This window comes from Roseateles sp. GW823-FHT07B05 (assembly GCF_058794515.1).
The window spans coordinates 167,562-222,962 of the sequence record NZ_JBXAGX010000001.1; the positions used below are offsets into that span (position 1 = coordinate 167,562).

Genomic DNA, 55,401 nt, shown 5'->3' on the forward strand with positions numbered 1-55,401 from the left:
CGGCGCCCGATGATGTTCAGCAGATTGTTCAGCGCTTCCTCGCGGCCCGGCGCGGCCGTGGCCTCGCCGGTGAAGCGGCTCTTGCCGCCCGGGCTGAGCACGCCCACGCCGGTCAGTTGCAGGGCGCCTTCCAGCGTGGACAGGCGCAGCGTGCTGCTGCCGGGCGCGCCGGGGTCGGCCATCAGCTCCAGCCGGTAGCTGCCCAGCGGCGCGACGGTGGAGATGCGCGACGACAGGTTCAGCAGCTCCAGCTGCGCGCTGCCGAACTGGCGCCAGCGGCCCTGCACGGACTCCAGCCGCAGCTCGCGCGCCGACAGCCGCAGCGAGCCGCCCAGCTGCAGCGTGTTCCATGGCGTGCCCAGGCCCGCCAGCACGCCGGCCGGCAGCCGCGCGAGCCAGTCGGCGCGGTTGTCCACGCTGATCTCCATGCGGCCCAGGCCGGGCTTGATGCCCAGCAGCAGCTCGCCGTTGATGCAGCAGTCCTGCCGCGCGGCCAGCTGCAGGCCGGCGCCCTTGAGGCTCATCTTCCAGTGCAGCCGGCCGGGCAGCGACGCCGCGTCGCGCGCGCCGGCGCCGCCGGTCAGCACCAGCACGCCGGAGCCGTTCCAGATGCTGCCGCGCGTGTCGACGATGAGCAGGTGGCCGCCGGTGGCCGAGGCCACGCTGCCCGCCAGCCAGCTGGCCGGCGCGAAGATCACCAGTGCGCCCAGCAGCCCGATGACGGCGCCGGCAATGCTCCAGGCGCGCGGCGCGCCATGGCGCACGGCACGGCCGGTGCCCAGCGTGCTGGCGCTGAACACCGAGTCCTGCACCGTGACCGGCGCCATCAGCGCGGGCTTTCTCTTGAACCAGGCCATCAGGCGCCCCCTCCGAGGCTGAGCACGAGAGTGCCGGAATAGCCCGTGGGGCCGCGGGTGAGCTGCGCCTCGACGGGCCGCGCGCGGGCGGCCGCGCGCACCTCGCCCAGCCAGGCCTGCAGCGCCGGCGGCGTGATGCCGTTGAGCGTGACGATGGCGCGGTCGCCGGCCACGTTCAGCCGCGCGGCGGGGCCGAGGTGCTCGACGGACGCCTTCAGCGCCGCCTCGGCCTGCGCCGGCGGCACCGGCGGCGCGGCGCGCAGCTGGCTGGCTTCCAGCGCCTGGGCCTGCATCTGCTGCAACTGCGCCTCGGCCAGCTCCAGCTCGGCGGGGGCCGTCTTCAGCGTGCGCAGCGCCGGCGCCAGCAGCACGCTCCAGGCCAGCAGCAGGCCCAGCAGCACCGCCACGACGCTCAGCGCCAGGCGCTCACGGTCGCCCAGCGCCAGCCACTGTGTCAGCGCCTGCGCGCGCAGCTGGCGCCACTGCGCCTGCAGGCCGTTGGCATCGGGGGAATCGAAACGGGCCATCAGCGTCGTCCTTGGGCGCTGGCGCGGCTCAGCGTCAGCTTGCCTTCGCTGGCATCGAGCTGCCAGCCTTCGCTTTGCAGCTGGCTGCGGAAGTTGTCGACCTGGGTGGGGCTCCAGCCCTGGGCCGACGCGGTGAGGCGGCCGGGCTCGAAGGCCAGCGCCTCGGCGGGCGGGCGGTCGGCGGGCCAGGCGGTGGCGGCGGCGCCCAGCAGCGCCTCCAGGTCCTGCTCGCCGACGCTGCCGGCGCTGGCGCGCAGCAGGTCCAGCTGCTTCTGCATCTGCACCGGCGCGTCCAGGATGGCGCGCACCTGCGGGAAGGCGGCCGTCAGCGTCGCGTTGACGGCGTCGCGGCGGGCGGCAATCTCGCGCTTCTGGTGCCAGGCCCACAGGTTCAGGCCCAGCAACTGCACGACGATGAGCGCGCCCAGCCCCCAGCGTACCGGCTGCCAGGGCTTGCGCATCAGGTTGCGGCTGATCAGCCGCAGCGCGCGTGTGCCGCGGGCGCGGGGGGCGAGGTCGAACTGGCGCAGGTTCCACGGGTTGTGGATGACGCTCAGCGCGCGCTGCGCCGGCGTCTGCACCGTGACCGTGGCGCCCAGCCAGCGTTCCGCACTGGTGGCGATGCTGGCGGCCGCCGTCCATTGCGCCGCGCTCACCACGCCCGGTGCGAAGAACTGGCGCGCCAGGCCGCCCTGCAGCGGCAGCGTGGCGACGCCGTCGGCATGGCTCCAGCGCAGCGACACGCCCTGGCCGTCGCCACCGGCGGATTCGAAGAAATGCCCGCGTGGCAGCTCGTCGGGCCAGGACAGTGGCGCGACGCGGTCGATGAAGACATGCGCGGCGTCCAGCTGCGCCAGATGCTCGGCCAGCCAGGGCTTGGCCGTGATGGCCACCCAGGCGGTGTCGCCGCCCACGGCATCGGGCTCGATGGCGAAGTGCAGCGCGTCGGGGTCGTCCAGCAGCGACTCTTCCAGCTTGCCGGCCAGTGCGGCGCGCATCTGGCGGCCGGTGCGCGGCAGTTCCACGCGGCGCCAGCTGACGTCGGACTCGGCCGGGATGGCGATGACGGTGTCCGCCGAGGGCAGCGCGGTGGCGGCACTGCGGCCTTCGCGGTGCACGTGCTGGTCGTCGGTGGTCAGCGCCCAGTCGTACTCGTGCGGCGCGCGCGCCGGTTCGGACGCGGCTTTGCCCAGCGCGCGAAGGCGCGTGCGGGGGGGCAGGAACAGCAGCAGGGTGCTCATAGGGGCTGGCGGGCGCGGCGCATTCTAGGAGGGGGCTGTGGCGGTGGCTGGCAGAAGGGCGGCGGCGGTCACAAGTCTTTTCATCGATCCAGCAACTGGCTGACGCGTTCGCGGGCCAGCACCACCGTGTTGCTGCCCTGGCGCTCGACGAGCGAGCGCTGCTCCAGCTGGCGTTCGTCCAGCCGCAGCCGGCCGGTGACGATGAAGAAGGACGAGTCCACCGACGCGCGGCCGCTGCCGAGCTGCACGTTGGCGGGCAGGAAGGCGGCCGCGTCGGCCGTGTTCTGCAGCGGCTTGGCCTTGCGGCCCTGCACCAGGCGCTCGGCGGCGGCCAGGTTCATGTTGTCGAACAGCGCGGCGATGACCTCGCGCGGCGCGGTGTTCAGGTTGACCGGCGTGGCCTTGGGCAGCAGCACGACATAGGGCTTCAGGCGCTGCAGCGTGTCGGCGTCCAGGCCCAGCCAGGCGAGCTGGTCCAGCCCGGCCGGCTGCAGTGGGCCGCTGGTGGCCGCGGGGGCACTGGCCGGCGCGCCGGCGGGGGCGCTCGCGCCGCTGGCAGGCGCCGGGAAGGCGGCGCGCAGCCCGTCGATGATGATGGTGGCGGTGCCCGGTGGCGCGTTGACCTGGCCGCACAGCCGCTGCAGCGTGCGCTCCTCCAGCGGGTCCACCTGCGCGCTGGCCACCAGCGCGCGCAGGTTGTAGCGGCTCTGCGCGTCCTCGATGAAGCCGGACAGGAAGGCCTCGGGGCCGTCGTCGGCGCTGGCGGTCGACGGGTCGGCCGCGAGGAAGGTGGACAGCCGCGACTCTGCCAGCGGCGTAGCCCAGAACTCGCCCAGGTGGTCAATGCCGCGGGCATCGGACTTCAGGATCAGCCGCGCCCAGTCCAGCGCGCCCTGCAGCACCCAGACGGCCTGCGCGCGGGCGCGGTCGGCGGCCTCGATCTGCACGGCGCGGTACTGCTGCCACACCATGCCGGCCGCGAGGCTGGCCACCAGCGTGACGATGATCATGGCGGTCAACAGCGCTGCCCCGCGCTGGTGCAGGCGGGCGCTCATCGGACGGTGACCTCCAGCTCGCGCGTCAGCGTGCCAGCCAGGCCGCTGCCTTCGGCGAACTGCATCGCGATGCGCAGGCCCGACGGCGCCTGGCTGGCGGGTCGCGGGTTGACGGGGCCGGCGTTGGCCTGCGCCGTGCCGCCGGTGGACTGGCAGTTGCTCCACGCATTGCCCCAGAAGCAGTAGAACTGCCAGCCGGCCACGCCCTCGAAGGCGCGCAGCGCCGGGTTGCGCGAGGCCAGCTGCTGCATGCCGCGCTGGCGCTCGGTTTCCAGGTCCTGCACGGTGCGCACGCCGGGGCTTTCCCAGCGCCACAGGCTGCCCTCGCGCAGGCTCCACACCACCACCTGCAGCCCCAGTGGCGCCTGGCGCGTCAGCACCAGGTTGCCGCCGTCGAAGGCCAGTGGCTGGATGGTGCTGTGGCTGTCCTGCACGGCGCGCAGGTCGACTTCCCACTGCGCCAGCACGGTCTGCAGCCGGGCCGTCTGCGCGAGGCGGGCCTGCGCGATCTCGCGGCTGCGGGCCAGCGCGTCGATGCCGCGCCAGGCCATCGCGGCCATCGTCGCCATGACGACGAGCGCCACCAGCACCTCGACGAGCGTGAAGCCGCGCGTGCGGCGGGGGGGGGCGCTGCGCATCAGATGCGGCCCACGATGGTGGTCAGCGTCAGCATGGGCAGGCCCTCGTCGTTCGCGACGTCGGCGTCGACGCGGCGGAAGTCCGGGTTCAGCGTCGAGCTGACTTTCAGCTTCCCCGCGTAGGTGCGGCCCAGTTGCTCGCAGCTGAACGGCGACTCGCCGATGCTGGGGAACTGCTGGTTCAGCCGGATCTCGGTCAGCATGTTCTCGGCGCACCACTGCGCCGCGCTGACCTGGGCCAGCCGGTCGGCGTTGTTGGCCAGCGCGCCGGCAGCCTTGATGCCAGCGCCCAGCGCGATGGCGACGATGACCAGCGCCACCAGCACCTCGATCAGCGTGAAACCGCGTTGGCGACGGCCGTTCATGGGTTGACGACCTCGAACGCGGCCAGGCCGTCCGTGCCCAGCACGACGCGCTGCTCGCCCAGTTGCAGCCGCAGCCGCTGGGCCGGGATGATGGGCTCGGGCCCGAGCACCAGGCCGGGGTTGACGGCGGTGGCGTTCTCGATCGTGACGGCCACCGGGTCGCCCAGCCAGCGCGACGGCAGCTGGATGGTCTTGGGCAGGCCCGTGAACTGAAAGTCTTCGCCGGTCTTCACGCTCTTGGGAATCCAGCGCACCGCCAGGCCCGACGCACGGCTCTCGGCGCGGGCCGTTTCCAGCAGCGCGGCCAGCCGCTGCGCCTCGCGCTGCAGCTGCAGTTCGGTGGGGTCGCGCAGAGCCAGCGAGATGGTCGCGCTGGTGATGGCAATCAGCGCCACGACCACCAGCAGCTCGATCAGCGTGAAGCCGCCATCCGCGCTTCGTCTGCCAGGGCTCGATTGCGGGCCGAGCGCCGGGCCGCTCCCAAGCCGGCCCGCCTGGCGATGTGCGAGCGGCGCCATGCCGCGAGCGTCGCCGTCCCGATGGGGCACCGACCAGACTCGCTCGCGTTCAGCGACGCGAGGCTGGGCGAGGGGCATCACGTTATTGCCAGGAACCGACGTCCGCGTCACGGCCCTCGCCGCCGGCGCGGCCGTCGGCGCCGAAGCTGTAGACATCGACCTCGCCCTTCACGCCCGGGTTGGCGTACTGGTAGGGGTGGCCCCAGGGGTCGTTGGGCAGCTTTTCCAGGTAGGGCTTCCAGTTCGGCGGCGGCGTGCCGGCGGTGGGCTTGCGCACCAGCGCGTCCAGGCCTTGCTCGCCACTGGGGTAGCGCTGGTTGTCCAGCTTGTAGAGCTTGAGCGCCTGCATCAGGTTGTTGACGTCGGTGCGGGCGGCGGTGACGCGCGCGTCCTCGGCGCGGTCCAGCACGTTGGGCACGACGAGGGCCGCGAGCACGCCGATGATGACGAGCACGACCAGCAGTTCGATGAGCGTGAAGCCGCGGGCGATGGAAGAACGACGCATGACGGGCATGGAGAGCGCTGAGGCAGCGGTGAGCGGGCCATCATAATGGGCCATGGTTGCTCGATTGATGGCGTTCTCGGTGTGGCTGCTGCTGGGCGGCTCGGTGGCCTACTGGGGCCTGCAGTTGTTCGCCCGGCCGCTGGCGATGCCGGCGTCGGTGCTGCCCGCCACGGGCGGGCCGTCCGGCCCGGTGGATCTGAGCCGGCTGCTGGGCGCGGCCGCGCCTGAGGCGGCGCCCGCGCCCGAGGTGGCCGCGTCCACGCGGCTGCGGCTGCTGGGCGTCGTGGCGCCGAAGAATGCGAAGGCCGCCGAGGCCGGCGAGGGCGTCGCGCTGATCGACGTGGACGGCGTGCCGCGCACCGTGCGCGTGGGTGCCGTCGTCGACGGCGAGCTGCGCCTGCTGCGCGTGGAAGCCCGCAGCGCCAGCCTGGGCCTGCTGGGCCAGGCGCCGGTGCAGGTGTTGCAGCTCAGCCCGCCGACCGCGCCGGCCACCGGGTCGCTGATGGCCGCGGCGCCGTCGCCCGTCGTGCTGGGAGGCAACCCGCCGGGCACCGTCGCGCAAATGCCGCCGCCGCCCGGCGCACAGCCGCCGGTCTATGGCGCGCCGTTGCCGGAGATGGCGGCCAGCGGCGTGCCGCTGCGCCAGCGCTGAGGCGCCGTCAGCCGCCCAGCGTGGGCACGTGGGCGCCCGGTTCGGGGCGCATGGACAGGCGGGCCTCGGCCACTTCGTGCAGGTCGGTCAGCAGCGCCGCTGCCGAGCGGATCATGGGCCAGGCCAGCGCGGCGCCGGTGCCATCGGCGCTGTCCATGCCCAGCTCCAGCAGCGCCGACGCGTGGAACAGCGCCAGCGCCTCGTCCAGGCCGCGGTGCACATGGCTGCGGCAGAACACGGCGTAGTCGGTCACCGGCGCGCAGATCAGCGACGCCAGCTTGAGCGCCGCGCAGGCGGCGATGCCGTCCACGATGATGAGGCTGCGCTTGCTGGCGGCCACCAGCATGGCACCCACCATGACGGCCAGCTCATGGCCGCCAAAGGCCGCGAGCAGGTCCATCGGGTCCTTGGCGTCGCGGTGGCGGGCCTGGGCGCCGTGCAGCACTTCCAGCAGATGGGTCAGGTCGTCCTGGCGCATGGTCGGGCCGGAGACGACGAAGTCGCGCACCGGCTGGTCGGCCAGGCGCGACAGCACCAGCGCGGCGCACTCGGGCGAGCCCTGGCCCATGGCCGCGCAGGCCAGCACGTTGCCGGGCAGGTTGTCGGCGATCTCCATGCCCACGCGCACGCCGGCGTGGGCCTGTTCCAGGCTCATCGCGAACGCGGTGCGCGCATTGCGCGTGCCGTGCGCCACCTTGCGTGCCAGCAGCCGGGCATGTGGCGGCAGGTTGTCGGCGACGCCGCAGTCCACCACCGTCAGGTGCAGGCCCTGCAGCCGCGCGAACACGGACACGGGCAGCTGCGCATGCAGCGCCATCTGCACCTGGTCGCGCGTGGCGCGGCCCCACTGGGCACCCACGCCATCCACGACGATGCCGTGGTCGGCCGCGAACAGCGCCAGCACCGGGTCGCGGAAGCGGGGTGTCAGGCTGTTCTGCACCAGGCCCAGGCGCACGGCCAGCGGTTCCAGCTCACCGAGGCCGCCCGCGATGGCCGACCGTCGGTCGACGCGGTCACGCAGGGCTTTTTCCAGCTCGGGATTGGCGGTGGGGGAGATCAGCGACTGTTGGGCGACGGTCATGGCACAGGCGGTCAGAGGCCCCCGATTTCAACTCAACCCAGGAACAAGCGGTAGACCGGGTTTGCCGTCTCGTCCTCGAACGGATAGTTCAGGCCGCTCAGGAACTCGCGCAGCGCCGTGGTGGCGCCCTTGGGCACCTGGATGCCGACGAGGATGCGGCCGTGGTCGGCGCCCTGGTTGCGGTAGTGGAACAGGCTGATGTTCCAGTCCGGGTGCATGCTGGACAGGAACTTCATCAGCGCACCCGGCCGCTCGGGGAACACGAAGCGGTACAGCCGCTCCTCCTTGGCCAGCTCGCTGCGGCCGCCCACCATGTGGCGCACGTGCTGCTTGGCCAGCTCGTCGTTGGTCAGGTCCAGCGTCTCGAAGCCGGCCTTCGTGAAGGTGCGGGCCAGTTTGGCGGCCTCGTCGGGTTTGGAGATGCCGATGCCGACGAAGATGTGGGCGACGTTGGCATCGGCGATGCGGTAGTTGAACTCGGTGACGCTGCGCGGGCCCAGCAGCTCGCAGAAGCGCTTGAAGCTGCCGCGCGCCTCGGGGATGGTGACGGCGAACAGCGCTTCGCGGTGCTCGCCCACCTCGGCCCGCTCGGCGACGAAGCGCAGGCGGTCGAAGTTCATGTTGGCGCCGCACGTGATGGCGATCAGCGTCTGCCCCTTGGCGCCGGTCTTGGCGGCGTACTGTTTCACGGCGGCCACGCTCATCGCGCCCGACGGCTCCAGGATGGAGCGCGTGTCCTCGAAGACGTCCTTGATCGCGGCGCAGACGGCATCGGTGTCGACGACGATGAAGTCGTCCACCAGCTCGCGGGCGATGCGGAAGGTCTCCTCGCCCACCAGCTTGACGGCGGTGCCGTCGGCGAACAGGCCCACGTCGGTCAGCGTGACGCGCTTGCCGGCCTTGACCGAGCGCAGCATGGCGTCGGAGTCGGTGGTCTGCACGCCGATGATCTTGATCTCCGGCCTCAGCGCCTTGACGTAGGCCGCGACGCCCGAGATCAGGCCGCCGCCACCGATGGCGACGAAGATGGCGTCGATGGGGCCCGGGTGCTGGCGCAGCAGCTCCATCGCGATGGTGCCCTGGCCGGCGATGACGTCGGGGTCGTCGAAGGGGTGCACGAAGGTCAGGCCCTGTGCCTGCTCCAGCTCCTTGGCGTGGCCATAGGCGTCCGTGAAGCTCTCGCCGGACAGCACCACCTCGCCGCCCAGCGCCTTGACGGCGTCGACCTTGACCTGGGGCGTCGTCAGCGGCATCACGATGACGGCGCGGCAGCCCAGCTTCTTCGCCGACAGCGCGACGCCCTGCGCGTGGTTGCCGGCCGATGCACAGATGACGCCCGCGGCGCGCTGCTCGGCCGTCAGGTGCGCCATCTTGTTGTACGCGCCGCGCAGCTTGAAGCTGAACACGTCCTGCTCGTCCTCGCGCTTGAGCCAGACCTTGTTGGCCAGGCGCTTGGACAGCTTCGCGGCGTGCGTCAGGTCGGTTTCCCGCGCCACCTCGTAGACCCGGGCATTCAGGATGCGCTGCAGATAGCTGCTGCCGGGCGGCAGCATCGCGGGCACATGGGATGCAGGCGGGCGGCGGCGCGAGGCGCTCATCGGGTCTCCAGGTGGTTTTGTTGCGGCGCCGCATGATAGGGGAGACCCTCATGCGGCGCCTTTCGCAGCCGGCGGGATGATCGCGGGCGAAAAAAAAACCCGAGCTCTTGCAAGCTCGGGTTGAATCCACCATGGAGGCGGTGGAGGAGACAATCGGTGCGAAAGCGTTTTCGCTTGGTTTGAAGTTTAGCGCCGAGTTATGCTGCGCTGCAATATTTTTCTGTGAAAAATTGGAGCTTTGCCCCTAGATGAGCATGGAATGCACGGTGAGTTGGCTGGGCCCCGAAGGCCCCAGCGGCATGAGCTTCGTTGCCGAGACGGGCAGCGGCCATGTGTTGTCCATGGACGGCGCGCCCGATGGCGGTGGCCGCAACCTCGCGCCACGGCCCATGGAGACGGTGCTGGCCGGCACCGGCGGCTGCACCGCCTATGACGTGGTGCTCATCCTCAAGCGCGGCCGCCACGACGTGCGCGGCTGCAAAGTGGTGCTGAAGGCCGAGCGGGCGACGAGCGACCCCAAGGTCTTAACGGCCATCCATTTCCATTTCGTTGTCAGCGGCAAGGGCCTCAAGCCCGAGATCGTCGAGCGCGCCGTGACGCTGTCGCACGAAAAGTACTGCTCGGCCACGGCCATGCTGGCCAAGACCTCGGCCATCAGCACGTCGTTCGAGGTCGTCGAGGTCTGATCAGACGCGGTGGGCCACGGTCGTCATGACCTTGGCTGCCAGCCGCATCAGCCCCGTCACGGGCGCCGGCAACGGCGCGGCGCCGGCCGCGAGCGCGGCCTCGGCGTGTGCGGCCTCCTCGCGCTTCATCTGGTCCACGATGGCCCGCGAAGCGGTATCACCGGCCGGCAGCCGGTCCAGGTGCGAGGCCAGATGTGCCTCCACCTGGCGTTCGGTCTCGACGACGAAGCCCAGGCTCCAGCGGTCGCCCGCGGCGCCGGCCGCGCTGCCCCATGCGAAGGCGCCCAGCCACCACAACGGTGCAAGCCGACTGGTGTGCGTGCCCAGTTCTGCGACACGCTCGGCCGTCCAGGCCAGATGATCCAGTTCCTCCTGGGCAGCTTGCTCGAAGTGCAGCCGCAGCTCGGCCGTGCGCCCGAACAACGCCTGCGATTGATAGAGCGCCTGCGCGCAGATCTCGCCCACGTGGTTGACCCGCATCAGCGCCCCCGATTCGCGGGCCTCGTCAGCGCTCAATTCGTTGCGCGAATGCGCCGCCGCGGGTGACGGGCGCGCCGCCCGCGTGGGGGCGAAGACCGTCCTCAGGCCCGAATCGAGCGCGCTGAGCAGCTGGTCGCCAAGGCCCAATGGGCGATGCTTGGGTGGAGTTGTGTGCGAAAGCATTCAATTCACATGTATTTACATGAAGAAATCATGACAATGAGGCCTGCGTTGCCGACGGGCAACGGCAACACACAATTTCATATCCGGAAATTCCCGAAGGGGCCAAACCTGTAGTGGAATACGCGCACTTCCTCACAGGAGGTGAGCCCGGCCGACTCGGCCAGGGGCTCGTGTGAATATCTAGGAGTATCGAATGAAGAAAGCACTGATTGCCCTGGCCGTCCTCGGTCTGACCGGTGGCGCTGCTGTTGCGCAATCGTCCGTCACGCTGTTCGGCGTTCTGGACGCCAACGTCCGTTACACCAAGTCCAGCGGCCAGACGCTGAAGAAGCTGGACTCCAGCGGCCTGAGCACCAGCCGTTTCGGCGTGCGCGGCTCGGAAGATCTGGGCGGCGGCCTGAAGGCTGGCTTCTGGCTGGAATCCGAAGTCGGCGTCGACACCGGCGTGGCAGCCAACGGCGGCGCCTTCTGGGGCCGTCGTGCCACCGTGAGCCTGACGGGCGAATTCGGTGAAGTGCGCCTGGGTCGCAACAAGACCGCCTCGCGCCTGCACCTGGAAGACTTCGACCCGACGTCCGCCACGGGCCAAGGCAGCGTCCTGTCGGTCTACAGCAACCTGGGCAGCGGCAACAGCACGGCCTTCGGCCGCGCTGACAACCTGGCTTCGTACTCCCTGCCTGACGGCCTGGGTGGCTTCTACGGTGGCGTCGACGTCGCCGCTGGCGAAGGCGCGACCAACAACAAGCTGGAAGCTGCTCGCCTGGGCTACAAGGCTGGCCCGCTGAACGTGTCCGGTGCCTACGCCAACGCCACCGGCGTGGCCGGCAAGTACAAGCTGACCTCGGTCGGCGTGTCCTACGACCTGGGCGTCGCCAAGCCTTCGTTCGCCTACACGGAGAACAAGTACAACGCCGCCAAGCAGACCATCTACACGGCCGCTGTGACCGTGCCGCTGGGCCAGGGCCTGATCATGGCTTCGTACACCGACTCCAAGGCCAACACGGCTGCGGAAGGTGTGGCTGCCTACACGACCGCCGGCGTTGCTGCCGTCACGGGCGATGCCAAGCTGTTCTCGATCGGCTACGTCTACAACCTGTCCAAGCGCACCGCTCTGTACACGACCTACGCCCAGATCGACAACGACGGCAAGGGCACGTACTACACCGCCGGTTCGACGGCTGGTTTCGTCAAGGCTGGCCAAAAGTCCAGCGGCTTCGACGTCGGCATCCGCCACAACTTCTGATCCAGCGCCGCGACATTTGTCGCGGTCGATCAGCAAAGCCGCCCTCGGGCGGCTTTTTCATTTGTCTCGGCGGCGACAGGGGAATCGCTGTGGAAAAGGAACAACAGACCTTGTTTTTCGGGACAGTGGTTCGCTGAGAATAAGTTGGTTCATTATTCCTAGCAGGAGACAACGTTGATGAAAAAAGCTACTTTGGCCGTCGCCGTTCTGGCCGCCAGCACCTCTGCAGCCTGGGCTCAATCCAGCGTGACCCTGTATGGCATCGTGGACGCTGCCGTGCGCTACACGACGAACGCCAACCCGGGCACGTCGACCAAGACCGTCGTTCCCGGTGGCATGTCGCAAAGCCGCCTCGGTGTGAACATCACCGAAGACATGGGTGGCGGTCTGAAGGCGCTGGCCAACCTGGAGCACCGCCTGCAGTCCGACACCGGCGCGGTGTCCGGCAACCCCGACTTCTGGCGCCAGGCCTGGGTGGGCCTGCAGTCCAGCGAATTCGGCCAGATCCGCCTGGGCCGTCAGTACAACATCCTGTTCGACCTCTACACGTCGACCTTCGCCTCGTTCCGCTACTCGCCCTACATCGAGGCCTACAAGCCCGAAATCGGCCTGGCCATGACGGCTCGCCAGGACAACATGGTCAAGTACCTGGTCCAGCTGGGCAACGTCTACGGTGAAATCCAGGTCAGCGCCGGCGAAGGCGCGACTGGCGCTGCGGCCGCCCAGCCCGCCAAGACCATGGGCGCCATGCTGCGCTACAACGACGGCACCTGGGGTGCTGGCGGTGCCTACCTGCAGGCCGAAGAGCAGACGGGCAAGAAGATCAAGGCCACGGTGCTGGGCGTGTCGTACACCGACGGTCCCCTGTACGTTCACGCCTCCTGGGGCGAGAACAAGTTCGACGGCCTGTCCAACCTGATCACCTCGCCCACCTCGGTGAGCGATGCGGCCAGCGCTTTCCGCGTCGGCCTGACGACCCGCGGCGCTTACACCAGCGGCCTGCTGGGTGCCAGCGTGTTCAACACGAACTCCGCCGACATCAAGACCCGCACGATGTACATGTTCGGTGCGACGTACCAGCTGACGCCGCAGTTCAACATCGGCGCCAACGCCTGGCTGACGAAGCAGAAGCACTACGGTCTGGCGCTGGCTCCGCTGGGTCTGTCGACGAACGCGAATGTCTCGTCGAAGGCCGACTTCTTCGCCGTCGTGCTGGACTACGCTTTCTCCAAGCGCACCGATGTGTACCTGGAAGCCGACTACACCCGCACCAGCGGCTCGGTGGCCTTCGCCAACGGCGCCACCAAGCGCGGCGGCTCGATGCTCGGCCTGCGTCACCGCTTCTGATCCTGCGGGCGGCATACTGCCGCTCTGCGATCAACAAAAACGGGCCGCGTCAGCGGCCCGTTTTTCTTGGTGGGCACCACTCTTGCTCGTCTAGGGCTTTCCCTGGCAGTGAGGCCTTTCCGCCTTCGCCATGATCGCGCCTTCGCTCAGCGCCACAAGCGCGACAGGGTTCACCCGACCTCATGCTGGTTTTCATCCTCCGCCGTCTGGCCCAGGCCGCCATCGTCATGCTGTCGGTGGCCTTCATTGCCTTCATGCTGTTCCAGTACGTGGGCGATCCGGTCAACAACCTGCTGGGTCAGGATGCCACCGAGGAGCAGCGCACCGCGCTGCGCAAGGACCTGGGCCTGGACCAGCCCTTCCCGGTGCAGTTCGCGCGCTTCGTGGGCAATGCGGTGCAGGGCGAGTTCGGCATCAGCCTGCGCCAGGGGCGCAAGGTGTCGGCCCTCATCGTGGAGCGTTTTCCCGCCACGTTGGAGCTCGCGCTCGTCGCCGGCCTGATCGCGCTGGGCCTGGGCATCCCGCTGGGTGTCTATGCGGCCTTGCGGCGCGGCAAGGCCAGCGCACAGTTGCTGATGACGGGCACGCTGTTCGGCGTCAGCCTGCCCAACTTCGTCATCGGCATCGTGCTGATTTGGGTGTTCGCCGTCGAGCTGAAGTGGCTGCCCAGCTTCGGCCGCGGTGACGTCGTCGCGCTGGGCAGCTGGACCACCGGGCTGCTGACCCGCGACGGGCTGTTGCATCTGGTGCTGCCGGCCATCACGTTGTCTGCTTTTCAACTGACGCTGATCATGCGGCTGGTGCGCGCCGAGATGCTGGAGGTGCTGCGCACCGACTACATCCGCTTCGCCCGTGCCCGCGGGCTGACCGATCGCAGCGTCTATTTCGGCCATGCGCTGAAGAACACGCTGGTGCCGGTCATCACCATCACCGGCCTGCAGCTGGGCTCGCTGATCGCGTTCGCGATCATCACCGAGCAGGTCTTCCAGTGGCCCGGCATGGGGCTGCTGTTCATCCAGGCCGTGCAGTTCGCCGACATCCCCGTGATGGCGGCCTACCTGTGCCTGATCTCGCTGATCTTCGTCGTCATCAACCTTGGCGTGGATCTGCTCTATTTCGCCGTCGACCCGCGCCTGCGCGTCGAGGGCAAGGCGCACTGACGACCCGACATGGCTGTTGATGCCGATCCCAAGCCGACCGCGTCGGCCTCCGCGCTGCGCGGCTTCTTCGACGGCGACGTGTGGCATTCGTTCCGCACCTCGCCGGTCGCGATGCTGGCGGCGTTCATCGCGTCCGTCTGCCTCGTCTGTGCGCTGTTCGCCGGCGTGGTGGCGCCGCACAACCCGTTTGACCTCGCGACGCTGGACCTGATGGACTCGCTGAAGCCGCCGTCGTGGATCGAGGGTGGCGAGTCCCGGTTCGTGCTGGGCACGGACGGCCAGGGGCGCGACATCCTGTCGGCGCTGATGTACGGCACGCGCATCTCGCTGCTGGTGGGGCTGGCGTCGGTGCTGCTGTCCATCCTGATCGGCGTCACGCTGGGCCTGCTGGCCGGCTTCCTGGGTGGCCGCACGGACGCCTTCATCATGCGCATCTGCGACGTGATGCTGTCCTTCCCATCCATCCTCGTCGCGCTGATGATCAGCGGCGTCGGCCGCAGCCTGTTCCCGCATGCGCCGGACGCGCTGGCCTTCGTCGTGCTGGTGCTGGCCATCGCGCTGACCGGCTGGGTGCAGTACGCGCGCACGGTGCGCGGCTCCACGCTGGTGGAGCGCAACAAGGAGTACGTGCAGGCGGCCCGCGTCATCGGCGTCGGCCCGCTGCGCATCATGCGCCGGCATGTGCTGCCCAACGTGCTCGGGCCGGTGCTGGTGCTGGCCACCATCCAGGTCGCGTCGGCCATCATCACCGAGGCCACGCTGTCCTTCCTGGGCGTCGGCGTGCCGGTCACCAGCCCGTCGCTCGGCACGCTGATCCGCAACGGCAACGACACGCTGTTCTCCGGCGAGTGGTGGATCACCGCCTGGCCCAGCCTGACGCTGGTGCTCATCACGCTGAGCGTCAACCTGCTGGGCGACTGGCTGCGCGACGCGCTGAACCCCCGACTGCGATGACGGACCCGTTGCTTGAAGTCAGCCACCTGCGGGTGGAGTTCCCGACCCGCCGCGGCACGCTGCTGGCGCTGGACGACATCTCCTTCTCGATCGCGCCGGGCGAGATCCTGGGCGTGGTGGGTGAGTCCGGCGCCGGCAAGTCGCTGACCGGCGCGGCCATCATCGGCCTGCTGGACCCGCCGGGCCGCATCGCCGCCGGCGAGATCCGCCTCGCGGGCCGGCGCATCGACAACCTGCCCTACGAACAGATGCGGCGTGTGCGCGGCCGCGAGATCGGCGCCGTGTTCCAGGACCCGCTGACGTCGCTGAACCCGCTCTACACCGTCGGCCACCAGCTCGTCGAAACGATCACGACCCACCTGGACCTGACGGCGGCGCAGGCGCGCACGCGCGCCATCGAGCTGCTGGCGTCCACGGGCATCCCCGCGCCCGAGGCCCGCATCGACCACTACCCGCACCAGTTCTCCGGCGGCATGCGCCAGCGCGTCGTCATCGCGCTCGCGCTGGCGGCCGCGCCCAAGCTCATCGTCGCCGACGAGCCGACGACGGCGCTGGACGTGTCCATCCAGGCGCAGATCATTGCGCTGCTGAAGCAGGTCTGCCGGGAGCAGGGCGCGGCCGTCATGCTGGTTACGCACGACATGGGCGTCATTGCCGAGACCTGCGACCGCGTCGCCGTCATGTACGCCGGCCGCATCGCCGAGATCGGCCCGGTGGCCGACGTCATCCACCGCCCGGCGCACCCTTACACCGTGGGGCTGATGGGCTCCATCCCGGCCATGGACGAAGACCGCGAGCGGCTGCTGCAGATCGACGGCGCGATGCCGCGGCTGAACGCCATCCCGCCGGGCTGCGCCTTCAACCCGCGCTGCACGCGCGTCGTCGACCGCTGCCGCACCGACCGGCCCGAACTGGCCGACGTCAGCGCGACCCGCGCCGCCTGCTGGCAGCCGGTCACCGGGGAGGGCGTGCAATGAGCCGGCCACTCGTGGAAGTGCGCGACCTGGCCAAGGTCTTCGACGTGTCGCCGCCCTGGCTGAACCGCGTCGTCGAGCGCAAGCCCAGGGCCTTCGTGCATGCGGTGGACGGCGTGTCGTTCACCATCCAGCGCGGCCAGACGCTGGCGCTGGTGGGCGAGAGCGGCTGCGGCAAGAGCACCGTGGCGCGGCTGCTGGTGGGGCTGTACGGCGCCACGCGGGGCAGCGTCAGCGTCGATGGCGAGGACATCGCGAAGACGCTGGCCGGCCCGGGCGCGCTGCCGCTGCGCCGGCGCATGCAGATGATCTTCCAGGACCCCTACGCGTCGCTGAACCCGCGCTGGCAGGTGCTGGACATCGTCGCCGAGCCGCTGCGCGAGCATGGCCTCGTGAAGACCGATGCCGAGGCCCGCCAGCGCGTGGGCGAGCTGCTGAGTTCGGTGGGCCTGAACCCGGCCGATGCGCAGAAGTTCCCGCACCAGTTCTCGGGCGGCCAGCGCCAGCGCATCTCCATCGCGCGCGCCCTCGCCACGCAGCCGGAGTTCCTGGTCTGCGACGAGCCGACGTCGGCGCTGGATGTGTCCGTGCAGGCGCAGGTGCTCAACATCATGAAGGACCTGCAGCGCGAGCGCGGGCTGACCTACCTCTTCATCTCGCACAACCTGGCCGTCGTGCGCCATGTGGCGGACGAGGTCGGGGTCATGTACCTGGGGCGGCTGGTGGAGGTGGCCGACAAGGCCGCGCTGTTCGCCAGGCCGCAGCACCCGTACACGCGCATGCTGCTGGACGCGATCCCCGACATCCACATGACCGGCCGCGCCCGCACGCCGGTGCAGGGCGAGGTGCCCAACCCGCTGAACCCGCCTAGCGGCTGCAGCTTCCACCCGCGTTGCCCGCTGGCGAACGCGCGCTGCAAGGCCGAGCGGCCAGCGCTGCTGGAAGTCCGCGGCGTGCGCGTGGCCTGCCACGCGGTGGAGGAGGGGCGGGGCTAGCGATTCGCCGGGGCTGGCGCGGACGCCGCGTCGGCCGGCTTGGGCAGCGTCAGCGGCCCTTTCTGCCCGCAACCCGCAAGCGCGGTAAGGGTGATGGCCAGGGCGATCAGGCGCCCACCTACACTGACGGCAGAACTCTTCATTGCCGCAGTTTATGTCCCTGTCCGACGCCGATTACCACGCCAAGTCCCACGCGCTGCTCGCCCGCATCGAGGCGCAGGTCGATGCCTGGCTCGACGACGACGTGGTTGACATCGACGCCCACCGCACCGGCGGCCTGCTGGAGCTGAGCCTGCCGGGCGGCAGCAAGATCGTCATCAACACCCAGCCGCCGCTGCAGGAGATCTGGCTGGCCGCGCGCTCCGGCGGCTACCACTTCAAGTGGGACGGCACGCAGTGGGTGGACCGCGAAGGCCAGGAGTTCCTGGCGCGCCTCTCGCACAGCGCCAGCGAACAGAGCGGTCAGGCGCTGCAGTTCATCGCCTGACGGCACCTACCGTTTGAAGAGGTCCAGGATGGACTTCTTCTCGTCGTCCGTCGCCGCAGGGGGGGCATTCGGCTCGGCGGCGAGTTCCTTCACGCCGTTGCCGGCCGTGTATTCCTCGTAGAACCACTCGCCATTGACGTTGATGACGCCCTCGGGCGGCGTGATCTCGTCGACCGGCTTGTTCTTCAGCGCGACCAGCATGTACTCGATCCACACCGGCAGGCTCAAGCCCCCGCCGGTCTCGCGGTCGCCCAGCTTGCGCGGCTGGTCGTAGCCGATCCAGACGATGGCGACCAGGTCTTTCTGGTAGCCGGCGAACCAGGCGTCCATCGAGTCGTTGGTGGTGCCGGTCTTGCCGTAGATGTCGGGCCGCTTCAGCGTGGCCTGTGCGCGCGCCGCCGTGCCGCTGCGCGTGACCTCCTGCAGCAGGCTGCTCATCAGGAAGGCGTTGCGCGGCTCGATGGCTCGGGCGCTGTCAGCCAGCGTGACGGGCTGGGCCTCGTAGAGCTGGCGGCCCTTGTTGTCGGTGATGCGGGCGATGAGCTGCGGGTTCACGCGGTAGCCGCCGTTGGCGAACACTGCGTAGCCCTGGGCCATCTGCATCGGCGTCACGGAGCCCGCGCCCAGCGCCATCGTCAGGTAGGCCGGGTGCTTCTCGGCCTCGAAGCCGAAGCGGGTGATCCATTCCTGCGCGTACTTCACGCCCACCGAGTGCAGCACGCGGATGGACACCATGTTCTTGGACTTGGCCAGCGCCGTGCGCAGCGGCATGGGGCCTTCGAACTTGCCGTCGTAGTTCTTCGGCTCCCACGGCTGGCTGCCGGTGGTGCCGGCGTCGAAGAACAGCGGCGCGTCATTGACGATGGTGGCGGGCGTGAAGCCCTTCTCCAGCGCCGCCGAGTAGATGAAGGGCTTGAAGCTGGAGCCCGGCTGGCGCCAGGCCTGCGTGACGTGGTTGAACTTGTTCTTGTTGTAGTCGAAGCCACCCACCAGCGCGCGGACCTGGCCGGTGCGCGGGTCCAGCGACACGAACGCGCCTTCCACCTCGGGCAGCTGCGTGACGGTCCACTCGCCGCCGTCCTTCTGCTTCGCGCCCTTGACGACGCGGATGACGGCGCCGCGACGGATGCGCGTCTTGGGGTTGCCCTTGTCGGACAGGCCGGACGTGGCGGGCTTCAGGCCGTCGCCGGTGATGGTGATGGCGTCGCCGCTCTGCAGCACGGCGGTCACCTTCTTCGGGTCGGCGTCCAGCACGACGGCGGCCAGCAGCTCGTCGTTGGCCGGGTGATCGGCCAGCGCCTCGGCGATGCGGGCGTCCAGTGCCTTGGCGTCGCCGGGCAGGTCGGCATAGGCCTCGGGGCCGCGGTAGACCTGGCGCTTCTCGTAGTCCAGGATGCCGCGGCGCAGCGCGCGGTAGGCGGTGTTCTGCTCGGCGCTGTCCAGCGTCAGGTAGACGTTCAGCCCGCGCGAGTACGCTTCGTCGCCGTACTGGCTGAAGATCAGCTGGCGCGCCGCCTCGGCGACGAACTCGGCGTGCGAGGCCGACTCCTGCACGGGGCGGATGCGCAGCTTCTCGGCCTTGGCCTCGTCACGCTGCTCTTCCGTGATGTAGCCGGTCTCGTACATCCGCTCGATGATGTACTGCTGGCGGATGGTGGCGCGGCGCGGGTTGTTGATGGGGTTGTAGGCCGAGGGCGCCTTGGGCAGCCCGGCCAGCATCGCCGCCTCGGCGACGCTGAGCTTGTCCAGCGTCTTGCCGAAATAGACCTCGCTGGCTGCCGCGAAGCCGTGTGCGCGGTGGCCCAGGAAGATCTGGTTCATGTAGATCTCGAGGATCTTCTCCTTGGGCAGCGCCGCCTCGATCTTCAGCGCCAGCAGGATCTCGTAGATCTTGCGCGTGAAGGTCTTCTCGGTGGACAGGTAGAAGTTGCGCGCCACCTGCATCGTGATGGTGGACGCACCCTGGCTGCGCGACTCGCCGACGTTGGCCAGGCCCGCGCGGATGATGCCCAAGTAGTCCACGCCGCCGTGCTGATAGAAGCGCGCGTCCTCGATGGCCAGCACCGCCTCCTGCATGACCTTGGGTGTCTGCTGGATGGGCAGGTAGCTGCGCCGCTCCTCGCCGAACTCGCCCAGCAGCACGCCGCCGCTGGACAGCACGCGCATCGGCAGCTTGGGGCGGTAGTCGGTCAGCCCGCTGATGTCGGGCAGGTTGGGGTAGGCCAGCGCCAGGCCCAGCGCCAGCAGCAGCGCCACGGCCGCCGTGCCACCGGCCAGCAGGCCCAGCGCCCACAGCCCGAGCCGGCCCAGGCGGGCGCCTAGCGTGGCGGAGCGGGAGGCGGGGGCGGGGCCGGCGGCTGCGGGCGAGGGGCTGGGCGCAGCGGGTCGAGACTTGTCTTTCATGTGCCGGCAAAGCACGCCCGCGGGCGCAAGGAGAAGAGGCGGCGGATTATAGGAAGGGCCACCCGGCCGGCTTACATACCGCACATGCCCCCAAAAGGTGTGCCAAACGAACGCGACCCATGTGTTTTTCAGGAGCGTGCAAGCCGCTCCCTTCGTGTATGTTTAGCAACGTGGCGTTACCAGCTCGCGCCGGATTTCCGTTCGGTGTCAAAGGCTTTGCTGCTAGCATTCAAGTAACTTATTAATAGTCCGATACGTAACTCAACGCATCGGCGATAAAGGGCATGGGAATACTCGACGCACTTCTGGGTCGCACGCACCCACCCTTGATCGGTCTGGATATCAGCTCGTCCAGCGTCAAGCTGGTCGAGTTGAGCCAGACCAAGAGCGGCGAGTTCGTGCTGGAGCGTTTCGCCAGCGAGCCGTTCGAGAAGGGGTGGATCGCCGACGGCCAGATCGAGAAGTTCGATGAGGTGGCGGACGCCGTGCGTCGCGTCGTGGCGCGCAGCGGCAGCAAGACGCGCGACGCCGCGCTGGCGATGCCGCAGTCGGCCGTCATCACCAAGAAGATCATGCTGCCCGCCGGCCTGCGCGAGGAAGAGCTCGAGCTGCAGGTCGAGGCCGAGGCCAACCAGTACATCCCGTTCTCGCTGGACGAGGTGAGCCTGGACTTCTGCGTCATCGGCCCCAGTCCCACGTCGGTCGGCGACGTCGAGGTACTGATCGCCGCGTCGCGCAAGGACCGCGTGCAGGACCGCCAGGGTCTGGCCGAGGCGGCCGGGTTGCGCCCCGTCGTGCTGGACATCGAGTCGCACGCGTCGCGCATGGCGATGGGCCGGCTGATCGCCGCGCTGCCCAACGAAGGCAAGGACGCGCTGGTCGCGCTGTTCGAGATCGGCGCCGACACCACCAGCCTCAAGGTGCTGCGCGACGACGAGCTGCTGTACGACCGCGACCAGTCCTTCGGCGGCTCGCAGCTCACGCAGCTGATCTCGCGCCAGTACGGCTTCTCCTTCGAGGAGGCCGAGCAGAAGAAGCTGTCCAACGACCTGCCCGAGGACTACGACACCAGTGTGCTCAACCCCTTCGTCGACAGTCTGTCCCAGGAGATCGGCCGGGCGCTGCAGTATTTCTTCACCAGCACGCCGCACCACAAGGTGCACTACGTGATGCTGGCCGGTGGCACCGCGACGCTGCCGGGGCTCAAGGAGCGCGTGACCGACCTGACGGGCTTTGCCTGCATGGTGGTCAACCCCTTCGAGAACATGGGCCTGGCCTCGTCCGTGCGCGAGTCCAGGCTGCAACGTGAGGCGCCGTCCTACCTCACCGCCTGCGGCCTCGCGATGCGGAGGTTTTTCCAGTGATCCTGATCAACCTGCTGCCTTACCGAGAGGAAAGGCGCAAGCGGCGCAAGGCCGCGTTCTTCGTGGGCATGGGCGTGGCCGCTGCGGCCGGCGCCGGTGTCGTTGCCGCGGGCTACCTGCTGCTGCAGTTCCTGACGCAGGAGCAGCAGTCGCACAACGCCTACATCCAGAACGAGATCACGCGCCTCGAGGCGCAGATCAAGGACATCGCCAACCTGAAGGCCGAGATCGAGTCGCTGAAGTCGCGTCAGCGCGCGGTGGAAGACCTGCAGACCGACCGCAACACGCCCGTCCAGCTGCTCAACGACTTGGCGCGCCTGGCGCCCGAAGGCATCTACCTGACGGCCATCCGCCAGACCGACAAGGTCGTGACGGTCAGCGGCATCGCGCAGACCAACGAGCGCGTGTCGGAGTTCCTGCGCAACGTGTCGCGTGGCTCGGAGTGGCTGGAGAAGCCGGACCTCATCGAGGTGAAGCTGGCGGCCGTCACCACCAACACGCGTGATGCACGTCGCCTGCTGGACTTCTCCATGAAGGTCTCGATCAAGGTGCCGCCGCGCGACGCCGCAACGGGCGCCTCTGCGCCGACCAAGGGCTGACCGACATGGCCACCTCTTTGAAAAAGATCGACCTGAACGCCTGGTTCGCGGAGTTCGCCGCGCAGTTCCAGGAGCTCAACCCCAAGGAGCCCGGCCAGTGGCCGCTGGCTCCCAAGCTGGCTGCCGGGCTGTTCGTCATGGCGCTGGTCGTCGTTGGCGGCTACTTCGTGCTGCTGTCCGACGAGCAGGCGCGGCTGGAGGCCGAGTACGCCCGCGAGCCCCGGCTGCGCGACGATTTCCGCAACAAGCTGGGGCAGGCCGTCAACCTGCCCGAGTTGCGCAAGCAGAAGAGCCAGGTCGAGGAATACGTGACCCAGCTCGAGAAGCAACTGCCCGGCAAGGCCGAGATCGACTCGCTGCTGTCCGACATCAGCAGCGCCGGCGTCGGTCGCGGCCTGCAGTTCGAGCTGTTCCGCCCGGGGCAGGTGCTGGTGAAGGACTACTACGCCGAGCTGCCCATCGCGGTGCGCGTGTCGGGCCGTTATCACGACATCGGCGCGTTCGCGGCCGACGTGGCCAACCTGTCGCGCATCGTGACGCTGCACAACCTCATCGTTGTTGCGCCGGCCAACCCCGCCAGCCCGTTGAGCATGGAGGCGACCGCGCGTACCTACCGCTACCTCGATGCGACGGAAGTGGCTGAACAGAAGAAGGCTGCGACCAAGGCCGGAGGCAAGAAATGAGGCGCCTGCTGATTTGCCTGACCGCCACGGTCGCGCTGTCCGGATGCGGCACCGACATGGATGAGCTGCGCCAGTGGATGGAGCAGCAGCGCAAGGAGGCCAAGCCGTCCGTCACGCCGCTGCTGCCGCCCAAGAAGTTCCTGCCGCAGCCCTACGAGTCGGCCGCGGGCGTGGACCCCTTCAGCGCGCAGAAGCTCAGCGTCGCCATCAAGCAGGAGGCGGCCCAGCCCAACTCGCTGCTGACGGCCGAGATCAACCGGCGCAAGGAGCCGCTGGAGGCTTATCCGCTGGACAGCATGTCCATGGTGGGCAGCCTGACGCGTGACGGCAAGCGCTATGCGCTGCTGCGCGTCGACAACCTGCTCTACCAGGTCAAGGCCGGGGACTACCTCGGCCAGAACTTCGGTCGCGTCACCAAGATCAGCGAAACCGAAATCACGTTGCGAGAAGTCGTCCAGGACGCTGCGGGCGAGTGGATCGAGCGCACCAGTACCCTCCAGCTACAGGAGAAGGGACGATGAACACACTGCAGGAGAACAAGGCTATGGGCCGTAGCTGGATGCTGGGCGTCGCCTTTGCGCTGTTGGGCGCACCGGTGGCCTGGGCACAGACCCAGATCCGCGCGATCAACACCAGCCAGCAGGCTGGCGTGGATGTCGTGCGCATCGAGCTGAGCGAGCCGCTGCCGGCCGTGCCCACGGGCTTCACGGTGCAGACGCCGCCGCGTATCGCGATCGACCTGCCGGGCGTCGTCAACGGCATCGGCCGCAACCTGGTGGACATCAACCAGGGCAACCTGCGTTCGGCCAACGTGGCGCAGGCGGGGGACCGTTCGCGCGTCGTGCTGAACCTGCGCCAGGCTTCCACCTACAGCGCCAAGCTGGAAGGCAACGCGCTGGTGCTGGTGCTGAACTCGGCTGCCGCGGCTGCCGCACAGCCGCCGGGCGAGCCGGTGCACTTCGCGCAGAGCCTGAACGCGGCGCCGCAGTCGCTGCGCGACGTCGACTTCCGCCGCGGTGCGGACGGTGCCGGCCGCGTCATCGTCAACCTGCCGAGCAACCAGGTCGGCGTGGACATCCAGCAGCAGGGCCAGAGCCTGGTCGTCGAGTTCCTGCGCTCCAGCCTGCCCGACAACCTGCGCCGCAAGATCGACGTGACCGACTTCGGCACGCCGGTGCAGCTGATCTCCACGACGCAGGTGGGCGATCGCGTGCGCATGGTCGTCGAGCCCAAGGGCAACTGGGAGCACAGCGCCTACCAGAGCGACAACCAATTCGTGCTGGAGGTGCGGCCGCAGAAGGTCGATCCCAACAAGCTGACGCAGGGGCCGGGCTATGCCGGCGACAAGTTGTCGCTGAACTTCCAGAACATCGAAGTGCGCGCGCTGCTGCAGGTCATCGCCGACTTCACCAACTTCAACGTCGTCACCAGCGACACCGTGACCGGCAACGTCACGCTGCGCCTGAAGGACGTGCCCTGGGACCAGGCGCTGGACATCATCATGCAGGCTAAGGGCCTGGGGCTGAGGAAGTCCGGCAACGTGCTGTGGATCGCGCCCAAGGATGAGCTGGCCACCAAGGAAAAGCTGGACCTGGAGGCCAAGGCCGCCATCGCCCAGCTGGAGCCGGTGCGCACCCAGTCCTTCCAGCTGAACTACGTGAAGGCCGAGGAGATCGCCAAGGGCCTGGCGGGCCAGAGCATCGGCACGGGCGGCAGTTCGGGCGGCAGCGGCGGCTCCAGCAGCGGCACGCGCATCCTGTCGCCGCGCGGCAGCGTCATCTCCGAGGCGCGCACCAACCAGCTCTTCGTGTCGGACATCCCGAGCAAGCTCGAAGAGATCCAGGCCATGATCGCCAAGATCGACGTGCCGGTGCGCCAGGTGCTGATCGAGGCCCGCATCGTCGAAGCCAACGACCGCTTCGGCCGTGCGCTGGGCGTGAAGCTGGGTGGCTACGACGCCCGCGGCCGCGCCGGCGGCATCCCCGGCTACGGCGTCGGTGGCGACAACTACCTGACCGTGGGCAGCAACTACAACCTCGTCGGCTGGCAGACCCGCCAGAACGCCACCGACCCGGGCTACAACAACACCAACTTCGTCAACCTGCCGGCCAACACCTCGTCGGACAGCTTTGCCGGCGCCGTGGCCCAGACCATCGCCGTGTCGCTGTTCAGCGCCACCGCCAACCGCTTCCTGAACCTGGAGCTGTCGGCGCTGGAGTCGGACGGCAAGGGCAAGGTGGTGTCCAGCCCGCGCGTCATCACGGCCGACCAGGTCAAGGCGCTGATCGAGCAGGGCGAAGAGCTGCCCTACCAGGTCGCCACCGCCAGCGGTGCGACGTCCATTGCGTTCCGCAAGGCCAACCTCAAGCTGGAGGTCACGCCGCAGATCACGCCGGAAGGCAGCGTCATCCTGAACGTGGACGTCAACAAGGACAGCCGCGGCACGCTGACGCCGCAAGGCTACGCCATCAACACCAAGCACGTGCAGACGCAGGTGCTGGTGGAGAACGGCGGCACGGTGGTCATCGGCGGCATCTACACCCAGGACGAAGGCGAGACCATCAACAAGGTGCCGCTGCTGGGCGACGTGCCCTTCGTCGGCAACCTGTTCAAGAACAAGACGCGCACGACCTCCAAAACCGAGCTGCTGATCTTCCTGACGCCCAAGGTCGTCAGCGAGCGAGCCGCGGTGCGCTGAGCCCCAGACATTCAGAGATATCCAGGAGTTCCAGATGTTGCAATCCATCGTCACGCAGGGCTGGCGGCGCCTCGCCCAGGCTGCGCTGGGGCTGGGCATGGCCACCTTGCTGTCCGCCTGCGGCGGCGGCGGCGGCAGTGCCGGTGACCCGACCTTCCCAGGGACCGGCGGCGGCACCGGCGGCACGACCGGCACCACCGCGTCCGACCTCGTCCTCACGCTCAGCGGCGCCTCGCTGCCCACCGATGGTACGGGCTCGGTGCTCGTCACCGTCTATGCACTGGACGGCAAGCGCAACACCCTGGCCAACGTGCCGGTGTCCATCTCCGTCGACTCCAACGCGCTGGTCTCCACCAGCGACACCAAGACCGACACCTCCGGCGTCGTGACGGGCTCGGTCCGCATCGGCTCCGACCAGTCCAAGCGCACGATCACCGTGACGGCCGTCAGCGGCTCCATCACGAAGACGGCGCAGATCGCGGTCGTCACGCCGTCGCCGACCGGCAACACCAGCGGCCCGGCTCTGACCGTCAACCTGTCGACGACGCAGATCACGCCGGCCGTCGGCGCGACAGTCACGCTGTCGCTGAAGTCGGCCACCGGCGTGGCGCTGTCCGATGTCGTGGTGAGCCTGGCGACAGGCCGCGGCAACCTGGCCGACCTGTCGGTCGCCACCGTGCGCACAGATGCCAGCGGTCAGGCCACGGCAACGCTGAAGGCCAGTTCGTCCGGTGTGACCGGTGCCGACTACGTGACCGCGTTCGCCGTCATCGGGTCCACGTCCATCAGCGCGCAGCAGGCATTCACGGTCACCAACGCGCTGCCCACACTGACCGTCAGCCCGGCCACGGTCACGCTGCGTCTGTCGCAGCCGGCGCCTCAGGTCACCGCTACGCTGCGCGATGCGGCCGGCAACCCGGTGGCGAACCAGATCGTCAGCTTCTCGCCGTCGTCCATCATCAACGTGACACCGACGCCGGACACCGGTCCGACCGATACCAACGGCATCGTGCGCAGCACGCTCAAGCTGGGTACGTTCGCGGGCACCTCGTCGTCGACCGACACCCTGCGCGTGACCACCAACTACGCGAGCCAGTTCCTGGACAGCACCGTCATCGTGCAGATCGTCGGCGAGTCGCCGACGGCGACGATGACTCTGAGCAACTCCACGATCAACTCGACAACGGCATCCGCCACCGTCAGCGTGCTGGTGCGTGACGTGGGCGGTAACCCCGTCTCGGGCCAGGTGGTGCAGTTCAGCTCTCAATTCGGCCTCGTGAAGTTCGATGCCTCCACGGCAGTGACCGATGCCACCGGTGTCGCCAAGGTCACCGCGACGCAGGCCGTGTCGACGTCCAACGGCGCCGACGTCGTCCGTGCCAACGTCACGGTGAACAACATCGCCGCCACCGACAGCAAGCCGGTGCAGGTTGTCAGCGCCACGTCGCCCGGCACGCCGGTGCTGTCGCTGGGCCTGTCCTCGACGTCCGTCAGCGCCGCCGTGCCCGCCACCGTCACGGCCACGCTGACCGACTCGCGCGGCCAGCCGGTGTCCGGCCAGGTTGTCACTTTCGCGGTCGTGCGTGCGCTGGGTCGCACCAACGTCGGCACCGCGCTGACGGACGCGACCGGCAAGGCCGTCGCGCTGCTGTCGCCCGCCACGTCGGCGTCGGCCGGCGCCGACGAGGTCACAGCCACCGTGCAGTACTCCGGTTCCTCGTTGTCCGCGACGCAGGGCTTCCAGGTCCAGGCCACCAATGCCACGATTCAGAGCTTCGTAGTTGCGGATAGCTCCATTACTGCAACTAATCCTCTGTCTGCATACGGTCAGACTACCCTTCGCGTTACTCTCACCGGAGCAGCTGTCGAGTCGCCGGTGAAGCTGAGCATTTCGTCAGCATGTGCTGCGGCTGGTAAGGGCACGGTTTCTCCTGCCGCCATCTCGGCTACCAGCAATACTTTTGATGTGCAGTTCCGCGACTCGGGGTGTGCTACTGTTCAAAAGTCGGGTGATTTGCTGCAAGTCGTGATCGACGGCACCTCTACTGCTAAGCAACTTACCTTGCCCATCGCCGATCCAAATGCAACCAGCTTGGCCTTCATTTCGGCGGCCCCAGAGCAGATCTTCCTGAAGGGGTCTGGATTCACAGAATCTTCTATCGTCACATTCGAAGTTCGGGATTCAGCGGGTCAGCCGCTTCCGAACAAGCTTGTGGAGCTCCGTCTGCAGACGGGCGCGGGTGGTGTGAGTATGGAAGGGCGGGGTGTCGAGTCCGTCAGTCCGCTTTCCTCTGATCCGTTTACTCAGACTTCAAATGCGCTCGGACGCGTGTCTGTGAGGGTGAACTCTGGCACGCAACCCACGCCAGTTCGCGTTCATGCTTGTTTGGCGCCCTGTGCCGCTGGCGGCAATATCGCCACGGTGTCCAGCAACCTCAGCGTGGGCATCGGCCTGCCGTCGCAGCTGAACTTCTCGATGTCGCAGCGCACCTTCAACATCGAAGGCTATGACCGCGACAACACGCTCAACACCTACACCATCCTGGCTGCGGACCGCAGCGGCAACCCGGTGCCGCTGGGCACGGTGATCAACTTCGTCGCCGAAAGCGGCCAGATCGAGTCCAGCAAGCAGATCACGCAGATCAACGGCATCTCGCAGGCCACGGTGAACTACGCCTCCGCGTCGCCCAAGCCGGTGGACGGCCGCGCCACCATCGTGGCCTATGCGCTGGGGGAGGAATCCTTCATCGACAAGAACGGCAACAACGTCTACGACCTGAGCCAGAACGAGGAGTTCCAGGACCTCGGCAACATCTTCAAGGACCGCAACTACGACGGCCTGTACGACAGCGCCTTCGACGAGTACATCGGCCTGACGCTGCCCAGCAACACCAGCAGCACCTGCAAGACCTGGACGGGCACGGCTGGCATCCTGTTGCGTATGGACTCGTCGGTCCCATCGGTGCCCGGCACCTGTGACAACAAGTGGAGCGGTGCAGGCCAGGTCTACGTGCGGCGTGCGATGGAGACGGTGCTGTCCACGTCCACGGCACGTCCGCTGTGGCCGCTCGGCAGCTCTGCCACCGGCAAAGCGACCACACCCATCACACTGCAGGTGGGCCGCAACGTCACCGACACGGCGAACTTCTATGCGCTCAGCGCTGGTGACCGCGTCTGCAACGCCGGCACCACCGGCAGCGTGTTCCTGATCGCCGCCGACAACAACCCCGGCCTGCCCAAGTCGTCCGGCGGCTATGACGTCTATCCGCGCCTGAACCCGATGGCCGCAGGGACCGTGATCGGTGCTTCGACCACGACCGTCGGCTTCAAAGCCGAGCTGGCCGGCGGCTCACCGGTGGCCAGTTCGTATGACGCGACGGGTTTCGCTGTGGGCTACGACTTCGACACCGCCAGCGTGGGTACCGTGTTCGTCAACCTGACATCGCCCAGCGGCGTCGGCACGACCTTCAGTTTCACGATCCACAGGAATGCGTGCCCCTGAGTGGCGCTGAAGCTCACGCTCGTCGGCATGCCCGGCGGTGGCAAGTCCACCGTCGGCAAGCAACTGGCACGCCAGATCGGCGTGCCTTTTGTCGATTCGGACCATGAGATCGAGCACCGCGTCGGCGGCAGCGTCCGGCAGTTCTTCGACCAGCACGGCGAGGATGCCTTCCGTGACCTGGAGACCGAGGTGCTCGCCGAGTTGATCGCCCGGCCCGGTGACGGTGTACTGGCCACCGGCGGCGGTGCGGTGCTGCGCGAGCGCAACCGCGAGCTGCTGCATGCCGGCTCGACGGTGCTCTACCTCCGCTCCACGCCCGAAGACCTGTTCCGCCGCCTTCGTCATGACACGACCCGGCCGTTGCTGCAGGTGAAGGACCCGCTGGCCAAGCTGCGCGAGCTGCACCAGCAGCGCGACCCGCTGTACCGGCGCTGTGCGCACTATGTGCTGGAGAGCGCCCGCCCGTCGGTGCATGCGCTCGTCAACATGGCGCTGATGCAGCTGGAGCTGGCCGGCCTGCTGGACCCGTCCCGCGTGGCGGCCACGGTCGGCGCCGAGCCGCACTGACGGCGTCAGCCGGGGAGGGCGGCTCTTACACTCGCCGCATGCCCGCCACCGACACCGTCCACATCCCGCTTCCCGACGACCGCGACTACGAGATCCGCATCGGCTCCGGCCTGCTCGACGTGCCGGCCAGCTGGCAAGGGCTGCCCAAGGCCGCGGCGGCCGTCATCGTCAGCAACGAGACCGTGGCGCCGCTGTACGCGCAGCGCCTGCGCGAGCGGCTGCTGGCCGTCTATCCACGCGTCGACGTGGTTGCGCTGCCCGATGGCGAGCGGCACAAGGACTGGGCCGGCCTGAACCTCGTCTTCGACCACCTGCTGGGCCAGGCGCTGGACCGCAAGACCGTGCTGTTCGCGCTGGGCGGCGGCGTGGTGGGCGACATGACCGGCTTTGCGGCCGCCACCTACATGCGAGGCGTGCCTTTCGTGCAGGTGCCCACGACGCTGCTGGCGCAGGTCGACTCGTCGGTGGGCGGCAAGACCGCCATCAACCACCCTTTGGGCAAGAACATGCTGGGCGCGTTCTACCAGCCCGAACGCGTCATCGCCGACCTGGACACGCTGGACACGCTGCCCGACCGCGAACTGCGCGCGGGCCTGGCCGAGGTCATCAAGTACGGCCCCATCGCCGATGCCGGCTTCCTGTGCTGGATCGAGGACAACCTCGATGCGCTGCTGGCGCGCGACAAGGCGGTGCTGGGCTACGCGGTACGCCGCAGCTGCGAGATCAAGGCCGACGTGGTGGGGCAGGACGAGAAGGAGCAGGGCCTGCGCGCCATCCTGAACTTCGGCCACACCATCGGCCACGCGATCGAGTCTGGCCTGGGCTACGGCGAATGGCTGCATGGCGAGGCGGTCGCCTGCGGCATGGTGCTGGCGGCGGACCTGTCGCATCGCCTGGGCCTGATACCGGCCGACTTCACCGCGCGGCTGCGCACGCTGATCGAGCGCGCCGGCCTGCCGGTCGTGCCGCCCAGGCTGGGCGCCGAGCGCTACCTGCAGCTGATGCGGGTGGACAAGAAGGCCGAGGCAGGGGCGATCCGCTTCGTGCTCATCGAGGCGCTGGGACGGGCGGGGCTGCATGCCGTGCCCGACGCACTGATCGCCGACACGCTGGCCGCGCACGGAGCCGCCTGATGGCAACGGCGGCACGCCCGGCTTACGCCGCCGACCCGGCGCGCAGCCGCGGCCGTCGCCTCCCCGAGCCGGCCGCGCCGACGCGCAGCGAGTTCCAGCGCGACCGCGACCGCATCATCCACAGCACGGCCTTCCGCCGGCTGGTCTACAAGACGCAGGTCTTCCTCAACCACGAGGGTGACCTGTTCCGCACGCGGCTGACGCACTCGCTGGAGGTGGCGCAGCTGGGCCGTTCCATCGCCCGCAGCCTGGGCCTGGACGAGGACCTCGTCGAGGCCGTCGCGCTGGCCCACGACCTGGGCCACACGCCGTTCGGCCATGCCGGGCAGGACGTGCTGGACGAATGCATGCAGGGCCACGGCGGCTTCGAGCACAACCTGCAGTCGCTGCGCGTCGTCGACCACCTGGAGCAGCGCTACCCGGCCTTCGACGGGCTCAACCTCTGCTTCGAGACGCGCGAGGGCATCCTCAAGCATTGCTCGCGCCGCAATGCCGAGCTGATCGACGCGGTGGAGCCGGGCGGCATCGCGAAGCGCTTCCTGCGCGGCGGCCAGCCCAGCCTGGAAGCGCAGCTGTGCAATGTCGCCGACGAAGTGGCCTACAACGCGCACGACGTGGACGACGGCGTGCGCTCGGGCCTCATCGAGCTGGAGCAACTGCTGGAGGTGGAACTGGTGCGCGAGCACTGGCGTGCGGCGCTGGATGCGCATCCGCAGCTGGCCGGCAAGCGGCTGCTGTTCGAGACCATCCGCCGCATGCTGTCGGCGCAGGTCTACGACATCATCGACGCGACCCGCGCCGCGCTGGCCGAGGCGGCGCCCGCCGATGCCGACGCCGCACGCCGCGCCGACAGGCCGCTGCTGCGCTTCAGCTCCGACATGCGGGCCAGGAGCTCGGCTTTGAAGCGCTTCCTGTTTGCCAACCTGTACCGCCACCCGCAGGTGCAGGCGACGCGCGCGCGTGCGGAGCAGGTCCTGCGCGACCTGTTTGTCGTCTACGCCGGTGACGCCACGCAGCTGCCACCCGACTTCGCCGAGCGCCCCGACCGCGAGCGCGCCTGTGCCGACTACATCGCCGGCATGACCGACCGCTTCGCGATCCGCGAGCACCAGCGGCTGACCGGCAAGACACTCTTCTAAAAATGGGGTCGGAGTCGATTATGCTGCCCGAGCGCTCCGCGCCGGAGCAGCAAGGACTCGCATGGCCCGTCTTCCCCGCCTGATCCTGCCGGATCAACCGCACCACGTGATCCTGCGCGGCAACAACCGCCAGGCCATCTTTTACAGCGATCTGGATCGCGAGTACCTGCTCGCCACGCTGGCTGAGGCCGCCGGGCAGTACCGCGTCGCCGTCCACGCCTATGTGCTGATGGACAACCACCTGCACCTGCTGGTGACGCCGCCCGCGGCCGAGGCGCTCAGCCGCATGATGCAGTCGCTGGGGCGGCGCTACGTGGGCTGGTTCAACGCCCGCCATCAGCGCAGCGGCACGCTGTGGGAGGGGCGGTTCCGGGCCGGGCTGATCGAAGGCGAGCGCCACCTGCTGGCCTGCATGCGCTACATCGAACTGAACCCGGTGCGCGCCGGACTGTGCGCGGAGCCGGCACAGTGGCCGTGGTCCAGTGCCCAGCATCACCTCGGGCTGGCACGCAGTTCGCTAGTCACGGAGCACGAGATGTACTGGCTGCTCGGCAACACGCCGTTCGAGCGAGAGCACGCCTACCGCGAGTTCCTGGAGCAGGGCGTGCCGGTGGCTGAACAGGCGCATTTCACCGAATCGGTGCTGCGGGGGCGGCCCGTCGGCAGCGACGCCTTCCTGAAGCCGTTGGCGGTGGACCACGCGGCGGTGGTGACCCGGCGCCCGCGTGGCCGGCCGCGCAAGGTGGCTTCCGAGGTGCTGTCAAACGACAAGCAAGGTGCTTGACTATGGCCCTATTTATTTGAGGGCGGTACTTTTTGGTTGAGTTAAATTGACTCTGACCCCATTTTAATCAAGTTGCCGCATTTGCTGCACTGCATTACGCTTCCGCCCTGTTGTGTTCCAGGAGGGCGCCATGAGCCACGCCGCGCAGATTCAGTCCGAAATCCAAGACCTCGCCGAGAACGGGCTCTACCGTCCGGCCAATGAAAAGGACGCCTGCGGCCTGGGCTTCGTGGCTCACATCAAGGGCCAGAAGGCGCACAACATCGTCCAGCAGGGTCTGAAGATCCTCGAGAACCTGGACCACCGCGGTGCGGTCGGTGCGGACAAGCTGATGGGCGACGGCGCGGGCATCCTGATCCAGATCCCCGACGAGTTCTACCGTGAGGAGATGCTCAAGCAGGGCATCACGCTGCCCCCGCCCGGCGAGTACGGCGTCGGCATGATCTTCCTGCCCAAGGAAGCCGCCTCGCGCCTGGCCTGCGAGCAGGAACTGGCCCGCGCCATCAAGGCCGAAGGCCAGGTGCTGATCGGCTGGCGCGACGTGCCGGTGGACCGCGACATGCCCATGTCGCCCACCGTGCGCGAGAAGGAGCCGGTGATCCGCCAGATCTTCATCGGCCGCGGGCCGGACATCATCGTGCCCGACGCACTGGAGCGAAAGCTCTACGTCATCCGCAAGACGGCCTCGAGCGCCATCCAGGCACTGCACCTGACGCACAGCCGCGAGTACTACGTGCCCAGCATGAGCTGCCGCACGGTCATCTACAAGGGCCTGCTGCTGGCAGACCAGGTCGGCAAGTACTACCAGGATCTGGCCGACCCGCGCGTCGTGTCCGCCATCGCGCTGGTCCACCAGCGCTTCTCGACCAATACCTTCCCCGAGTGGCCGCTGGCTCACCCGTACCGCATGGTCTGCCACAACGGCGAGATCAACACGGTCAAGGGCAACTTCAACTGGATGCGCGCCCGCGAAGGCGTCATGAAGTCGCCGGTGCTGGGCGACGATCTGCAGAAGCTCTACCCGATCAGCTTCGAGCACCAGTCCGACACGGCCACGTTCGACAACGCCATCGAGCTGCTGACGATGGCCGGCTACCCGCTCGCGCACGCCGCGATGATGATGATCCCGGAAGCCTGGGAGCAGCATGAAGGCATGGACGAACGCCGTCGCGCGTTCTACGAATACCACGCCGCCATGATGGAGCCGTGGGACGGCCCGGCCGCGATGGCCTTCACGGACGGCCGCCAGGTCTGCGCCGCGCTGGACCGCAATGGCCTGCGCCCCGCCCGCTACTGCATCACCGACGACGACCTGGTCGTCATGGCCTCCGAGTCCGGTGTGCTGCCCATCCCCGAAAGCAAGATCGTCAAGAAGTGGCGCCTGCAGCCCGGCAAGATGTTCCTGATCGACCTGGAGCAGGGCCGCATCGTCGATGACGAGGAGCTGAAGAACCAGTACGCCAATGCGCGTCCCTACCGCCAGTGGATCGAGAACGTCCGCGTCAAGCTGGACGACATCGCCGTGCCGGAAGGCGCCCGCCCTGGTTTCGCCACGTCGCTGCTGAACCGCCAGCAGGCCTTCGGCACGACGCAGGAAGACATCAAGTTCCTGCTCGCCCCGATGGCCGCCAACGGCGAAGAGGGCATTGGCTCCATGGGCAACGACTCGCCGCTGGCGGTGCTGTCGGGCAAGAACAAGCCGCTCTACAACTACTTCAAGCAGCTGTTCGCCCAGGTCACGAACCCGCCGATCGACCCGATCCGCGAGAACATCGTGATGTCGCTGAACAGCTTCATCGGCCCCAAGCCGAACCTGCTGGACATCAACGCCGTCAACCCGCCGATGCGCCTCGAAGTCAGCCAGCCCGTGCTGGACTTCGACGACATGGCCCGCCTGCGCAACATCGAAGGCCCGACCAACGGCAAGTTCAAGTCCTGCGAGCTGGACATCACCTATCCCGTAGGCTGGGGCCGTGCCGGTGTCGAAGCGCAACTGGCCTCGCTGTGCGCCTCGGCCGTGGACGCCATCAAGGGCGGCCACAACATCCTCATCATCACGGACCGCCACCTCGGCGCCGACCGCATCGCCATCCCGGCGCTGCTGGCGCTGTCCGCCGTCCACCACCACCTGGTGCGTGAAGGCCTGCGCACGACGGCCGGCCTGGTCGTCGAGACCGGCACTGCCCGCGAGGTGCACCACTTCGCCGTGCTGGCCGGCTACGGCGCCGAAGCTGTCCACCCCTATCTCGCGCTGGAAACGCTCGAGGCGATGAAGGACGAGCTGCCCCCGAAGCTGACCGCCGAGCAGGCTCGCTACAACTACATCAAGGCCGTGGGCAAGGGCCTGTCGAAGATCATGTCCAAGATGGGCATCTCGACCTACATGTCCTACTGCGGCGCGCAAATCTTCGAGGCCATCGGCCTGAAGGCGGACTTCGTCGAGAAGTACTTCCGCGGCACGCCCACGCAGGTCGGCGGCATCGGCGTGTTCGAGGTGGCTGAGGAAGCCATCCGCATGCACGAAGGCGCCTTCGGCGACGACCCGCTGCTGGAGACCATGCTGGAGACCGGCGGCGAGTACGCCTGGCGCAGCCGCGGCGAAGAGCACATGTGGACGCCTGATGCCATCGCCAAGCTGCAGCACAGCTCGCGCAGCGGCAAGTTCGAGACGTACAAGGAATTCGCCCAGATCGTCAACGACCAGAGCAAGCGCCACATGACGCTGCGCGGCCTGTTCGAGTTCAAGTTCGATCCCGCCAAGGCCGTGCCGCTGGAAGAGGTCGAGTCGGCCGCCGACATCGTCAAGCGTTTCGCCACCGGCGCCATGTCGCTGGGCTCCATTTCCACCGAAGCCCACGCCACACTGGCCGTCGCGATGAACCGCATCGGCGGCAAGAGCAATACGGGTGAGGGCGGCGAAGACCCGGCCCGCTACCGCAACGAGCTCAAGGGCATCAAGATCGTCGGCGGCGCCAAGATCGGCGACGTGCTCGGCCACAAGATCATGGAGGCCGACTACGAGCTGCAAGAGGGCGACTCGCTGCGCTCCAAGATCAAGCAGGTCGCGTCGGGCCGCTTCGGGGTCACGACCGAGTACCTGGTCAGCGCCGACCAGATCCAGATCAAGATGGCCCAGGGCGCCAAGCCCGGCGAGGGCGGCCAGCTGCCCGGCGGCAAGGTGTCCGAGTACATCGGCTTCCTGCGCCACTCGGTGCCGGGCGTGGGCCTCATCAGCCCGCCGCCGCACCACGACATCTACTCCATCGAAGACCTGGCGCAGCTCATCCACGACCTGAAGAACGTCAACCCGAAGGCCGACGTGTCGGTCAAGCTGGTGTCGGAAGTCGGCGTGGGCACGATCGCCACCGGCGTGGCCAAGTGCAAGGCCGACCACATCGTCATCGCCGGCCACGACGGCGGTACGGGCGCGTCGCCCTGGTCGTCCATCAAGCACTGCGGCACGCCGTGGGAGCTGGGCCTGGCCGAGACGCAGCAGACGCTGGTCGTCAACCGCCTGCGCGGCCGCGTGCGCGTGCAGGCCGACGGCCAGATGAAGACCGGCCGCGACGTCGTCATCGGCGCGCTGCTGGGCGCCGACGAGTTCGGCTTCGCGACCGCGCCGCTGGTGGCCGAAGGCTGCATCATGATGCGCAAGTGCCACCTGAACACCTGCCCGGTGGGCGTGGCCACGCAAGACCCGGTGCTGCGCAAGAAGTTCACCGGCCGCCCCGAGCACGTCGTCAACTACTTCTTCTTCGTCGCTGAAGAGGCGCGCCAGATCATGGCCCAGCTCGGCGTGCGCAAGTTCGACGACCTGATCGGTCGCAGCGACTGGCTGGACACCAAGAAGGCCATCTCGCACTGGAAGGCCAAGGGCCTGGACTTCGCCCGCATCTTCCACCGCCCGAACGTGCCGGCCGACGTGGCCCGCATCCACAACGATGTGCAGGACCACGGCCTGGACAAGGCGCTGGACGTGAAGCTCATCGAGAAGTGCCTGCCCGCCTTCGAGAAGGGCGAGAAGGTGCAGTTCATGCAGGAGGTCAGCAACGTGCGCCGCTCGGTCGGTGCGCGCCTGTCCGGCGAGCTGATCCGCCGCAAGCCGGAAGGCCTGCCCGACCACACCATCTTCATCCAGATGGAAGGCACGGGCGGCCAGAGCTTCGGCGCCTTCCTGGCGCAGGGCATCAGCTTCTACCTGATCGGTGACGCCAACGACTACACCGGCAAGGGCCTGTCCGGCGGCCGCGTCGTCGTGCGCCCCAGCATCGACTTCCGCGGCGACGCAGCGAAGAACATCATCGTCGGCAACACCGCGCTGATCGGCGCAACGCGCGGCGAGGCCTTCTTCCGCGGCGTGGCGGGCGAGCGCTTCGCGGTGCGCCTGTCGGGCGCCACGGCGGTCGTCGAAGGCACGGGCGACCACGGCTGCGAGTACATGACCGGCGGCACTGTCGCCGTGCTGGGCAAGACCGGCCGCAACTTCGCTGCCGGCATGAGCGGCGGCATCGCCTACGTCTACGACGAGGACGGCCACTTCGCCAAGCGCTGCAACACCAGCATGGTCACGCTGGAGAAGCTGCAGACGGCGGCGGAGCAGGAAGCGGGCGTCGACAAGGCCATCTGGCACCGCACCAAGGGTGTCGACGGCGTGGACCGCGAGGCCCAGACCGACGAAGCCATCCTGCGCAAGCTGCTGGAAGACCACCACCGCTGGACCGGCAGCCAGCGTGCGCGCGACATCCTCGACCACTGGGCCGAGGCGCGCACCAAGTTCATCAAGGTGTTCCCGAACGAATACCGCCGCGCGCTGGGCGAGCTGAACGCCGCCAAGGAAGCCGCCACCACCATCGCTCAGGCCAAGGCGCCTGCAGCTGCGAAAGTCTGAGGAGCACCGTCGTGGGAAAAGTCACCGGCTTCATGGAGTACGAGCGTCTGGAAGAGGGCTACGAGCCCGTCACCGCTCGCGTCAAGAACTACAAGGAATTCGTCATCGCGCTGAACGTTGACCAGGCCAAGCAGCAGGGCGCCCGCTGCATGGACTGCGGCACACCGTTCTGCAACAGCGGCTGCCCGGTCAACAACGTCATCCCGGACTTCAACGACCTGGTCTACAAGGGCCGCCCTGAAGACTGGAAGCATGCGATCACGGTGCTGCACAGCACCAACAACTTCCCCGAGTTCACCGGCCGCATCTGCCCCGCGCCCTGCGAGGCGGCCTGCACGCTGAACGTCAATGACGACGCGGTGGGCATCAAGTCCATCGAGCACGCCATCATCGACCGCGCCTGGGCCGAGGGCTGGGTGCAGCCGCAGCCGCCCAAGGTCAAGACCGGCAAGACCGTCGCCATCGTCGGCGCCGGCCCTGCCGGCCTGGCCGCGGCGCAGCAACTGGCGCGCGCCGGCCACAGCGTCACGGTCTTCGAAAAGAACGATCGCGTCGGCGGTCTGCTGCGCTACGGCATCCCCGACTTCAAGATGGAGAAGTCCCACATCGACCGCCGCGTCGAGCAGATGAAGGCCGAGGGCGTCGAGTTCCGCACCGGCGTCATGGTTGCCGCGCTGCCGGAAGGCTCCAAGGTCACCAACTGGGCCAAGGACACCATCTCGGCCGACGAGCTGAAGAGCCAGTTCGACGCCGTGCTGCTGACCGGCGGTGCCGAGCAGTCGCGCGACCTGCCCGTGCCGGGCCGTGACCTGGCCGGCGTGCACTTCGCGATGGAGTTCCTGCCGCAGCAGAACAAGGTCAACGCCGGCGACAAGCTGAAGAACCAGATCCGTGCCGACGGCAAGCACGTCATCGTCATCGGCGGTGGCGACACCGGCTCCGACTGCGTCGGCACCAGCAACCGCCACGGTGCGAAGAGCGTCGTGCAGTTCGAGCTGATGCCGCAGCCGCCCGAGGTCGAAGACCGTCCGCTGACCTGGCCCTACTGGCCGATCAAGCTGCGCACCTCGTCCAGCCACGAAGAGGGCTGCGAGCGCGAGTTCGCCATTGCCACGAAGGAATTCATCGGCGAGAAGGGCAAGCTCACCGGCGTCAAGACCGTGCGCCTGCAATGGCAGGGCGGCAAGATGACCGAGGTCGAAGGCAGCGAGCAGATCCTGAAGGCCGACCTGGCCTTCCTGGCGATGGGCTTCGTGTCGCCCGTCGCGACCATCCTGGACGCCTTCGGCGTCGACAAGGATGCGCGCGGCAACGGCAAGGCCTCGACCGAAGGCGCCAACGCCTACAAGACCAACGTCGAGAAGGTCTTCTCGGCCGGCGACATGCGCCGCGGCCAGAGCCTGGTCGTCTGGGCCATCCGCGAAGGCCGTCAGGCCGCGAAGGCGGTGGACGAGTTCCTGATGGGCGCCAGCAGCCTGCCGCGCTGAGCCGCGGACATCAGGGCGTCGGCGGCGTCAGCACCTGCGCGACGCCCGCCCGGGCACCCAGGCAGCGCGCCGCGCCAGCCTGGCCGCCCGGCAACCAAGACCATCGAGGCTGGCCTGTGCCAGCCTCGAAGTCCATCTGCAGGCAGCGTCTGGCGGTGGCCGGCTCCGGCTCGAAGCGGCTGCCCTCCAGCGCGCGCTTGAACTGATCGCCGAACGCGCGTGCGGCATCGGCAGGCCAGGTGGCCGTGGCGATGTCTGTGGGGCGGCCGGTTTCGTCCAGCCGCAGGAAGGCCCGCACCTGCACGCCGTCGGCCGGCATCGGCGCGTCGGGCATGCCGACGTCGGAAGGCATCTCGGCGAAGCGGGGCGGCAGCGCATCGGCCCCGTCGCCGCCGGTGGGCGCGGGCGGCGCGGCGGGCGTCTTGTCTTCCAGCGCTTCGGGTGCCGCTGTTGGCGGCACCACCGCGATGGTCGGGGCAGGGGCGGGGGCTTCCTGCATCACCCGCGCCTGCAGCGGGCTGCCGCCGGCCGCGGCACTGCCCGCGTGCCCGTGCCGGGACATGGCGCCCCAGCCCAGCACGGCGGCGTGCACGGCCACCGCCAGCAGCACGCAGACGGCGACGGGCCGGGAACTGCTCATGCCCGCATGCGGCACGCCTACTGCTGCAGCAGGTCGCGCCAGGAGATGCGCCGCGTGCCACCCGACGGCGAATTGACGAGCGGGTCGAAGTACAGGTTGCTGCCGTCCGAGCCGCGTGCCAGGCCCACCAGCTTCTGGTTGGGCAGGCGGTAGACCGTCGGGCGCGAGGCCAGCACGTTGCCCAGCGCGGCGCTGGACGCCTGGCCGGTCTTGTAGTCGAAGTAGTTCACCCAGCTGCTGCCGCCCACCTTGCAGAGGTCGCCGGGCTGGATCACGTTGGACACCACCACCAGCGTGCCCAGCACCAGCAGCGGGTCGGTGTTGACGCGTTCGCTGGACTGCGGCAGGTCCACGAACCAGCCGCCGTTCTGCGCCAGGTTGACGGTGTTCACCGACGTCGTCGTGCGCACCGGTGCGCCGGCCTTGCACCAGCTGACGCCGCTCGGGCAGCTGCCGTTCACCAGCGTCTGCTGCACGAACTTGGCGCCCGCGCTGCGCACATCGCCATGGCCGGTGGCCAGCAGTGCGTCCTTGATGCCGTAGACGGACTGCTTGGTCGTGTCGGTCAGGTCGCTGTCGCCCAGGTAGCGGCCGGTGCCCACGTAGACCATGGCCACGCCGTCGGCGTCGCCCAGCTCGGGGCGCGACGTGATCGGCTGCACGATGCCGTCCGCGTTCTTCAGCGTCGTCAGCGCCAGCGCTTCCATGCCGGCGGCGCCGACGTTGTCATTGATGTCGAAGCGCCAGACATTGCCCAGCGAGTCGCCGCCGTAGACGCGCTCGATGGTGTTGTCCAGGCGGGCGTCGTTCACCCAGCCGCGGATGTGCGCCAGGCCGGCCGGGGAGGTCGTCGTGCCGGCCGACGTGGCCAGCCCGCCGGTCAGGCCGGTGACCGGCTGGCCGGTGTAGGCGTCCAGCACGAAGATGCGGCCCTTGCCGTCGCCGGGGTTCACGTTGTTGTAGCCGGACGGCAGCACCGCCACCCACGTGCCGTTGCGCAGCTTGCCGATCTCGGGCTGACCGAAGGTGTAGCCGAGGTTGTCGTTCGTGAACTCCCACAGCGCCTTCGGGTCGCTGGGGTCGGTCACGTCCAGCGCGTAGTAGGCGCGCCCACCGGCGCCGAGGCCACCGATGAGGATGGTGCGCCACTCCTCGCCCACCTTGATGTCCTGCACGAATGGCGTCGAGTCGACAAAGTACTGGTGGTTGGTCGCGTACTGCTTGTCGGCCAGGCGGTAGAGCTTGGGGATGACGGCTGTCGGCACGAAGGCCCACAGTTCCTTGCCGTTGCTGGCGTCGATGGCATGCAGCATGCCGTCGTTGGCGCCGACGTAGACCATGGCCTTGCGGCCGTTGGCCTCGGCCTTGGCCTGGAACTCGGCGTGGCTCTCGTCGGCGTACTTGACGAGCGCCTTGTTCACGTAGACGGCCTCGGAGTTCACGATGTCGCCCAGCACGTGCTTGCGGGCGCGGTAGTACTTTTCGGGCTCGCTCAGGTCGCCCTCGTTCGTGCGCACGCCGCGCAGGTAGTTCACCAGCGCCTCGCCGACGGCGTTGGTCTGGTTGTCGGTGGACAGGCAATAGGCCGGGCCCGAGCAGAACTGCGTCAGCTTCGGGTACTTGTTGGTGCTGTCCGCAGCAGTGACCCAGCTCGAGCCGAAGTACTTGGCGACGGTACTCGAGGCGATGTTGCTCCACTTGAAGTCCACCAGCCCGCTCGTCGCGCCACCGAACATCAGGATGCGCCGGTCACCCAGCGCGTCCAGTTCGTTCTGCGCCGACCAGGCGCCGGCGCTCTCCAGCTTGCCGGTCTCCAGGTTGATGATCTGGCTCTGCAGCTCGCCGAACCAGTGCGACGACGTGAAGTCGGAGACGAAGGCGCGGTTGTCCTGCGCCGACACGTTGGGGTTGCTGGTGGTGGCGGCCGCCGCAGCGGCGAGCTTGCCGTCGAACTGCTGCAGCGCGCTGGTCAGGCCCTTCTCCAGCGACGTGGGGCTGCTGGCGCTGAAGTAGGTGCCGCCGCCGTTGACGGCCGCGTGCCACAGGTCATCCACGGTGGTCAGCGTGTTGCTGACCGGGACCGGCCAGTAGCAGCTGCCGGAGGTCAGCCAGCTGCAGATGCCCGAGCCCGGGTTGGCGGTGTCGCGGTTCTTCACGGCCTCGTAGTCGGGAGCGCTGCCGCCCAGGTAGCCCTCGATGAACTGCATGTAGCCCGACACGCCCAGGCCCAGCGTGAACGTCATCATCGTCTGGTTGACGTTGGTCGGGTCATCGGTGCCGCAGACGTCCAGTCCCGAGCTGCCGCTGGTGCAGTTGCTGGCGGCCGTCGTGCGCAGGTCGGTGTAGTGGTAGTAGTAGGACACGTCGGCCAGCGTGTTGGCGGTGGCCGAGCCGTCGCGGATGGCGCCTTCCAGCGTCGCGGCGGAGTCCACGTCGCCAATGTCCGTGGTGCCGTTGACCCGCTTGGGAACCGCGGCTTCGTTCCAGAAGCCGTCGGTCGACAGGATGGCCGCGTTGCGCTGGCACGAGTACTGCACCGGGTCCTTGACGTTGCTGCCGTTGAACGAGGTGTCGTTGAGCTTGCCGGCGTAGATGCGGCCGGCCGTGGACAGCGCGGTGCGCAGCGGCGTCGAGCTGTTGGGCTTGGCGGCCGTCAGCTTGTCGAACCAGTTCTGCCGGTGCGTGGTCTCGAAGGTGTCGAGGTTGAGGTAGTCCTTCGTGGTGCTGTTGTTGATGCTCATGTAGCCCACGCGCCGGTTGCTGCCCACCTTGTTGAAGGCCAGGCTGGCGGAGGACTTCATCATCTGCATGCGCGAGTGGTAGTAAGTCCACCAGTTCGCGAAGTTCGTCATCTCCTCGTCGTAGGTGCAGTTGCCGGCCCGGTTGCCGGTGCCGATGGCGGCACAGTCGGTGCGCGTCGAGGGGCGCGCGTAGGTGGTCGTGTCCGAGTGGATGTCCACGCGCTTGAAGCTGCCGGCATAGCTGCCCGGCGTGCCGGGCGACCCGGCGTTGTAGCCGGAGAACTTCGGTGTGGTCGTGTCGACCGGGAAGGTGCAGTTCGTGGGCGTGCGCGTCAGCGTGGCGGTGGCCGTGGAGTTCTGCCCGAACGGCGCGTAGATGATGACCGTGCGGCCGCTGTTGGTGGTGTCGGCGTAGTAGCCGGTGGTCAACGAATTGGCGCGGATCTGGTCGCGGATGCTGTTGCCGAGGTTGTTGCGGTTGGTGTCGGAGACGCTGGAGGCCTTCATGAGGTTCACGCCCCCCACCGTGACCGCCGTGACCTGGATGGCGCAGCTGGGGTTGTTGTTGAACGTGAAGGTGGCCTTGGCGCGCGTCTGGGCCACGCCGTCGGTGCCGGCGCTGAAGAACTTGGTCGGGAAGCGCGCGAACGAGAACGTGCCGTTGCGGGTGGCCTGGCAGGCGGCCGCCGTCGGCGTGGACTTGCGGGACTCCGCGTCGCTGTTGCACCAGCGCACGGGCGCCGGGTAGACGTACTCGCCACTGGCGGTCGTGCTGCAGTTGCGCAGGTCGGGCTTGGTGCAGTACTCGGCCGGTGTGATGGTGTAGTAATGCGGGCCGAACTTGCGGTCCGCGGTGCTGGCGTTGTCGGGCGCGCCGGTGGCTACCTTGCCGGTGCCGGTCGCGGTCGTCGCGCGGAACGTGGTGTAGGCCTTGCCGCCGACGGTGCCAGGGAGCACGTAGTTGTCGTTGCGCAGGCAGTCGGTGAACGTGTTGTCCACGCACCATTCCGTGTCCGGGTAGCCCGTCACCAGGTTGATGGTGCCGGTGTTCTGCACGTCGTAGGCGTCGTTCTTGACGGACTTCCAGTCGTTGGTGATCGAGCGCCCCTGGCTGTCCCAGGACGTGCCGTCGGCCTTGACCGGCGGCACGTAGCGGATGGCCGGGTCGTAGGCCATGCCGTTGAAGCCGGCGGCCAGGAACGGCGGCTGGCCGCGGTTCGTGCCGAACGGCGCGGCGTTCAGCCAGCAGGCCGCGCTGTCGCTGCCGTTGATGCAGCAGCTGTTGGCGAAGTCACCGCTGTTCTCGGGCTTGGCGCCGCTGCTGCGGCAGAAGGCGTCGTTGACATGGTCGGGCAGGAAGTCGAAGTTCATCGACCCCGAGTCGTCCAGGATGAACAGCAGGTTGGCCTTGACCGCATCCGGGTTGGCGACGATCAGCGGCCGGTTGGAGATGTCCGTGACGGCTGCCGTGGCGGGCAGCGCCCAGGCTGCAGCCAGGAGCAGGAGGAACAGGCGATGGATCATGGGGGGCCTCGTGCGGTTGGGACTCGTCAGATCGAGACGACGGCCTGGATGAAGCTGGTGGCGTTGCGCGGGCCTTGCACGCGCACGGTGATTCGGTAGTAGACGGCGCTGGGTGCGTTCACCGTCGGCACGTTGCCGCGGCTGTTGCCCTGGCCGGCGCGTGTGGTCGGCGACGCGTCGCAGTTGGCCGACTGCGGCGGCCCGACCTGGCTGCACAGCCGGTGGATGGCGTACGACACCTGGTTGCCGTTGGCGTCCGCGGGCAGCTTGTTGACGCGCTTGGCGCCTTCCTGGGCCTGCCAGAAGCTTTCCCAGGTCTGGCCCAGGCTGAAGTCCGGATCGCTGCGCGTGGCGCTGTAGCTGCTGGGGTCGCCGGAGGTCGGCTCGACATGGTTGTTCAGCCGCGTGGACGGCACCGCCGCCGCGCCGCTGGCCGCGTTGGCCGGGGGAACGGTGGCGCGCGACTGCTGCTCCAGCCACGCGACGGCGCGCTCGATGCCCACGTCGGCCGCCTGCACGGCCGCCTGCTGGAAGGCCAGGTTGCCGGCGACGCGGTTGCCGCCCAGCACGCCGCGCATCAGGCCCACCGCCGCCAGCGACATCGCGCCCAGCACGATGAGGGCCAGCACCAGCACCAGGCCTTGCTGGCCGGAACGACGGGGGAGGGGCTTCAGCATGACGGGAAGGTGGTTTCGGCCGCGCCCGGCGCGTTGCGCAGCGGCGTGGTGGTTTCGAAGGTCTTGTAGCGGTAGCGCTGCCAGTCGTCACCGGGCATCTGCAACGGCGCCGACGCTGCGCCCGACCAGGTCGGCGCGCTGGCCGCCACATCCGTCGCCTCGGGCTGGCGGCTGCGAGCCACCAGCGCCACGCGCACGCCGACCACGCAGCCCCAGGCGGTGGGCGTGTTCAGCGTCGTGTTGACCGCGTCGAAGGTGTCCGCGGTGCCGTCGCGCGGCGTCGACGCGTCCCGCGCGTACTGCGCGCGCAGGCTGACGATGTTGTCGGCCACCTCGGTCCAGTTCTCCAGCAGCGCATTGGTGCAGTCCTGCGTCAGCATGTCGCACGCGGTGAGGCGCTGCGAACGCACCGCGTAGGCCAGGAAGCGCGGCGTGCGGCCCAGGTTGAACAGCACGCCGTTGGAGGCGTTGGGCACGCCCAGCGTCACCGTGACGGCGGCCGTCGTCGGCACCGCGGCCACGCTGGTCAGCGTCAGCTGGCAGGGGGTGGCGCGCGCCTGTGTCGTGACGATGACGCGGTCGCCGATCTGGTAGGACATGGAGCCCGGCACGGCATAGGTGGCCGGCCCGGGCTGCAGGCCGATGAGGCCGCCCTCCGGCGACGCCCAGCCGGCGCCGTAGGCGATCAGCAGCACGTCGGTCCCGTCGTCGCCCGCCGGGATGCCCGCCGGATTGATGATGACCGGCGCCAGCGATGCGACGCTGCGGCCGCTGCCCAGGTCCAGCTGGCACATCAGCAGCCGGTTCGACATGAGGCCCTGGCCGGCCTGACGCAGCTCGCGCTGCAGCAGGCTGATCGCGATGGCACCGGTCATCTGCGCGTCGTCGCCGCCAGTGGTCGTGCGGCGCTGCCCTTCGGACAGTTTGAACATCTGCGTGACCACCAGCACGGCCGCCATCGCGACGACGATGCCGACCATCAGTTCGACCAGGCTCAGGCCGCGTTCGCGGTGGGTATGGAGGCGGCGCATCATCGGATCTCGTTGACCAGCACGATGGAGTGCGGTGGGTCGCCTGACGCTTCGCCGGGCGCCTTCCAGCGCATGGTGATGGTCACGCGCGTACTGGGCAGCAGGCCGGCGGCGGGCGCGGACGCACCGTTGACGACGGCGTCCAGCGGCGCCACGGACGCCAGCACGACGGTGGGCGGGTACGTGCCGGCGCCGGGCAGGCTGGCTTCCACGCGCGACTTCCAGGTGACGTAGTCCGCACCGCCGCCGCCACTGCTTTTGAAGCGGGTGTTCAGTGTGTCGTAGTCGCGGGCCGTGATCCACATCTGGCCGATCAGGTCGTTGGCCAGCAGCGTCGCGTCGGCGCGGTACTTGGTCTGGCCGGACTGCTTGGTCGCACTGGCCTGCAGGCCCACCAGGCCCAGCACGCCCAGCGCGAAGATCAGCAGCGCGATCAGCACTTCCAGCAGCAGTACGCCGCGCTGCGCATGACGTCGGGTGGTTTTCATCAGCAGGCCTGCGGGTCGTCGCTGAGTTTGGGGTTGCACATGCGCACCTGTCCGGTCGTCGACACGAGGATGCGCAGGCAGGTGACCTTGCCGCCGTCCTTGGCGCAAGTGCCGCCGCCGGCCGCGGGCTTGATGTCGATGGCGACGGCAGCCGCGGCGGCACCCGCCCTCAAGGGGGACTGCCGGCCCAGGCCGTTGAAGATGACCTGGTCGGTGTCGGCGCTGACGGCCACGTTGCTGCCCGTCTCGCTGGCGGCGCGCAGCTGCAGGATGCTGGGGGCGGCCGTGCCGTCGGGCGTGCTGTCGCATTGGCCCTCGACCGAGTCGGTGTCTGGGTTGGCGTCCACCACGTCGACAACCCAGTTGCCGCCCGTCGTGGAGCGCTTGCAGTTGGCGCCCAGCGACGTGGTGAGCTGGAAGCGCACCTGCGTGTTGCGCGTCGTGGCCTCGCTCTTGGCGTACTGCAGGCCGGCGAGCAGACCCTCGGCCGTCGAGCGGATGCGGGTGCCGGTGATCCACGGGCCGAAGTTGGGCGCGGCCATGGCGAGCACCAGCGCCATGATGACGACCACCGCCATGGTCTCGATCAGGCTGAGGCCACGCTGGCGGGTGCTGCTCAGCACGTGCCGTCCTTCTTCGTGATCCAGCAGCTGCTGGAGCCGGTCCAGCCGGTGGGGCCGGAACTGGACTTGGCGCCGGCCTGGTTGACCGAGTAGGAGAAGCCGCTCATGGCGCCCTGGCCGGTGGCCACCAGCGTGAACGTCGTCGCGGTCGCTGCCGAGCAGGCGAAGGTGAAGTACTTGCTGGTGGTCGCGTCGTTGTCGCAAGCCTTCGCCCCGACGTAGGTGCGGTTGTCCTGGTAGTACTGCTCGATCAGCACCTGCTTGGTGGCCAGCGCCGACGTCGCGTCGGGCACACGCCCGCGCGTGATGTAGGCCGTGTACTGCGGCACGGCGATGGCCGACAGGATGACGATGATGGCCACGGTGATCATCATTTCGATGAGCGTGAAGCCGCGTTGGCTGACGGGACGGCGTGGCATGGCGGCGTGTTTCATGGGGGTGCGGCAATTTTGGTGGCGACGCTGCATTGCAGCCTACCGCTCGTCGCCGGGCCATGAGCGCTGGTCGATGGCCGGCCTGGATTTGTGAACTGGGCCACGTTTTGCGCGCGCCAGGCGGCCCTGGCCCCCCCTGCCGGGGGCGGAAACCCGGCTTCGGGCGTGCCTCGGTGTTTCCCCTATCATGGCGCCCTTTCATCCCGCTCGGCTCCGGCCCGCTCGCGTGACTCCCTTGGCAACCGCTCCCCTGATCGAACTGCGCAACGTCAGCTGCGGCTATGGCGATCGCGTGATCCTCGACGGCGTCAACCTGAAGCTCGAACGCGGCAAGGTGCTGGCGCTGATCGGCACCTCGGGCGGTGGCAAGACCACCGTGCTGCGGCTGCTGGGCCGGCAACTGCGCCCGATCTCGGGCCAGGTGCTGTTCGACGGCCAGGACCTGGCGCCGCTGGACCTCGCCGGCCTGTATGCCGTGCGCCGGCGCATGGGCATGCTGTTCCAGTTCGGCGCGTTGTTCACCGACCTCAGCGTGTTCGAGAACGTGGCCTTCCCGCTGCGCGAGCACACCGACCTGCCCGAGGCCATGATCCGCGACCTGGTGCTGATGAAGCTCAATGCCGTGGGGCTGCGCGGCGCGCGCGACCTGCTGCCCAGCGAGATCTCCGGCGGCATGGCCCGTCGCGTGGCGCTGGCCCGCGCCATCGCGCTGGACCCCGACCTCGTGCTGTACGACGAGCCCTTCGCAGGCCTGGACCCGATTTCTCTGGGCGTCGCCGCGCGGCTGATCCGCGACCTGAACGACGCGCTGGGCCTGACCAGCGTCATCGTGTCGCACGACCTGCACGAGACCTTCCAGATCGCCGACCACGTCGCGATGGTGGCCAACGGCCGCATCGTCGCGCAGGGCACGCCCGACGAGCTGCGCCACAGCGACGACCCGCTGGTGCGGCAGTTCGTCGGCGCCGAGGCCGACGGCCCGGTGCGCTTCCACCAGCCGGCCAAGCCGGTGGCCGAAGACTTCGGGGTGCCGGCATGATCGCCTTCGCAGCGCGCATCGGCGCCGGCGTGCGCCACAAGCTGGGCGACATCGGCGCCGCTTCCCGGCTGTTCCTCAGCCTTCTGGCGCGTTCGCCCAGGGCGCTGGCGCGCTTCGTCCTCGTGCGCGAGCAGGTGTTCCACCTGGGCAACAAGTCGTTGTCCATCATCGGCGTGTCGGGCCTGTTCGTCGGCTTCGTGCTGGCGCTGCAGGGCTACTACACGCTGCAGCGCTACGGCTCGGCCGAGGCGGTGGGCCTGCTGGTGGCGCTGAGCCTGGTGCGCGAACTGGGCCCGGTCGTCACGGCGCTGTTGTTTGCCGGCCGCGCCGGCACGTCGCTGACGGCCGAGATCGGCCTCATGAAGGCCGGCGAGCAGCTGACGGCGATGGAAATGATGGCCGTTGACCCCGTGCAGCGCGTGCTGGCGCCGCGCTTCTGGGGTGGTTTTATTGCCATGCCCTTACTTGCGGCAGTCTTCTCGGCCGTCGGCATCATCGGCGGCTGGCTGGTGGCGGTGCCGTTGATCGGCATCGATGCCGGCGCCTTCTGGTCGCAGATGCAGGGCGGCGTGGATGTGTTCGCGGACGTCGGCAACGGCGTCGTCAAGAGCCTGGTGTTCGGCGTGACGGTGACGTTCGTCGCGCTGCTGCAGGGCTACACCTGCCGGCCGACGCCGGAAGGCGTGTCGGCCGCCACCACGCGCACGGTCGTGCTGTCGTCCCTCGCCGTGCTGGCAGCGGACTTCATGCTGACCGCGATGATGTTTTCTATTTGAATGGAGTCAGGGAGTACACATGCAAGCCTCTCGACATGACGCCTGGGTCGGGTTCTTCGTGCTGCTGGGCGGCGCGGCGCTGCTCTTCCTCGCGTTGAAGGCCGGGAATCTGCTCAGCCTCAATTTCGACGCCACCTACCAGGTGTCGGCGCGCTTCGACAACATCGGCGGCTTGAAGCCGAACGCGGCGGTCAAGAGCGCCGGCGTCGTCGTCGGCCGCGTGGAGTCCATCAGCTTCGACGACAAGACCTTCCAGGCCAAGGTCGTCATCAACCTGAACAAGAACACCGCCTTCCCCAAGGACAGCTCGGCCAAGATCCTGACGTCCGGCCTGCTGGGCGAGCAGTACATCGGCCTGGAGCCAGGCGCCGACGAGAAGAACCTCGCCGGCGGCGACCTCATCAAGCAGACGCAGAGCGCCGTCGTGCTGGAGAACCTGATCGGCCAGTTCATCAACAGCAAGGCGTCCGACATGGGCAGTGCGGCACCGGCCTCCGGGGGCAAGCCGTGAGCGGGCTGATCCGCACCCTGGCGCTGATGGCGCTGATGCTGGGCCTGGCGGGCTGCCAGACGGTCAAGGGCGTCGGCAACCGCGTGGAGCGCGCCGTCGACAAGGTGATGGGCTCCAAGGGTCAGCGCATGGACCCGTGGGAGAACTGGAACCGCAAGGTGTTCGCGTTCAACGAGAAGCTGGATGCGACGGTGCTCAAGCCCGTCGCGACCGCGTACTCGGAGATCGTGCCGTCCCCCATCCGCACCGGCATCGACAACTTCTTCGGCAACATCGGCGACGCTTGGTCGGCCGTGAACCTGGTGCTGCAGGGCCGCTTCAAGGCCGGCGTCGAGCAGGGCATGCGCTTTGCCGTCAACTCGACGCTGGGCCTGGCCGGCGTGCTGGACATCGCCACCGAGGCGGGCCTGGAGAAGAACAGCCAGGACTTCGGCAAGACGTTGGGCCACTGGGGCATGGGCACCGGCGCCTACGTCGTCTGGCCGCTGTTCGGGCCGTCGTCGGTGCGCGACTCGCTGGCGCTGCCGGTCGACTGGCAGGCTTCTCCGGCCCGGGTGTTCGACGACGGCCGCAAGAAGGTGGTCATCACGACGCTGAACATCGTCAACACGCGTGCCAACTTCCTGCGCGCCGGTGAGATGCTGGAAGGCATTGCGCTGGACAAGTACACCTTCTATCGCGATGCCTACCTGCAGCGCCGCGGCAGCTTCGACGATGACGACGAGGTGGAGGTACTGGTGACCGGCAACGGCGATGCTGCTGCGACGCCTGCGCCGGCCGCGTCCCAGCCCGACGTGAAAACGCCGGCCGAGCCGGCTTCCGCGGCCTCGCGGTGAACCAAACCCGGGGCTGGCACGTTGAGTGACGGTCCCTGTCCAGAGAAAGCGACACCATGACTCTGCTGAATCCCCTGCGCCGCAGCCTGCTGGCCGTCACCGCCTTCGCCACGCTGGGCCTGGCTTCCGTGGCGCACGCCGCCGACGGCAGCGCCCCCGACCAGCTCATCCGCGGGCTGTCCATCGAGGTGCTGGAAACGGTCAAGTCCGACAAGGACATCCAGGCCGGTAACGTGAACAAGATCATCGCCCTGGTCGATGCCAAGGTGATGCCGCACGTGAACTTCCAGCGCATGACGGCGTCTGCCGTCGGCCGCTTCTGGCGCCAGGCCACGCCCGACCAGCAGGCCAAGCTGCAGGCCGAGTTCAAGACGCTGCTGGTGCGCACCTATGCCGGCGCGCTGACCCAGGTGAAGGACCAGCAGATCGGCCTGAAGCCGCTGCGCGCCCAGCCCACCGACACCGACGTCGTCGTGAAGACCGAGATCCGCGGCAAGGGCGACCCCATCCAGCTTGACTACCGCCTGGAGAAGTCCGGCGAGGTCTGGAAGATCTACGACGTCAACGTGCTGGGCATCTGGCTGGCGGACCAGTACCGCAACAGCTTCGCCCAGGAGATCGGTGCCAACGGCATCGACGGCCTCATCAAGAGCCTGGCCGACAAGAACGCCAAGGCCAAGGGCTGAGATCTTGAGCGGCTTGAAGCTTCCCGCGCGGCTGCGCATGGACGGCGCCCGCGCCGCCTGGGCGCTGATGTCGCCCGCGCTGCGCGCCGAGGCCGCCCAGGTGCTGGCCGCGGCCGGCCGCGAGGTGCGGTTGTCGGCGGTCGAGTTGAAGGATTTCGACTCGTCGGCGTTGAGCCTGATGCTGTCGGCCGCACGCCAGTGCAGCGAGCAGGGCGCCACGCTCAAGCTGGACGGCGCGCCCGAGAAACTGCGCGAGCTGGCCCGCGTTTACGGGGTGGCCGAGTTGCTCTGGCCGGTGAGCGTCCAGGGCGCCTGATCCTCGCGGGCCGAGCGCCGGGCCGCCCCAAGCCGGCCCGTCTGGCGATGTGCTGGCCGCTCGAAGCGGCGAGCATCGCCGTCCCCTCGGGGGGGGGGGCGGCTGGGCACGCCCGCGTTCAGCGAGGCGAGACCGGACGAGGGGCCGTCCAGCTAGCCTGCGTAGCGTTTCGCGCGCAGGTTCTTCTTGATCTCCTGCAGCACCGGCCGCAGGTGCTGGCCCAGCTTCAGCGCGACGCCGGTGGTCAGGATGTCCACGGCGATCAGGTGCAGCAGTCGCGACACCATGGGGCTGTAGCGGTCGAAATCCTCGGGGTGGTCCACCGCCAGCAGGATCTGCCCGGGGCCCAGCGCCAGTTGCGCCAGCGGCGACGCACTGGCCGTGATGATGATGATGGTCGCGCCCTTCTTGCGGGCGATGTCGGCGGCGTCCAGCAGGTCGCGGCTGCGGCCGGAGTTGCTGATGATGACGGCGCAGTCGCCCGGCTGCAGCATCGTCGCGCTCATCAGCTGCACATGGCCGTCGCTGGTGGCGACGGTGTTCACGCCGAGGCGGAAGAACTTGTGCTGCGCGTCCTGCGCGACGATGCCGGAGTTGCCGACGCCGTAGAACTCGATGCGCTTGTTGTGGCGGGCCGAGTCGGCCAGCGCGTCGATGGCGCGCTCGAACGCATGGCTGGCCGCGTCGTTGCGGTAGTGCAGCAGCGCGGCAACGGCGTTGTCGACGACCTTGACGATGATGTCCTGCGGCTTGTCGTCCTCGTCCACCGCGCGGTGCACGAAGGGCACGCCTTCGTTGACGCTGCCGGCGAGCTTGAGCTTGAAGTCGGCCAGGCCGTCATACCCCACGCTGCGGCAGAACCGCACGACGGTGGGCTTGCTGACATGCGATCGGTCGGCCAGCTCGCTGACCGGCAGGCTGGCGAAGCTGCGTGCGTCCTGCAGCAGCAGCTTGGCGACGCGCTGCTCGGCCGGGGGCAGGGCCGGCAGCGCAGCCTTGACGCGCTCGAGGATGCTCATGTCAGCTCCCCGCTCAACGAGTACGTTGCGCACCCCTCCGAGAGGGGGCGGCCTTGCTCGGGGTGGCCCAGCGCGGCGGCCTTCATTGCTCTTCTGCCCAGGAGAAGCCGTCACGCGCGACCAGCGCACTCGCGGCTGCTGGGCCCCAGGAGCCTGCCGAGTAGGGGCGCGGGCCGCTGGTGTCTGCGGCCCAGGCGTCCAGGATGGGCTCGACCCAGCGCCAGGCCTGCTCCTGCTCGTCGCTGCGGACGAACAGGTTCAGGCGGCCGGCGATGGCGTCCAGCAGCAGGCGCTCGTAGGCGCCGACGCGCTGCGTCGCGAACGCCTTGTCGAAGTCCAGGTCCAGCGACACCGGCGTCAGCTGCTCGCCGGCGCCCGCGCCCTTCTGGGCCAGCAGCTGCAGCTCCAGGCCGTCCTCGGGCTGCAGCTTGATGACGAGGCGGTTCGGCTGGCTGCCGCCCGGGAAGATCTTGTGCGGCACCTGGCGGAAGTTGACGACGATCTGCGCGTCGCGCTCGGCCAGGCGCTTGCCGGTGCGCAGGTAGAACGGCACGCCGGCCCAGCGCCAGTTGTTGACCTCGGTGCGCAGCGCGACGAAAGTCTCGCAGGTGCTGTCCGGCGGCACCTTCACCTCTTCCAGGTAGCCCGGCACGGCCTTGCCCTCGATGCTGCCGGCGCGGTACTGGCCGCGCACGACGTCGCGGGCGACGCTCTCCGTCGTGAAGGGCTTCAGCGAGCGCAGTACCTTGAGCTTCTCGTCACGGATGGCGTCGGCATCGTTGCTGCTGGGTGGCTCCATCGCGATCATCGTCAGCAGCTGCAGCGCATGGTTCTGGATCATGTCGCGCAGCGCGCCGGTGCCGTCGTAGAAAGCGCCGCGCGTGCCCACGCCCAGGCGCTCGGCCAGCGTGATCTGGATGTTGGCGATGCTCTCGCGGCGCCACAGCGGCTCGAACAGCGCGTTGCCGAAGCGCAGCGCCATCAGGTTCTGCACGGACGGCTTGCCGAGGTAGTGGTCGATGCGGAAGGCCTGGCTTTCGGCGAACACGCTGCGCACCGCGCGGTTGATCTCCTGCGCGCTGGCCAGGTCGTGGCCCAGCGGCTTCTCCAGCACCACGCGCACCTTGTCGTGATTCAGACCGACGGCGCCGAGCTGCTGGCAGATGCCGGTGAACAGGTGCGGGCTGGTGGCCAGGTACAGCACGACGGTGTCGGCGTTGCGCGCATCCAGCCAGTCCTTCAGGCCCTGGTAGTGCTCGGGCTGCGACAGGTCCATGCGGCGGTAGTGGATCAGCGCGCCGAACTTCTCGAATTCCTCGTCCGTGGGGCGCTTGGCGCCGTCCACCTCGCGGAAGCGCTCCTTGAGCCACTCGCGGTAGCGCTCGTCGGTCTGCTCGTCACGCGCGACGGCGAGAATGCGGCCGCCTTCGGGCAGCTTGCCGTGCCGGAAAGCCTGGAAAAGCGCGGGCATCAGCTTGCGCCACGTCAGGTCGCCGGTACCACCAAAGAACACGAGATCGAAGGACATCGGAAGCGTCTCCAGGCCAGGCCCACGCAGGGGGCGCTAACCGTTGTGTAACTAAGTTTCGTGAAATACTATGCAGCAGTTTCTTCGCCGGGTCAATCCGGAGCTCAAGCCATGAACCAGCTCGACCAACTCAAGTCCTTCACCACCGTCGTTGCTGACACCGGCAACTTCCTGCAGCTGGCGCAGTTCGCGCCGCGGGATGCGACGACCAACCCTTCGCTGATCCTGAAGGCCGTGCAGTCGCCCGACTACGCGCCGCTGCTGAAGCAGACCGTCGACGCGCACCGCGGGAAGTCGCTGGACGAGATCGTCGACCATGTGCTGGTGCGTTTCGGCCTGGAGATTCTGAAGGTCGTGCCGGGCCGCGTGTCCACCGAGGTCGATGCGCGCCTGTCGTTCGACAAGGCCGCCTCGCTGTTCCGCGCGCGCCGCATCATCGGCCTGTATGAAGCCGCCGGCATCTCGCGTGAGCGCGTGCTGATCAAGCTGGCTTCGACGTGGGAAGGCATCCAGGCTGCCGCCGAGCTGGAGCGCGAAGGCATCCGCTGCAACCTGACGCTGCTGTTCGCGTTCGCGCAGGCCGTGGCCTGCGGCGAGGCCAAGGTGCAGCTGATCTCGCCGTTCGTCGGCCGCATCTACGACTGGTACAAGAAGGCTGCCGGCCCGGCCTGGGACGAGGCCGCGATGGCCGGCGTCAACGACCCCGGCGTGAAGTCCGTGTCGCAGATCTACGGCTACTTCAAGCAGCATGGCATCAAGACCGAAGTGATGGGCGCGAGCTTCCGCAACATCGGCCAGATCCAGGCGCTGGCCGGCTGCGACCTGCTGACCATCAGCCCCGACCTGCTGGCGCAGCTGCAGGCGACGGACGCCACGCTGGAGCGCGCGCTGGACCCGGCCAAGGCCGTCGCCATGCCCGCCATCCACCTGGACGAAGCCGCCTTCCGCTTTGCGCTGAACGAGGATGCGATGGCGACCGAGAAGCTCGCCGAAGGCATCCGCCTGTTCGCCGTCGACGCCGGCAAGCTGGACAAGCTCATCGAAGCCGCCTGACCATGACGACACGCTGCGACCTCTCCCCCGTCTGGGCCGAACTGCAGGCCCACTACGCCGCGAGTGGTCGCGGCTTCGACATCCGCGAGGCCTTCCGGGCCGACGCGGGCCGCTTCGGTGCGCTGTCGTTTGAAGCGCCCGAGGTGTTTGCCGACCTGTCCAAGAACCGTGTCGACGCGCCCACGCTGGCGCTGCTGCTGAAGCTGGCAGCCGACTGCGGCCTGGAGGCGCGCCGTGACGCGCTGCTGCGTGGTGACCCGGTCAATCACACGGAAGGCCGCGCGGTGCTGCACACGGCGCTGCGTGCGCCGGCCGGCAGCGACGCGCCGTTCAACGCCGACGTGCAGGCGTCGCTGGATGCGATGCTGGCGTTCGCCGAGAGCGTGCGCCGCGGCGAACGGGGCGCGATCACCGATGTCGTCCATATCGGCATCGGCGGCAGCGACCTGGGCCCGGCGATGGTTGTGCAGGCGCTGCAGGCCTTCGGCCGTCGCGACCTGAAGCTGCACTTCGTGTCCAACGTCGACGGCCACGACCTGGCGCCCGTGCTGGCCGGCCTCGACGCGCAGCACACGCTGTTCGTCATCGCGTCCAAGACCTTCACGACGCAGGAGACGCTGGCCAATGCGCAGGCTGCCAAGGCCTGGTTCCTGGCGAATTTTGAAGGGGTAGGCGGCACGGACGTG

At 68.6% G+C, this 55,401-nt stretch carries 51 protein-coding genes (2 of these 51 running past the window's edge); 29 read left to right on the forward strand and 22 right to left on the reverse strand.

The features are described 5' to 3' along the window. The 8 genes from gspN to gspG form a co-directional block, all read right to left on the reverse strand. Positions 1 to 857, reverse strand: partial view of a type II secretion system protein N gene (gene gspN / locus AC1Q7O_RS00755; protein WP_492659388.1) — the 5' portion only. 34 nt of this gene lie to the left of the window's left edge; only the first 857 of its 891 coding nucleotides appear in the window; the start codon lies at positions 855 to 857; its stop codon lies beyond the left edge, outside the window. Next, entirely contained in the window at positions 857 to 1,384 is a 528-nt protein-coding gene (locus tag AC1Q7O_RS00760; protein ID WP_492659387.1) for a type II secretion system protein M, read from the reverse strand. The genes gspN and AC1Q7O_RS00760 overlap by 1 nt, the downstream gene beginning before the upstream one ends. After that, positions 1,384 to 2,625, reverse strand: coding sequence for a type II secretion system protein GspL (gspL, locus tag AC1Q7O_RS00765; RefSeq protein ID WP_492659386.1), 1,242 nt, complete (start codon positions 2,623 to 2,625; stop codon positions 1,384 to 1,386). The genes AC1Q7O_RS00760 and gspL overlap by 1 nt, the downstream gene beginning before the upstream one ends. Positions 2,626 to 2,705: 80 nt before the next feature. Continuing rightward, entirely contained in the window at positions 2,706 to 3,680 is a 975-nt protein-coding gene (gspK, locus tag AC1Q7O_RS00770) for a type II secretion system minor pseudopilin GspK (protein ID WP_492659385.1), read from the reverse strand. Next, positions 3,677 to 4,318, reverse strand: coding sequence for a PulJ/GspJ family protein (locus AC1Q7O_RS00775; RefSeq protein WP_492659384.1), 642 nt, complete (start codon positions 4,316 to 4,318; stop codon positions 3,677 to 3,679). The genes gspK and AC1Q7O_RS00775 overlap by 4 nt, the downstream gene beginning before the upstream one ends. Continuing rightward, positions 4,318 to 4,683, reverse strand: coding sequence for a type II secretion system minor pseudopilin GspI (gene gspI / locus AC1Q7O_RS00780; RefSeq protein ID WP_492659383.1), 366 nt, complete (start codon positions 4,681 to 4,683; stop codon positions 4,318 to 4,320). Before gspI ends, AC1Q7O_RS00775 begins: the two co-directional genes overlap by 1 nt. Continuing rightward, positions 4,680 to 5,201, reverse strand: coding sequence for a pilus assembly FimT family protein (locus AC1Q7O_RS00785; RefSeq protein ID WP_492659382.1), 522 nt, complete (start codon positions 5,199 to 5,201; stop codon positions 4,680 to 4,682). Before AC1Q7O_RS00785 ends, gspI begins: the two co-directional genes overlap by 4 nt. 82 nt (positions 5,202 to 5,283) lie before the next feature. Then, the gene (gene gspG, locus AC1Q7O_RS00790; protein WP_492659381.1) at positions 5,284 to 5,706 is read right to left on the reverse strand and encodes a type II secretion system major pseudopilin GspG; all 423 of its coding nucleotides are present in this window, start codon (positions 5,704 to 5,706) and stop codon (positions 5,284 to 5,286) included. 52 nt (positions 5,707 to 5,758) lie between these two features. Between gspG and AC1Q7O_RS00795 the strand changes: the two genes are divergently transcribed. Next, positions 5,759 to 6,358 carry a hypothetical protein gene (locus AC1Q7O_RS00795; protein ID WP_492659380.1) on the forward strand — a complete coding sequence of 200 codons (600 nt, stop codon included), beginning with the start codon at positions 5,759 to 5,761 and terminating at the stop codon, positions 6,356 to 6,358. 7 nt (positions 6,359 to 6,365) lie between these two features. Here the strand turns inward: AC1Q7O_RS00795 and AC1Q7O_RS00800 are convergent, their stop codons facing one another. Both AC1Q7O_RS00800 and ilvA read right to left on the reverse strand, forming a co-directional pair. Further along, positions 6,366 to 7,439: a nicotinate-nucleotide--dimethylbenzimidazole phosphoribosyltransferase gene (locus tag AC1Q7O_RS00800; protein WP_348713532.1), complete on the reverse strand. Its 1,074-nt coding sequence runs from the start codon at positions 7,437 to 7,439 to the stop codon at positions 6,366 to 6,368. Positions 7,440 to 7,471: 32 nt separating this feature from the next. Beyond that, positions 7,472 to 9,037, reverse strand: a complete 1,566-nt coding sequence (ilvA, locus tag AC1Q7O_RS00805) for a threonine ammonia-lyase, biosynthetic (protein WP_492659379.1) — start codon at positions 9,035 to 9,037, stop codon at positions 7,472 to 7,474. 254 nt (positions 9,038 to 9,291) lie between these two features. Between ilvA and AC1Q7O_RS00810 the strand changes: the two genes are divergently transcribed. After that, entirely contained in the window at positions 9,292 to 9,723 is a 432-nt protein-coding gene (locus tag AC1Q7O_RS00810; protein WP_492659398.1) for an OsmC family protein, read from the forward strand. Here the strand turns inward: AC1Q7O_RS00810 and coq7 are convergent, their stop codons facing one another. Next, entirely contained in the window at positions 9,724 to 10,386 is a 663-nt protein-coding gene (gene coq7, locus AC1Q7O_RS00815) for a 2-polyprenyl-3-methyl-6-methoxy-1,4-benzoquinone monooxygenase (RefSeq protein ID WP_492659378.1), read from the reverse strand. A gap of 193 nt (positions 10,387 to 10,579) precedes the next feature. On the opposite strand from coq7, the gene AC1Q7O_RS00820 reads away from it, so the two are divergent. The 6 genes from AC1Q7O_RS00820 (at position 10,580) to AC1Q7O_RS00845 (ending at position 17,059) form a co-directional block, all read left to right on the forward strand. Further along, positions 10,580 to 11,629 (forward strand): porin, encoded by a 1,050-nt coding sequence (locus AC1Q7O_RS00820; RefSeq protein ID WP_492659377.1) that lies wholly within the window; start codon positions 10,580 to 10,582, stop codon positions 11,627 to 11,629. Positions 11,630 to 11,806: 177 nt separating this feature from the next. Next, complete coding sequence (locus AC1Q7O_RS00825) at positions 11,807 to 12,976, forward strand: porin (RefSeq protein ID WP_492659376.1); 1,170 nt, start codon at positions 11,807 to 11,809, stop codon at positions 12,974 to 12,976. A 182-nt stretch (positions 12,977 to 13,158) separates the two neighbouring features. Beyond that, on the forward strand, positions 13,159 to 14,136 hold the full coding sequence (locus AC1Q7O_RS00830) for an ABC transporter permease (protein WP_492659375.1): 978 nt from the start codon (positions 13,159 to 13,161) through the stop codon (positions 14,134 to 14,136). A gap of 9 nt (positions 14,137 to 14,145) precedes the next feature. After that, complete coding sequence (locus tag AC1Q7O_RS00835) at positions 14,146 to 15,090, forward strand: ABC transporter permease (protein WP_394512756.1); 945 nt, start codon at positions 14,146 to 14,148, stop codon at positions 15,088 to 15,090. Then, positions 15,087 to 16,067: an ABC transporter ATP-binding protein gene (locus AC1Q7O_RS00840; RefSeq protein ID WP_492659374.1), complete on the forward strand. Its 981-nt coding sequence runs from the start codon at positions 15,087 to 15,089 to the stop codon at positions 16,065 to 16,067. The genes AC1Q7O_RS00835 and AC1Q7O_RS00840 overlap by 4 nt, the downstream gene beginning before the upstream one ends. Continuing rightward, entirely contained in the window at positions 16,064 to 17,059 is a 996-nt protein-coding gene (locus AC1Q7O_RS00845) for an ABC transporter ATP-binding protein (RefSeq protein WP_492659373.1), read from the forward strand. Before AC1Q7O_RS00840 ends, AC1Q7O_RS00845 begins: the two co-directional genes overlap by 4 nt. On the opposite strand, the gene lptM is transcribed toward AC1Q7O_RS00845, so the two are convergent. Continuing rightward, entirely contained in the window at positions 17,056 to 17,202 is a 147-nt protein-coding gene (gene lptM, locus AC1Q7O_RS00850) for an LPS translocon maturation chaperone LptM (protein WP_394512753.1), read from the reverse strand. The two genes, AC1Q7O_RS00845 and lptM, sit on opposite strands and share 4 nt — an antisense overlap. An 11-nt stretch (positions 17,203 to 17,213) precedes the next feature. On the opposite strand from lptM, the gene cyaY reads away from it, so the two are divergent. Continuing rightward, on the forward strand, positions 17,214 to 17,546 hold the full coding sequence (gene cyaY, locus AC1Q7O_RS00855; protein WP_492659372.1) for an iron donor protein CyaY: 333 nt from the start codon (positions 17,214 to 17,216) through the stop codon (positions 17,544 to 17,546). Positions 17,547 to 17,552: 6 nt separating this feature from the next. On the opposite strand, the gene AC1Q7O_RS00860 is transcribed toward cyaY, so the two are convergent. Then, positions 17,553 to 19,949 carry a penicillin-binding protein 1A gene (locus tag AC1Q7O_RS00860; protein WP_492659371.1) on the reverse strand — a complete coding sequence of 799 codons (2,397 nt, stop codon included), beginning with the start codon at positions 19,947 to 19,949 and terminating at the stop codon, positions 17,553 to 17,555. A gap of 284 nt (positions 19,950 to 20,233) precedes the next feature. Between AC1Q7O_RS00860 and AC1Q7O_RS00865 the strand changes: the two genes are divergently transcribed. The 12 genes from AC1Q7O_RS00865 to AC1Q7O_RS00920 all read left to right on the forward strand — a co-directional run bounded on the left by AC1Q7O_RS00865 (position 20,234) and on the right by AC1Q7O_RS00920 (position 38,793). Then, positions 20,234 to 21,313: a pilus assembly protein PilM gene (locus AC1Q7O_RS00865; protein WP_492659370.1), complete on the forward strand. Its 1,080-nt coding sequence runs from the start codon at positions 20,234 to 20,236 to the stop codon at positions 21,311 to 21,313. Continuing rightward, positions 21,310 to 21,912, forward strand: a complete 603-nt coding sequence (locus AC1Q7O_RS00870) for a PilN domain-containing protein (protein ID WP_492659369.1) — start codon at positions 21,310 to 21,312, stop codon at positions 21,910 to 21,912. The genes AC1Q7O_RS00865 and AC1Q7O_RS00870 overlap by 4 nt, the downstream gene beginning before the upstream one ends. A gap of 5 nt (positions 21,913 to 21,917) precedes the next feature. Further along, positions 21,918 to 22,595 (forward strand): type IV pilus inner membrane component PilO, encoded by a 678-nt coding sequence (locus AC1Q7O_RS00875; protein WP_492659368.1) that lies wholly within the window; start codon positions 21,918 to 21,920, stop codon positions 22,593 to 22,595. Next, positions 22,592 to 23,116, forward strand: a complete 525-nt coding sequence (locus tag AC1Q7O_RS00880; RefSeq protein WP_492659367.1) for a pilus assembly protein PilP — start codon at positions 22,592 to 22,594, stop codon at positions 23,114 to 23,116. The genes AC1Q7O_RS00875 and AC1Q7O_RS00880 overlap by 4 nt, the downstream gene beginning before the upstream one ends. Beyond that, positions 23,113 to 25,293 (forward strand): type IV pilus secretin PilQ, encoded by a 2,181-nt coding sequence (locus AC1Q7O_RS00885; protein ID WP_492659366.1) that lies wholly within the window; start codon positions 23,113 to 23,115, stop codon positions 25,291 to 25,293. Before AC1Q7O_RS00880 ends, AC1Q7O_RS00885 begins: the two co-directional genes overlap by 4 nt. A 34-nt stretch (positions 25,294 to 25,327) precedes the next feature. Beyond that, positions 25,328 to 28,795 (forward strand): beta strand repeat-containing protein, encoded by a 3,468-nt coding sequence (locus tag AC1Q7O_RS00890; protein WP_492659365.1) that lies wholly within the window; start codon positions 25,328 to 25,330, stop codon positions 28,793 to 28,795. A gap of 6 nt (positions 28,796 to 28,801) precedes the next feature. After that, positions 28,802 to 29,362 (forward strand): shikimate kinase, encoded by a 561-nt coding sequence (locus tag AC1Q7O_RS00895; RefSeq protein WP_492659397.1) that lies wholly within the window; start codon positions 28,802 to 28,804, stop codon positions 29,360 to 29,362. A 38-nt stretch (positions 29,363 to 29,400) separates the two neighbouring features. Then, the gene (gene aroB, locus AC1Q7O_RS00900; protein ID WP_492659364.1) at positions 29,401 to 30,495 is read left to right on the forward strand and encodes a 3-dehydroquinate synthase; all 1,095 of its coding nucleotides are present in this window, start codon (positions 29,401 to 29,403) and stop codon (positions 30,493 to 30,495) included. Then, positions 30,495 to 31,634: a deoxyguanosinetriphosphate triphosphohydrolase gene (locus AC1Q7O_RS00905; protein ID WP_492659363.1), complete on the forward strand. Its 1,140-nt coding sequence runs from the start codon at positions 30,495 to 30,497 to the stop codon at positions 31,632 to 31,634. Before aroB ends, AC1Q7O_RS00905 begins: the two co-directional genes overlap by 1 nt. A 61-nt stretch (positions 31,635 to 31,695) precedes the next feature. Beyond that, the gene (locus tag AC1Q7O_RS00910) at positions 31,696 to 32,418 is read left to right on the forward strand and encodes an REP-associated tyrosine transposase (RefSeq protein ID WP_492659362.1); all 723 of its coding nucleotides are present in this window, start codon (positions 31,696 to 31,698) and stop codon (positions 32,416 to 32,418) included. 130 nt (positions 32,419 to 32,548) lie between these two features. Then, the gene (locus AC1Q7O_RS00915) at positions 32,549 to 37,306 is read left to right on the forward strand and encodes a glutamate synthase-related protein (RefSeq protein WP_492659361.1); all 4,758 of its coding nucleotides are present in this window, start codon (positions 32,549 to 32,551) and stop codon (positions 37,304 to 37,306) included. 11 nt (positions 37,307 to 37,317) lie between these two features. Next, the gene (locus tag AC1Q7O_RS00920) at positions 37,318 to 38,793 is read left to right on the forward strand and encodes a glutamate synthase subunit beta (protein WP_492659360.1); all 1,476 of its coding nucleotides are present in this window, start codon (positions 37,318 to 37,320) and stop codon (positions 38,791 to 38,793) included. A gap of 10 nt (positions 38,794 to 38,803) precedes the next feature. Here AC1Q7O_RS00920 and AC1Q7O_RS00925 read toward each other — a convergent pair whose 3' ends face one another. From AC1Q7O_RS00925 to AC1Q7O_RS00955, 7 genes are read right to left on the reverse strand one after another with little or no spacing between them, the layout of a single operon-like run. Then, positions 38,804 to 39,433 (reverse strand): hypothetical protein, encoded by a 630-nt coding sequence (locus tag AC1Q7O_RS00925; RefSeq protein ID WP_492659359.1) that lies wholly within the window; start codon positions 39,431 to 39,433, stop codon positions 38,804 to 38,806. Positions 39,434 to 39,450: 17 nt separating this feature from the next. Then, positions 39,451 to 43,698, reverse strand: coding sequence for a pilus assembly protein (locus AC1Q7O_RS00930; protein ID WP_492659358.1), 4,248 nt, complete (start codon positions 43,696 to 43,698; stop codon positions 39,451 to 39,453). A gap of 26 nt (positions 43,699 to 43,724) precedes the next feature. Then, entirely contained in the window at positions 43,725 to 44,375 is a 651-nt protein-coding gene (locus tag AC1Q7O_RS00935; protein WP_492659357.1) for a PilX N-terminal domain-containing pilus assembly protein, read from the reverse strand. Next, positions 44,369 to 45,406, reverse strand: coding sequence for a PilW family protein (locus AC1Q7O_RS00940; protein WP_492659356.1), 1,038 nt, complete (start codon positions 45,404 to 45,406; stop codon positions 44,369 to 44,371). Before AC1Q7O_RS00940 ends, AC1Q7O_RS00935 begins: the two co-directional genes overlap by 7 nt. Continuing rightward, positions 45,406 to 45,894 carry a type IV pilus modification PilV family protein gene (locus AC1Q7O_RS00945; protein WP_492659355.1) on the reverse strand — a complete coding sequence of 163 codons (489 nt, stop codon included), beginning with the start codon at positions 45,892 to 45,894 and terminating at the stop codon, positions 45,406 to 45,408. Before AC1Q7O_RS00945 ends, AC1Q7O_RS00940 begins: the two co-directional genes overlap by 1 nt. Beyond that, positions 45,894 to 46,517 carry a GspH/FimT family pseudopilin gene (locus tag AC1Q7O_RS00950; RefSeq protein ID WP_492659354.1) on the reverse strand — a complete coding sequence of 208 codons (624 nt, stop codon included), beginning with the start codon at positions 46,515 to 46,517 and terminating at the stop codon, positions 45,894 to 45,896. Before AC1Q7O_RS00950 ends, AC1Q7O_RS00945 begins: the two co-directional genes overlap by 1 nt. Continuing rightward, on the reverse strand, positions 46,511 to 46,951 hold the full coding sequence (locus AC1Q7O_RS00955; protein ID WP_492659353.1) for a type IV pilin protein: 441 nt from the start codon (positions 46,949 to 46,951) through the stop codon (positions 46,511 to 46,513). The genes AC1Q7O_RS00950 and AC1Q7O_RS00955 overlap by 7 nt, the downstream gene beginning before the upstream one ends. A gap of 187 nt (positions 46,952 to 47,138) precedes the next feature. On the opposite strand from AC1Q7O_RS00955, the gene AC1Q7O_RS00960 reads away from it, so the two are divergent. The 6 genes from AC1Q7O_RS00960 to AC1Q7O_RS00985 are packed head-to-tail and all read left to right on the forward strand — an operon-like array spanning position 47,139 to position 51,115. Next, a complete protein-coding gene (locus tag AC1Q7O_RS00960; protein WP_492659352.1) occupies positions 47,139 to 47,990 on the forward strand; it encodes an ABC transporter ATP-binding protein in 852 nt (283 codons plus the stop codon). Further along, positions 47,987 to 48,766 (forward strand): lipid asymmetry maintenance ABC transporter permease subunit MlaE, encoded by a 780-nt coding sequence (mlaE, locus tag AC1Q7O_RS00965; RefSeq protein WP_492659351.1) that lies wholly within the window; start codon positions 47,987 to 47,989, stop codon positions 48,764 to 48,766. Before AC1Q7O_RS00960 ends, mlaE begins: the two co-directional genes overlap by 4 nt. Before the next feature lie 19 nt (positions 48,767 to 48,785). Beyond that, on the forward strand, positions 48,786 to 49,277 hold the full coding sequence (gene mlaD / locus AC1Q7O_RS00970; RefSeq protein ID WP_394512717.1) for an outer membrane lipid asymmetry maintenance protein MlaD: 492 nt from the start codon (positions 48,786 to 48,788) through the stop codon (positions 49,275 to 49,277). Then, entirely contained in the window at positions 49,274 to 50,113 is an 840-nt protein-coding gene (locus AC1Q7O_RS00975) for an MlaA family lipoprotein (RefSeq protein WP_492659350.1), read from the forward strand. Before mlaD ends, AC1Q7O_RS00975 begins: the two co-directional genes overlap by 4 nt. Positions 50,114 to 50,169: 56 nt before the next feature. Then, the gene (locus AC1Q7O_RS00980) at positions 50,170 to 50,799 is read left to right on the forward strand and encodes an MlaC/ttg2D family ABC transporter substrate-binding protein (protein WP_492659349.1); all 630 of its coding nucleotides are present in this window, start codon (positions 50,170 to 50,172) and stop codon (positions 50,797 to 50,799) included. A gap of 4 nt (positions 50,800 to 50,803) precedes the next feature. Then, a complete protein-coding gene (locus AC1Q7O_RS00985) occupies positions 50,804 to 51,115 on the forward strand; it encodes an STAS domain-containing protein (protein ID WP_492662648.1) in 312 nt (103 codons plus the stop codon). Between the two features lie 152 nt (positions 51,116 to 51,267). Here the strand turns inward: AC1Q7O_RS00985 and AC1Q7O_RS00990 are convergent, their stop codons facing one another. Beyond that, a complete protein-coding gene (locus AC1Q7O_RS00990) occupies positions 51,268 to 52,128 on the reverse strand; it encodes a MurR/RpiR family transcriptional regulator (protein WP_492659396.1) in 861 nt (286 codons plus the stop codon). Between the two features lie 88 nt (positions 52,129 to 52,216). Beyond that, positions 52,217 to 53,662 carry a glucose-6-phosphate dehydrogenase gene (zwf, locus tag AC1Q7O_RS00995; protein WP_492659347.1) on the reverse strand — a complete coding sequence of 482 codons (1,446 nt, stop codon included), beginning with the start codon at positions 53,660 to 53,662 and terminating at the stop codon, positions 52,217 to 52,219. A 111-nt stretch (positions 53,663 to 53,773) separates the two neighbouring features. Here zwf and tal point away from each other — a divergent pair, with 111 nt between their 5' ends. Continuing rightward, positions 53,774 to 54,715 (forward strand): transaldolase, encoded by a 942-nt coding sequence (gene tal, locus AC1Q7O_RS01000; RefSeq protein WP_492659346.1) that lies wholly within the window; start codon positions 53,774 to 53,776, stop codon positions 54,713 to 54,715. A 2-nt stretch (positions 54,716 to 54,717) separates the two neighbouring features. Then, positions 54,718 to 55,401, forward strand: partial view of a glucose-6-phosphate isomerase gene (gene pgi, locus AC1Q7O_RS01005; RefSeq protein ID WP_492659345.1) — the start only. The gene runs 951 nt beyond the window's last position; 684 of the gene's 1,635 nt are visible here — the first part of the coding sequence; it begins with the start codon at positions 54,718 to 54,720; its stop codon lies beyond the right edge, outside the window.

Excerpts from the sequence above, each read along its gene's own strand:
- AC1Q7O_RS00930 (WP_492659358.1), bottom strand. The coding sequence starts at position 43,698 with ATGATCCATCGCCTGTTCCTCCTGCTCCTGGCTGCAGCCTGGGCGCTG.
- AC1Q7O_RS00925 (WP_492659359.1), bottom strand. The coding sequence starts at position 39,433 with ATGAGCAGTTCCCGGCCCGTCGCCGTCTGCGTGCTGCTGGCGGTGGCC.
- AC1Q7O_RS00905 (WP_492659363.1), top strand. The coding sequence starts at position 30,495 with ATGGCAACGGCGGCACGCCCGGCTTACGCCGCCGACCCGGCGCGCAGC.
- ilvA (WP_492659379.1), bottom strand. The coding sequence starts at position 9,037 with ATGAGCGCCTCGCGCCGCCGCCCGCCTGCATCCCATGTGCCCGCGATG.
- aroB (WP_492659364.1), top strand. The coding sequence starts at position 29,401 with ATGCCCGCCACCGACACCGTCCACATCCCGCTTCCCGACGACCGCGAC.
- AC1Q7O_RS00945 (WP_492659355.1), bottom strand. The coding sequence starts at position 45,894 with ATGAAAACCACCCGACGTCATGCGCAGCGCGGCGTACTGCTGCTGGAA.
- gspG (WP_492659381.1), bottom strand. The coding sequence starts at position 5,706 with ATGCGTCGTTCTTCCATCGCCCGCGGCTTCACGCTCATCGAACTGCTG.
- AC1Q7O_RS00890 (WP_492659365.1), top strand. The coding sequence starts at position 25,328 with ATGTTGCAATCCATCGTCACGCAGGGCTGGCGGCGCCTCGCCCAGGCT.
- AC1Q7O_RS00940 (WP_492659356.1), bottom strand. The coding sequence starts at position 45,406 with ATGCGCCGCCTCCATACCCACCGCGAACGCGGCCTGAGCCTGGTCGAA.
- AC1Q7O_RS00910 (WP_492659362.1), top strand. The coding sequence starts at position 31,696 with ATGGCCCGTCTTCCCCGCCTGATCCTGCCGGATCAACCGCACCACGTG.
- AC1Q7O_RS00830 (WP_492659375.1), top strand. The coding sequence starts at position 13,159 with ATGCTGGTTTTCATCCTCCGCCGTCTGGCCCAGGCCGCCATCGTCATG.
- gspK (WP_492659385.1), bottom strand. The coding sequence starts at position 3,680 with ATGAGCGCCCGCCTGCACCAGCGCGGGGCAGCGCTGTTGACCGCCATG.
- AC1Q7O_RS00775 (WP_492659384.1), bottom strand. The coding sequence starts at position 4,318 with ATGCGCAGCGCCCCCCCCCGCCGCACGCGCGGCTTCACGCTCGTCGAG.
- AC1Q7O_RS00980 (WP_492659349.1), top strand. The coding sequence starts at position 50,170 with ATGACTCTGCTGAATCCCCTGCGCCGCAGCCTGCTGGCCGTCACCGCC.
- AC1Q7O_RS00860 (WP_492659371.1), bottom strand. The coding sequence starts at position 19,949 with ATGAAAGACAAGTCTCGACCCGCTGCGCCCAGCCCCTCGCCCGCAGCC.
- AC1Q7O_RS00840 (WP_492659374.1), top strand. The coding sequence starts at position 15,087 with ATGACGGACCCGTTGCTTGAAGTCAGCCACCTGCGGGTGGAGTTCCCG.
- AC1Q7O_RS00825 (WP_492659376.1), top strand. The coding sequence starts at position 11,807 with ATGAAAAAAGCTACTTTGGCCGTCGCCGTTCTGGCCGCCAGCACCTCT.
- AC1Q7O_RS00810 (WP_492659398.1), top strand. The coding sequence starts at position 9,292 with ATGGAATGCACGGTGAGTTGGCTGGGCCCCGAAGGCCCCAGCGGCATG.
- cyaY (WP_492659372.1), top strand. The coding sequence starts at position 17,214 with ATGTCCCTGTCCGACGCCGATTACCACGCCAAGTCCCACGCGCTGCTC.
- AC1Q7O_RS00935 (WP_492659357.1), bottom strand. The coding sequence starts at position 44,375 with ATGCTGAAGCCCCTCCCCCGTCGTTCCGGCCAGCAAGGCCTGGTGCTG.
- AC1Q7O_RS00865 (WP_492659370.1), top strand. The coding sequence starts at position 20,234 with ATGGGAATACTCGACGCACTTCTGGGTCGCACGCACCCACCCTTGATC.
- AC1Q7O_RS00820 (WP_492659377.1), top strand. The coding sequence starts at position 10,580 with ATGAAGAAAGCACTGATTGCCCTGGCCGTCCTCGGTCTGACCGGTGGC.
- zwf (WP_492659347.1), bottom strand. The coding sequence starts at position 53,662 with ATGTCCTTCGATCTCGTGTTCTTTGGTGGTACCGGCGACCTGACGTGG.
- coq7 (WP_492659378.1), bottom strand. The coding sequence starts at position 10,386 with ATGCTTTCGCACACAACTCCACCCAAGCATCGCCCATTGGGCCTTGGC.
- AC1Q7O_RS00785 (WP_492659382.1), bottom strand. The coding sequence starts at position 5,201 with ATGGCGCCGCTCGCACATCGCCAGGCGGGCCGGCTTGGGAGCGGCCCG.
- AC1Q7O_RS00960 (WP_492659352.1), top strand. The coding sequence starts at position 47,139 with ATGGCGCCCTTTCATCCCGCTCGGCTCCGGCCCGCTCGCGTGACTCCC.
- AC1Q7O_RS00915 (WP_492659361.1), top strand. The coding sequence starts at position 32,549 with ATGAGCCACGCCGCGCAGATTCAGTCCGAAATCCAAGACCTCGCCGAG.
- tal (WP_492659346.1), top strand. The coding sequence starts at position 53,774 with ATGAACCAGCTCGACCAACTCAAGTCCTTCACCACCGTCGTTGCTGAC.
- AC1Q7O_RS00835 (WP_394512756.1), top strand. The coding sequence starts at position 14,146 with ATGGCTGTTGATGCCGATCCCAAGCCGACCGCGTCGGCCTCCGCGCTG.
- AC1Q7O_RS00845 (WP_492659373.1), top strand. The coding sequence starts at position 16,064 with ATGAGCCGGCCACTCGTGGAAGTGCGCGACCTGGCCAAGGTCTTCGAC.
- AC1Q7O_RS00760 (WP_492659387.1), bottom strand. The coding sequence starts at position 1,384 with ATGGCCCGTTTCGATTCCCCCGATGCCAACGGCCTGCAGGCGCAGTGG.
- lptM (WP_394512753.1), bottom strand. The coding sequence starts at position 17,202 with ATGAAGAGTTCTGCCGTCAGTGTAGGTGGGCGCCTGATCGCCCTGGCC.
- gspI (WP_492659383.1), bottom strand. The coding sequence starts at position 4,683 with ATGAACGGCCGTCGCCAACGCGGTTTCACGCTGATCGAGGTGCTGGTG.
- AC1Q7O_RS00955 (WP_492659353.1), bottom strand. The coding sequence starts at position 46,951 with ATGAAACACGCCGCCATGCCACGCCGTCCCGTCAGCCAACGCGGCTTC.
- AC1Q7O_RS00880 (WP_492659367.1), top strand. The coding sequence starts at position 22,592 with ATGAGGCGCCTGCTGATTTGCCTGACCGCCACGGTCGCGCTGTCCGGA.
- AC1Q7O_RS00800 (WP_348713532.1), bottom strand. The coding sequence starts at position 7,439 with ATGACCGTCGCCCAACAGTCGCTGATCTCCCCCACCGCCAATCCCGAG.
- mlaE (WP_492659351.1), top strand. The coding sequence starts at position 47,987 with ATGATCGCCTTCGCAGCGCGCATCGGCGCCGGCGTGCGCCACAAGCTG.
- AC1Q7O_RS00885 (WP_492659366.1), top strand. The coding sequence starts at position 23,113 with ATGAACACACTGCAGGAGAACAAGGCTATGGGCCGTAGCTGGATGCTG.
- AC1Q7O_RS00875 (WP_492659368.1), top strand. The coding sequence starts at position 21,918 with ATGGCCACCTCTTTGAAAAAGATCGACCTGAACGCCTGGTTCGCGGAG.
- gspL (WP_492659386.1), bottom strand. The coding sequence starts at position 2,625 with ATGAGCACCCTGCTGCTGTTCCTGCCCCCCCGCACGCGCCTTCGCGCG.
- mlaD (WP_394512717.1), top strand. The coding sequence starts at position 48,786 with ATGCAAGCCTCTCGACATGACGCCTGGGTCGGGTTCTTCGTGCTGCTG.
- AC1Q7O_RS00795 (WP_492659380.1), top strand. The coding sequence starts at position 5,759 with ATGGTTGCTCGATTGATGGCGTTCTCGGTGTGGCTGCTGCTGGGCGGC.